This window comes from Glaciecola sp. XM2 (genome assembly GCF_018595715.1).
Taxonomy (GTDB): domain Bacteria; phylum Pseudomonadota; class Gammaproteobacteria; order Enterobacterales; family Alteromonadaceae; genus Glaciecola.
Window position 1 is genome coordinate 173014 of sequence record NZ_JAHEOJ010000026.1, and the last position, 57671, is coordinate 230684.

Annotated in this window: 53 protein-coding genes (2 of these 53 only partly in view); 18 read left to right on the forward strand and 35 right to left on the reverse strand. The window is 45.5% G+C overall.

The annotated features are described in order from the left end of the window. Positions 1–57, forward strand: partial view of a hypothetical protein gene (locus KJ365_RS14360; protein ID WP_214452368.1) — the final stretch only. It extends 813 nt beyond the left edge of the window; 57 of the gene's 870 nt are visible here — the last part of the coding sequence; its start codon lies off the left edge, out of view; it ends in the stop codon at positions 55–57. 56 nt (positions 58–113) lie between these two features. Here the strand turns inward: KJ365_RS14360 and KJ365_RS14365 are convergent, their stop codons facing one another. From KJ365_RS14365 to KJ365_RS14405, 9 genes are all read right to left on the reverse strand, one after another. Continuing rightward, positions 114–386 carry a TMEM165/GDT1 family protein gene (locus KJ365_RS14365; protein WP_214452369.1) on the reverse strand — a complete coding sequence of 91 codons (273 nt, stop codon included), beginning with the start codon at positions 384–386 and terminating at the stop codon, positions 114–116. 48 nt (positions 387–434) lie between these two features. Continuing rightward, positions 435–1229, reverse strand: coding sequence for a tRNA isopentenyl-2-thiomethyl-A-37 hydroxylase MiaE (miaE, locus tag KJ365_RS14370; RefSeq protein ID WP_214452370.1), 795 nt, complete (start codon positions 1227–1229; stop codon positions 435–437). Between the two features lie 33 nt (positions 1230–1262). Then, positions 1263–2123, reverse strand: a complete 861-nt coding sequence (locus KJ365_RS14375; RefSeq protein ID WP_214452371.1) for a PA4780 family RIO1-like protein kinase — start codon at positions 2121–2123, stop codon at positions 1263–1265. Between the two features lie 82 nt (positions 2124–2205). Further along, positions 2206–5331, reverse strand: coding sequence for an efflux RND transporter permease subunit (locus KJ365_RS14380; protein WP_214452372.1), 3126 nt, complete (start codon positions 5329–5331; stop codon positions 2206–2208). Between the two features lie 2 nt (positions 5332–5333). Continuing rightward, the gene (locus KJ365_RS14385; RefSeq protein ID WP_214452373.1) at positions 5334–6842 is read right to left on the reverse strand and encodes an efflux RND transporter periplasmic adaptor subunit; all 1509 of its coding nucleotides are present in this window, start codon (positions 6840–6842) and stop codon (positions 5334–5336) included. Then, on the reverse strand, positions 6839–8185 hold the full coding sequence (locus tag KJ365_RS14390; protein ID WP_214452374.1) for a TolC family protein: 1347 nt from the start codon (positions 8183–8185) through the stop codon (positions 6839–6841). The genes KJ365_RS14385 and KJ365_RS14390 overlap by 4 nt, the downstream gene beginning before the upstream one ends. 98 nt (positions 8186–8283) lie before the next feature. Beyond that, entirely contained in the window at positions 8284–8487 is a 204-nt protein-coding gene (locus KJ365_RS14395; RefSeq protein WP_214452375.1) for a hypothetical protein, read from the reverse strand. A 271-nt stretch (positions 8488–8758) separates the two neighbouring features. Then, entirely contained in the window at positions 8759–9262 is a 504-nt protein-coding gene (locus KJ365_RS14400; protein WP_214452376.1) for a hypothetical protein, read from the reverse strand. A 44-nt stretch (positions 9263–9306) separates the two neighbouring features. Then, positions 9307–9444 (reverse strand): hypothetical protein, encoded by a 138-nt coding sequence (locus KJ365_RS14405; RefSeq protein WP_214452377.1) that lies wholly within the window; start codon positions 9442–9444, stop codon positions 9307–9309. Positions 9445–9546: 102 nt separating this feature from the next. Between KJ365_RS14405 and KJ365_RS14410 the strand changes: the two genes are divergently transcribed. The 3 genes from KJ365_RS14410 (at position 9547) to KJ365_RS14420 (ending at position 14298) form a co-directional block, all read left to right on the forward strand. Then, positions 9547–12777 (forward strand): S41 family peptidase, encoded by a 3231-nt coding sequence (locus KJ365_RS14410; RefSeq protein WP_214452378.1) that lies wholly within the window; start codon positions 9547–9549, stop codon positions 12775–12777. Between the two features lie 138 nt (positions 12778–12915). Then, positions 12916–13428: a peroxiredoxin family protein gene (locus KJ365_RS14415; RefSeq protein ID WP_214452379.1), complete on the forward strand. Its 513-nt coding sequence runs from the start codon at positions 12916–12918 to the stop codon at positions 13426–13428. A gap of 264 nt (positions 13429–13692) precedes the next feature. Continuing rightward, entirely contained in the window at positions 13693–14298 is a 606-nt protein-coding gene (locus KJ365_RS14420; protein ID WP_214452380.1) for a Yip1 family protein, read from the forward strand. A 98-nt stretch (positions 14299–14396) separates the two neighbouring features. Here the strand turns inward: KJ365_RS14420 and exaC are convergent, their stop codons facing one another. From exaC to KJ365_RS14485, 13 genes are all read right to left on the reverse strand, one after another. Then, entirely contained in the window at positions 14397–15914 is a 1518-nt protein-coding gene (gene exaC, locus KJ365_RS14425) for an acetaldehyde dehydrogenase ExaC (RefSeq protein ID WP_214452381.1), read from the reverse strand. 236 nt (positions 15915–16150) lie between these two features. Then, positions 16151–17668: an amidophosphoribosyltransferase gene (gene purF, locus KJ365_RS14430; RefSeq protein ID WP_214452382.1), complete on the reverse strand. Its 1518-nt coding sequence runs from the start codon at positions 17666–17668 to the stop codon at positions 16151–16153. A gap of 13 nt (positions 17669–17681) precedes the next feature. Further along, the gene (locus tag KJ365_RS14435; RefSeq protein WP_214452383.1) at positions 17682–18173 is read right to left on the reverse strand and encodes a CvpA family protein; all 492 of its coding nucleotides are present in this window, start codon (positions 18171–18173) and stop codon (positions 17682–17684) included. Positions 18174–18241: 68 nt separating this feature from the next. Continuing rightward, a complete protein-coding gene (locus KJ365_RS14440; RefSeq protein WP_214452384.1) occupies positions 18242–18853 on the reverse strand; it encodes an SPOR domain-containing protein in 612 nt (203 codons plus the stop codon). After that, a complete protein-coding gene (gene folC / locus KJ365_RS14445) occupies positions 18850–20181 on the reverse strand; it encodes a bifunctional tetrahydrofolate synthase/dihydrofolate synthase (protein ID WP_214452385.1) in 1332 nt (443 codons plus the stop codon). The genes KJ365_RS14440 and folC overlap by 4 nt, the downstream gene beginning before the upstream one ends. A gap of 15 nt (positions 20182–20196) precedes the next feature. Beyond that, a complete protein-coding gene (accD, locus tag KJ365_RS14450) occupies positions 20197–21075 on the reverse strand; it encodes an acetyl-CoA carboxylase, carboxyltransferase subunit beta (protein ID WP_214452386.1) in 879 nt (292 codons plus the stop codon). Between the two features lie 125 nt (positions 21076–21200). Next, positions 21201–21986, reverse strand: a complete 786-nt coding sequence (gene truA, locus KJ365_RS14455) for a tRNA pseudouridine(38-40) synthase TruA (protein ID WP_214452387.1) — start codon at positions 21984–21986, stop codon at positions 21201–21203. Between the two features lie 12 nt (positions 21987–21998). Further along, on the reverse strand, positions 21999–22868 hold the full coding sequence (gene rluB / locus KJ365_RS14460) for a 23S rRNA pseudouridine(2605) synthase RluB (RefSeq protein WP_214452388.1): 870 nt from the start codon (positions 22866–22868) through the stop codon (positions 21999–22001). Between the two features lie 51 nt (positions 22869–22919). After that, positions 22920–23579 (reverse strand): SMC-Scp complex subunit ScpB, encoded by a 660-nt coding sequence (gene scpB, locus KJ365_RS14465; protein ID WP_214452389.1) that lies wholly within the window; start codon positions 23577–23579, stop codon positions 22920–22922. Continuing rightward, complete coding sequence (locus KJ365_RS14470; protein ID WP_214452390.1) at positions 23566–24396, reverse strand: segregation and condensation protein A; 831 nt, start codon at positions 24394–24396, stop codon at positions 23566–23568. The genes scpB and KJ365_RS14470 overlap by 14 nt, the downstream gene beginning before the upstream one ends. A 14-nt stretch (positions 24397–24410) precedes the next feature. Further along, positions 24411–25031: an L-threonylcarbamoyladenylate synthase gene (locus KJ365_RS14475; RefSeq protein WP_214452391.1), complete on the reverse strand. Its 621-nt coding sequence runs from the start codon at positions 25029–25031 to the stop codon at positions 24411–24413. A 715-nt stretch (positions 25032–25746) separates the two neighbouring features. Further along, complete coding sequence (locus KJ365_RS14480) at positions 25747–26469, reverse strand: LytR/AlgR family response regulator transcription factor (RefSeq protein WP_214452392.1); 723 nt, start codon at positions 26467–26469, stop codon at positions 25747–25749. Next, complete coding sequence (locus KJ365_RS14485) at positions 26466–28265, reverse strand: histidine kinase (protein WP_214452393.1); 1800 nt, start codon at positions 28263–28265, stop codon at positions 26466–26468. Before KJ365_RS14485 ends, KJ365_RS14480 begins: the two co-directional genes overlap by 4 nt. A 147-nt stretch (positions 28266–28412) precedes the next feature. Here KJ365_RS14485 and KJ365_RS14490 point away from each other — a divergent pair, with 147 nt between their 5' ends. Beyond that, complete coding sequence (locus KJ365_RS14490; protein ID WP_214452394.1) at positions 28413–30305, forward strand: serine hydrolase domain-containing protein; 1893 nt, start codon at positions 28413–28415, stop codon at positions 30303–30305. On the opposite strand, the gene KJ365_RS14495 is transcribed toward KJ365_RS14490, so the two are convergent. The 3 genes from KJ365_RS14495 to KJ365_RS14505 all read right to left on the reverse strand — a co-directional run bounded on the left by KJ365_RS14495 (position 30227) and on the right by KJ365_RS14505 (position 32326). Then, positions 30227–30742: a DNA methyltransferase gene (locus KJ365_RS14495; RefSeq protein ID WP_250884246.1), complete on the reverse strand. Its 516-nt coding sequence runs from the start codon at positions 30740–30742 to the stop codon at positions 30227–30229. The genes KJ365_RS14490 and KJ365_RS14495 overlap by 79 nt on opposite strands. A gap of 175 nt (positions 30743–30917) precedes the next feature. Further along, a complete protein-coding gene (locus tag KJ365_RS14500; protein ID WP_214452395.1) occupies positions 30918–31250 on the reverse strand; it encodes a hypothetical protein in 333 nt (110 codons plus the stop codon). A gap of 245 nt (positions 31251–31495) precedes the next feature. Beyond that, positions 31496–32326: a PHP domain-containing protein gene (locus tag KJ365_RS14505; RefSeq protein ID WP_214452396.1), complete on the reverse strand. Its 831-nt coding sequence runs from the start codon at positions 32324–32326 to the stop codon at positions 31496–31498. 375 nt (positions 32327–32701) lie between these two features. Between KJ365_RS14505 and KJ365_RS14510 the strand changes: the two genes are divergently transcribed. The 8 genes from KJ365_RS14510 to KJ365_RS14545 all read left to right on the forward strand — a co-directional run bounded on the left by KJ365_RS14510 (position 32702) and on the right by KJ365_RS14545 (position 40938). After that, complete coding sequence (locus KJ365_RS14510; RefSeq protein ID WP_214452397.1) at positions 32702–34294, forward strand: anthranilate synthase component 1; 1593 nt, start codon at positions 32702–32704, stop codon at positions 34292–34294. After that, the gene (locus KJ365_RS14515; RefSeq protein WP_250884247.1) at positions 34287–34922 is read left to right on the forward strand and encodes an aminodeoxychorismate/anthranilate synthase component II; all 636 of its coding nucleotides are present in this window, start codon (positions 34287–34289) and stop codon (positions 34920–34922) included. The genes KJ365_RS14510 and KJ365_RS14515 overlap by 8 nt, the downstream gene beginning before the upstream one ends. Further along, a complete protein-coding gene (gene trpD, locus KJ365_RS14520) occupies positions 34919–35944 on the forward strand; it encodes an anthranilate phosphoribosyltransferase (RefSeq protein ID WP_214452398.1) in 1026 nt (341 codons plus the stop codon). The genes KJ365_RS14515 and trpD overlap by 4 nt, the downstream gene beginning before the upstream one ends. Before the next feature lies 1 nt (position 35945). Then, on the forward strand, positions 35946–37361 hold the full coding sequence (gene trpCF / locus KJ365_RS14525; RefSeq protein WP_214452399.1) for a bifunctional indole-3-glycerol-phosphate synthase TrpC/phosphoribosylanthranilate isomerase TrpF: 1416 nt from the start codon (positions 35946–35948) through the stop codon (positions 37359–37361). 13 nt (positions 37362–37374) lie between these two features. Beyond that, a complete protein-coding gene (trpB, locus tag KJ365_RS14530) occupies positions 37375–38556 on the forward strand; it encodes a tryptophan synthase subunit beta (RefSeq protein WP_214452400.1) in 1182 nt (393 codons plus the stop codon). Then, positions 38556–39386, forward strand: coding sequence for a tryptophan synthase subunit alpha (trpA, locus tag KJ365_RS14535; protein WP_250884248.1), 831 nt, complete (start codon positions 38556–38558; stop codon positions 39384–39386). The genes trpB and trpA overlap by 1 nt, the downstream gene beginning before the upstream one ends. 9 nt (positions 39387–39395) lie before the next feature. Then, entirely contained in the window at positions 39396–39695 is a 300-nt protein-coding gene (locus KJ365_RS14540; protein ID WP_214452401.1) for a YciI family protein, read from the forward strand. A 253-nt stretch (positions 39696–39948) separates the two neighbouring features. Continuing rightward, entirely contained in the window at positions 39949–40938 is a 990-nt protein-coding gene (locus KJ365_RS14545) for a proline iminopeptidase-family hydrolase (RefSeq protein ID WP_214452402.1), read from the forward strand. A gap of 106 nt (positions 40939–41044) precedes the next feature. Here KJ365_RS14545 and KJ365_RS14550 read toward each other — a convergent pair whose 3' ends face one another. Both KJ365_RS14550 and KJ365_RS14555 read right to left on the reverse strand, forming a co-directional pair. Further along, the gene (locus tag KJ365_RS14550) at positions 41045–42823 is read right to left on the reverse strand and encodes a sensor domain-containing diguanylate cyclase (protein ID WP_214452403.1); all 1779 of its coding nucleotides are present in this window, start codon (positions 42821–42823) and stop codon (positions 41045–41047) included. 70 nt (positions 42824–42893) lie between these two features. Beyond that, the gene (locus KJ365_RS14555; protein WP_214452404.1) at positions 42894–43964 is read right to left on the reverse strand and encodes an AI-2E family transporter; all 1071 of its coding nucleotides are present in this window, start codon (positions 43962–43964) and stop codon (positions 42894–42896) included. 76 nt (positions 43965–44040) lie between these two features. Here KJ365_RS14555 and folX point away from each other — a divergent pair, with 76 nt between their 5' ends. The 4 genes from folX to KJ365_RS14575 all read left to right on the forward strand — a co-directional run bounded on the left by folX (position 44041) and on the right by KJ365_RS14575 (position 47075). Beyond that, a complete protein-coding gene (folX, locus tag KJ365_RS14560) occupies positions 44041–44406 on the forward strand; it encodes a dihydroneopterin triphosphate 2'-epimerase (RefSeq protein WP_214452405.1) in 366 nt (121 codons plus the stop codon). Between the two features lie 5 nt (positions 44407–44411). Further along, the gene (locus KJ365_RS14565; protein ID WP_214452406.1) at positions 44412–45302 is read left to right on the forward strand and encodes a TIGR01777 family oxidoreductase; all 891 of its coding nucleotides are present in this window, start codon (positions 44412–44414) and stop codon (positions 45300–45302) included. A 40-nt stretch (positions 45303–45342) separates the two neighbouring features. Beyond that, positions 45343–45927, forward strand: coding sequence for an acyl carrier protein phosphodiesterase (locus KJ365_RS14570; RefSeq protein ID WP_214452407.1), 585 nt, complete (start codon positions 45343–45345; stop codon positions 45925–45927). A gap of 77 nt (positions 45928–46004) precedes the next feature. Further along, a complete protein-coding gene (locus KJ365_RS14575) occupies positions 46005–47075 on the forward strand; it encodes a glycosyltransferase family 4 protein (protein WP_250884249.1) in 1071 nt (356 codons plus the stop codon). Positions 47076–47079: 4 nt separating this feature from the next. On the opposite strand, the gene KJ365_RS14580 is transcribed toward KJ365_RS14575, so the two are convergent. The 5 genes from KJ365_RS14580 to KJ365_RS14600 all read right to left on the reverse strand — a co-directional run bounded on the left by KJ365_RS14580 (position 47080) and on the right by KJ365_RS14600 (position 53308). Then, positions 47080–47982 carry a mechanosensitive ion channel family protein gene (locus tag KJ365_RS14580; RefSeq protein WP_214452408.1) on the reverse strand — a complete coding sequence of 301 codons (903 nt, stop codon included), beginning with the start codon at positions 47980–47982 and terminating at the stop codon, positions 47080–47082. A gap of 115 nt (positions 47983–48097) precedes the next feature. Then, positions 48098–49369: a Xaa-Pro dipeptidase gene (locus tag KJ365_RS14585; RefSeq protein WP_214452409.1), complete on the reverse strand. Its 1272-nt coding sequence runs from the start codon at positions 49367–49369 to the stop codon at positions 48098–48100. Positions 49370–49487: 118 nt separating this feature from the next. Then, positions 49488–50015, reverse strand: coding sequence for a YkvA family protein (locus tag KJ365_RS14590; protein WP_214452410.1), 528 nt, complete (start codon positions 50013–50015; stop codon positions 49488–49490). A gap of 78 nt (positions 50016–50093) precedes the next feature. After that, positions 50094–52610, reverse strand: coding sequence for an ABC transporter permease (locus tag KJ365_RS14595; RefSeq protein ID WP_214452411.1), 2517 nt, complete (start codon positions 52608–52610; stop codon positions 50094–50096). Positions 52611–52612: 2 nt separating this feature from the next. Continuing rightward, positions 52613–53308 (reverse strand): ABC transporter ATP-binding protein, encoded by a 696-nt coding sequence (locus tag KJ365_RS14600; protein WP_214452412.1) that lies wholly within the window; start codon positions 53306–53308, stop codon positions 52613–52615. Between the two features lie 19 nt (positions 53309–53327). Between KJ365_RS14600 and KJ365_RS14605 the strand changes: the two genes are divergently transcribed. After that, positions 53328–54041 (forward strand): arylesterase, encoded by a 714-nt coding sequence (locus KJ365_RS14605; RefSeq protein WP_502793495.1) that lies wholly within the window; start codon positions 53328–53330, stop codon positions 54039–54041. A 4-nt stretch (positions 54042–54045) separates the two neighbouring features. Here the strand turns inward: KJ365_RS14605 and KJ365_RS14610 are convergent, their stop codons facing one another. From KJ365_RS14610 to KJ365_RS14620, 3 genes are all read right to left on the reverse strand, one after another. Further along, a complete protein-coding gene (locus KJ365_RS14610; protein ID WP_250884250.1) occupies positions 54046–55491 on the reverse strand; it encodes a M20/M25/M40 family metallo-hydrolase in 1446 nt (481 codons plus the stop codon). Positions 55492–55622: 131 nt separating this feature from the next. Further along, complete coding sequence (locus KJ365_RS14615; protein ID WP_214452413.1) at positions 55623–56927, reverse strand: amidohydrolase family protein; 1305 nt, start codon at positions 56925–56927, stop codon at positions 55623–55625. Continuing rightward, on the reverse strand, positions 56924–57671 hold the 3' portion of the coding sequence (locus KJ365_RS14620; protein ID WP_214452414.1) for an amidohydrolase. Its footprint extends 665 nt past the window's final position; only the last 748 of its 1413 coding nucleotides appear in the window; the start codon falls outside the window, past its right edge; its stop codon occupies positions 56924–56926. The genes KJ365_RS14615 and KJ365_RS14620 overlap by 4 nt, the downstream gene beginning before the upstream one ends.

The window sequence follows — 57671 nt, forward strand, 5'->3', positions numbered from 1 at the left end:
ACCTTTGAGGTTGAAGGTGAATTACTAGCGAGCACCGGTCATAGTATTACGCGATAATGATGGGCGACCAAAAGCATCATACTCAAGTGCTAACTATACCCTTGTAATGTGCGTTAGGCATGATACAAAGTCCACAAGCCTATTGAGATAAACCCTATGCCAGCAGCATAATGCAAATACTTTTCGTTTATATAATCAGAAATAAATGAGCCTGCTAGCACGCCAAGAGCGGATGCCAAAATAAGTGCTGCGCTTGCTGCTAAAAACACCGTTACTTTGCCTACATCTTTGTCTGCTGCAAATAACATGGTCGCTAATTGCGTTTTATCACCGAGCTCAGCAAGAAACACGGTGGCAAATACAGTGATAAAGATTTTCCAATCCATTTAATTGCCCCTACTTAACGACTTCTAATATTGTGTTATCGATTGACCTTAGACGGCTATATTCTTAGATGTGTATGCACAACTGCTAGCATAAACGCCGCTATGAAATTTAAAATCATCGTCTTTAGACGTGATTAAATCTGCTTCAACCTTACCGAAGTAAGCAACTCTTGGTGATATATCAACATCACTGATGGATTGAGCGAGCTTTAAATAATCTTGATAATGTCGAGCTTCAGAACGCAGCAAGGAAATATAAAACTCCCCTAGTTTGTTATCTAAATGCGGGGCAATTTTTGCGAATCTCTCACATGATCTTGCTTCGATATATGCGCCACAAATTAACTTGTCGACGAGGGCATCGGGTTCGTGCGTCTTAACATGTCTTAGCATGCCCTTAGCATATCGTGATGGGGTTATACTTTTGTACTCGATGCTGTAGTGCTCCATCATTTCTAAAACTTGGTAAAAATGGTGAAGCTCTTCTTTAATCAGCAGCACCATTTTATCAATCAAATCTTGTCCATATTGAGAGTCAGAACGAGGGATAACTGAGCGGGTCAGTTTGTTTTTTGAGGGCAAGTCTCGCCAATCACCCTCTCTTTTATATACATATTGCTCAAATGGCTTTAGCCACTCAAGCAGAGAATCGCCACCGACTTTATCTAATGAATATTTTCTGATTAAAAACATGGCAGATTGCGCGGCTTTTAATTCGCATATCAAATGGTCAGTCAACAGCACGGGTAAATGCTCAGGCTTTTTAGCCTCTTCAACCCAACCTTGTGGGGTTTCACAATGCAAAAATGCCTTAATAGGCTCTAGAAGTAGGTCTGTATTCACATTAATACTCGGCGTTAATACTGTTAGGTGTGGTCATTCTTCAATATCCGTTGTGCCATTAATTCGAGCAAGGCGTGCCTGCTCTTCAGCAAAAGCAGCTTTGATCTCTTCTAACACGGTATCGACATCTGCTTCGTGCAGATCTTGTTGAAAAAACCCACTCAGTTCGGTCTCTGGGGTAAGGTTACCATCTTCGTAAAGCGCCCACATCTCTTCAGCGTAAAGTGTATTGCTTAACTCAGGTGCAAACTGACTGTAGTACTGAGTGATATTGCGTACATCGCGCACAAGCATGCTAAAGGCATTATTATTTGCCGCCGCATTGACCGCTTGTGGCAGGTCGATGATCACAGGGCCGTAGTCGTCTACCAACACGTTAAATTCCGACAAATCACCATGAACTAAGCCACAGCAGAGCATCAACTTGGTGTAGTGCATCATCTCAGCATGATCTTCAAGCGCTTGTTCACTCGACATGCTTACGTCATTTAAGCGTGGGGCTACATTACCCTCGTCATCGGTCACTAGCTCCATGAGCAAAACGCCATCGTAGCAACCATATGGCTGCGGCACCCGCACACCGGCTTTAGACAGAGTAAACAAAGCATCCACCTCAGCATTTTGCCAAGCATCTTCTAATTGTTTACGACCAAAGCTCGAGCCTTTTTCCATGGCTCTAGCACGACGAGAATTTTTTACCTTCCGGCCTTCTTGGTACTGAGCAGCCTTTTTAAAGCTTCGCTTCATCGCCTCTTTGTATACCTTGGCACAACAAATATTGCCTTGGCTTTTTACCACGTACACTGTGGCCTCTTTACCGCTCATCAGTTGGTAAAGTACTTCGTCTATCAGGCCGTCTTCAACAAGAGGCTGTAATCGCGCGGGTATTTTCATGGTGGCGTTTATACAGCAATTTGCGTGAATTTAAAACGGTTTAACCGTAAGTTGTCGTTTCCCACATCGTATATTTTCATGCTTAAGTTGCTCGTATATGTGCGCGGCGCCAAAGCATATAAATCGCTGGCAATACTAGCAGCGCGAGCACCAATACACTTAACATCCCACCTACCATGGGAGCGGCTATTCTACTCATCACCTCAGAGCCTGTGCCTGTGCCTAATAACACCGGTAACAAACCAATAATGATGGTCGCTGCGGTCATCATAATCGGCCTTACCCGCTGACCAGCGCCCCGCATCACTGCTTGGCGCAAGTCGCTATACGTAGGTACAAGATTTTGTTGCTTACATTCGTCCATCATGGCCGCATACGCTTGATTGAGGTATACCAGCATGATCACGCCAATTTCTACCGCAACACCGGCAAGGGCAATAAAACCTACGCCTACCGCCACTGAAAAATTAAAGCCTTGCAAATAAATAAGCCATAAACTGCCCACTAATGCCAACGGCAACGTGCCCATGATCATGGCAACCTGTGCGGCGCTTTTAAAATTCAAATACAGCAAAATAATAATGATGGCAAGTGTCACAGGCACCACAAATTTAAGTTGCTGCTCTGCCCTTAGCATATATTCATATTGTCCCGACCAATTAATTGAATAGGCGTTGGGTAATACTAACGCGGCATCTACCGCTGCTTGGGCGTTTTTCACATACGTGCCTACGTCCACACCTTCAATGTCGATATAGACCCAACCATTAGGACGGGCATTTTCGCTTTTTATTCCAGGCGGGCCGTCGGTAATCTGTATGCTCGCCACATCGGCTAAAGTAATGAACTGACCTTGGGGCGTGACAATAGGCAACGCTGCTAATGCCTCTGGTGAGTCTCGATAGGCTTGCGGATAGCGCATATTCACCGGATACCTTTCTAAGCCCTCAACAGATTGCGTGACATTCATACCGCCCACAGCACTGGATATAATTTGCTGAACGTCGGCCACCGTCATTCCATATCGGGCAGCGTTCGTGCGGTTGATATCAATGTTAATGTAGCGTCCACCTGCAACACGCTCAGCATAAACAGAGGCGGTGCCTGGCACATCGCGCAAGATGTCTTCGAGTTGACGGCCAATTTGTTCAATCTCAGCAAAGTCCTGCCCCGCGATTTTAATGCCTACAGGGGTTTTTATACCCGTTGCGAGCATATCAATGCGGGTTTTAATGGGCATCACCCATGCGTTAGTGAGCCCAGGGAAATTCACCAATGCATCGAGCTCTTTGATGATACTGTCGCTAGTCACTCCCTCTCGCCACTCGTCTTGAGGTTTGAGCTGAATAAAGCTTTCTATCATAGTTAGCGGCGCAGGGTCAGTCGCGGTTTCTGCGCGGCCCATTTTGCCGAATACGCTTTCTACCTCTGGTACGGTGTAAATCAGCTTGTTGGTTTGCTGTAAAATTTCGCGCGCCTTGCCTACCGATACCCCTGCATAGGTGGTGGGCATATACATTAAATCTCCCTCATCGAGCTCAGGCATAAATTCGTTGCCGATTTGTCGCATTGGCCAAAGGCTGAGCAGCAAAACGCCCAGTGCCGCCAATAGGGTAACTTTTGGAAAGCGCAATACGCCACTAAGCAAAGGCAAATACACAAAAGCTAAGCCTCGATTTAGCGGGTTTTTATGCTCAGCGGTCACTTTGCCGCGAATAAAGTACCCCATTAAAACAGGCACAAGTGTAACAGCAAGGATGGCCGCTGCAGCCATCGCATAAGTCTTTGTATAAGCAAGTGGCGCAAATAGCCGCCCTTCTTGAGCTTGCAGGGTAAATACCGGCAAAAAGCTCACGGTGATAATTAGCAGGCTTGAGAACAGGGCTGGTCCAACTTCACTGGCCGATTTCACCACAAGCTGCCAACGGTTTTCGTCGGTAAGCTTAGTGCGCTCCATATGCTTGTGCATGTTTTCAATCATCACGATTGCGCCGTCGACCATCGCGCCTATTGCGATTGCGATCCCCCCTAGCGACATAATGTTAGCGTTAATGCCCTGTAGCTTCATCACAATAAAGGCCATAAGAATGCCTACCGGTAGGGTAACAATGGCAACCAGTGAAGAGCGCACATGAAACAAAAAAGCAACGCATACCAACGCCACGACTATCAGCTCTTGTATCAATTTGGTGCTTAGATTATCTACCGCTCGCTCAATCAGCGCGGAGCGGTCATATACCGGAATTACCTCAACGCCATCCGGTAGCCCTTTTTTAAGCGCCTCTAACTTGGCTTTAATGCCGTTGATGGTTTGCTGAGCATTCTCGCCTGCTCGCATTACCACTATGCCGCCAACGGTCTCGCCTTCGCCATTAAGCTCGGCAATGCCCCTGCGCATTTGTGGTCCAAGTGTGACGTAGCCTACGTCCTTAATAGTCAAGGCTACGCCCTGCTTGCTAATGCCTAAGGGGATATCTTCGATGTCTTGTTTGCTTTGGATGTAACCGGTGGCGCGCACCATATATTCAGCTTCAGCCATTTCAATCACTGAGGCGCCCACTTCTTGATTGCTACGCGAAATAGCGGTATGCACATGGGCAAGCGGAATGGCGTGCGCTTTGAGCTTCACTGGATCTAATACAATTTGATATTGCTTGACCATTCCGCCCACTGCGGCGACCTCAGAGACGCCTGCCACGGTTTGCAATTCAAATCTCAAAAACCAGTCTTGTATGGCCCTAAGCTCGCTTAAATCGTGCTGCCCGGTGCGGTCGACCAAGGCATAAATATACACCCAGCCCACACCGCTGGCATCTGGACCTAACTGCGGTGTTGCGCTATCGGGTAAACTTGGCGCGACTTGCGATAAATATTCAAGCACCCGGCTTCTTGCCCAGTACATATCGGTATCATCGTCAAAAATGACATAAACATAGGAGTCACCAAAAAATGAAAAGCCTCTTACCGTCTTTGCTCCGGGTACTGATAGCATCGCGGTGGTAAGCGGATAGGTCACTTGGTCTTCAACCACTTGTGGCGCTTGGCCTGGGTATGAGGTTTTGATGATCACCTGCACATCTGACAGGTCGGGAATAGCGTCCACTGCGGTATTTTGCAAACTCACAATGCCCGCGCCTACCAAAATGAGCGCACTGAGCAACACAAACACGCGGTTGGTGACAGACCATTGAATAATCCAGTTAATCATGGCTAATGGTCTCCATGCATATCATGAGCATCTGACCCCATAATATGCACTCCGATAATTTGATAGGGGCCTGAGGGCGTTTTAACAATTTGTGCGTGTAGCTCAGTGCCCGCTTGTAGTTGCTCGATATCAATATCATCTGCCACAGAGAAATTCATGGTCATTGCCATCATCTCCCATTCAGCGATGGCTTCGTGCTGCATCCTGACCATGCGCTCTTGCGCCATCAGCTCGACAATTTCTGCGGCCACCCAAACTGGCTCGTTGTCTTGCTCATCATCTGCATCCGCTCCTGCTTCTGCCACTTCCATGCGCTTAAAGTCAGAGCTAATACTGCTCTCAGAATCGAGTAGAAACTGCGCAGAGGTCACCACGCTATCGCCTTGTTCTAAACCCGAGAGAATTTCGATGCCCTGAGGCGTAATTAAGCCAAGCTCAACTTCGATGGACTTAAATTTACCTTCACCTTTGTCTAATACCACACGATTTTGTCTGCCTGTACGTATTACCGCCTCATTAGGCACCACCAGGCGCGAGGTATCGTCTTCGCTGTAAATAGTCAGGTTCGCAAACATATTAGGCTTAAGAAGATAATCAGGATTATCAAAGCGAGCGCGCACGCTCACAGTGCGATTGTCTTCATTCACACTCGGGTAGACGTACTCAACCTCACCTTGCCAGCTTTGCCCCGGCAAGTAATCAAGCTGCAAACGCACAGGTAATCCGCTCTTAACCAATGGTGCCTGACGCTCAAACACTTGCGCCTCTACCCATACCTCATCTAAAGCACCTATGGACATCATAGTGGTGCCGGGTTTTACAAAAAAACCTTCGCGGATATTCAAATTTTCAACAAAGCCAGTTTGCGGTGCATTAAATTGAATGGTTTGCTGTACTTGCTTGGTTTTATCGAGGGCATCAATGGCAGACTGCGGCATCTGCAAGGCTTTAAGGCGCGAGGTAGATGCTGAAATAAGGTTGCGATTACCTCGCCCAATCGCGAGCAAGTACTCTTCTTGTGCATTCACCAACTCTGGTGAGTACAAAGAATACAAAGGCTCGCCCTGTTTAACATAGTCGCCGCTAGCTTTGACATAAAGCGTATCTACCCAGCCTTCTACTCGAGGGTGAATATGAACTAAAGTATCTTCACTGTATTGCACGTAGGCCACGGTATTAATGGGTACTTGTAAACTCATGGTTTGCGCGGGCGCAGTTTTTACGCCTAGGTTGTTAATCACGTTAGGGTCGATATAAATGGTGCCTGGGCTATCGCTGTCATTATCACTTGCATAAACGGGCACTAAATCCATGCCCATAGGAGATAAACCCGGGCCATCGCGCCTGAAATTAGGATCCATAGGGGCAACCCAATACAACGGTTCATCAGCACCTCCTTGGTCGTGAGAATGCTCCCCTCCCATTTGCGGGCGTACAAACAAAAAATAGATAATTAAGGTGCAAAGCGCACCAAAGCCGAGGCCAACAACAAACGAATGTGAGGTTTTCATGAATCGGCTCCTACTGCCACACTATGAGAAAAGTAATACTGCATTTGTACCTGCGTTTTTAATAAATTGGTTTCAATGGCGAGCATATCAATTCGCGCGTTTAAATCGTCAATGCGGGCGCGCATTACCTCAGCAAAATCGCCATCGTCGTTTTCATACGCATTAAGGGCCGCTTCGGCTTGCTCTCGCATTTGCACTAATATGCTGTCGTTAAATAACGCCTTGCGACGTTGCAAGCCTTGATATTGAGCGAATACAGTCTTTAGCTCTGACAACATGTTTCGAACGGCAAGGTGCTTTTCGGTTTTTAGTCCTTCTGACTCACTTATGGCCGCGGCGACGACTTGATCTTGAGCACCTTGTGTAAAAAGCGGTAGCTCAAACGACAACCCAACTGAAAAAAAGTCTGCTCGGCTGCGACCAGAGGGCTCATCTGCTCGGTATGCATAGCTCGCATTTACGCCAAACTGCGGTTTATAGTTTTGCTGCGCTAGCTCAACGGCGCTTTTACTGGCTAAAACTGCTTGCTCCAACGCAAGAATTTGCGGGTGCTGCATAAGCGCGGTAGCAAGATGGCTATTCTCTGAGGCCGCAATCATATCTAGCCATTGTTCCGATATAGGTGGCAACACCGGTAATTCGCTGCTTACACGCCAATCACCCAAGTTAGTTACCACCGCATGAGGCCTTTCACTATCGCCTATTAACCAACGGCTTAATTGTGCTTTGGCGCTGTCATGCTGGATCTGCAGCTGGGTTAACCGGTCTTCGAGCCGCGTTAGCTCTAATTGCGCCCGGACAATATCATGTTGACGCACAGAGCCTAAAGCCGATGCATAGCTGGCTTGCACCAGATCGCTTAACTGTTCAAACAGCGCGCGATCGTTTTCTATCAATTGAATACTTTCCTGAAGCTGAAAAATGCTTAACCACAAAACCGCCACCTGCACTTTTGTACCCGCCATTCGATTCTCTCGCAAATACGGCTGCTGCATTGCCAGTTGCTCTAGCTGCTTTTGACGTATACTGAGACTATCGCCGCGAGCGAAGCGTTGCGAGATATCGGCGCGTAGTTGCGTCATTGGCTCTTGGTCAAATGCAAAGCCGTCTGTGGGTAAATTGGCAATACTGACACTAACAACAGGATCGGGTAACGCGAGTGCAGCGTTACTGCTAGCCAAACCTGCATCTTGCTTTTGCTGACTTGCGATTAACCACAAGTCTTTCTCAAGTGCTGTATCCACAGCTTTTTGCAGACTCAGCACTTGGGCTTGCTGGGCAAGCGCACTGAAAGAAAACACGCTGAAAAACGCGATAACCGAAACAATAAAAGAGCGATTCATATTTTTATTCTCAAAATAACGATGTAACAACTAAAGCCTAACGACAGGCGCATGTGCCCTATCCACTAAACGCTAGACAGATCTAGACTGTGAGAGAATCAAAATGGTTTTGGAGGTTGTTTGGGGGAAGATAAGTAAGTGAAATACAAGGTGCGAAGAAAGCTAAATGCACCACTATTAAACAAGTAGTTTGGCTTGCTGACATCCATATGAATAATGGCAGCAACGTTAACAAGCGCAATCTGGCAGCAACAGTCTTTTTCACAACAGCTTTCGTCCATCTGTTGTAACTCAATGTGCATGCTCGCCATGTCCATATGGTGATCTGCACACGGTGGCATTTCAAACACAAATTTGTCGAGTGTTTGACCAACGCACACAATACTAATTAAAAAAACAATTAATGCCTGACGCAAAATGGATAACCGAAGCGACGTTAAAAACTTAAGTATAGCGATTTAAGATTAGATTTCAAAGTACTGTTGATAGGAGCGACAAAACAATCTTCGCGGCGTTTAATGTTTGACTATAATGAATGGCGAATACGCTAGTGATAAAAGCCGTCGCTTATTGTTAAAAGCGCGATTGAATCGATAAGCTCACAAAAGGAGAACGACGATCAGTATCATCAATCAACGACTGCGAAGGACCATTCCAAGCAATGCTATGCACTGCAGGGCGAAGCAAGGCCACACCGAGTTGATAAAACGTGCTGTTCGCTTCATTTAAAGGCTTAGAAAATCCCATCTTAAATTCAGGCACAAATAACGTTTCTAATTGATTGGTTTCAAGAAAATGCACCCATTCGTAGTCTCTGAGTTCGAAGTCTGTTTGGTTTTGCAACTCAAGCACCCGTGCTAGCATGCGCTGCATCTCATTGTCTTGCGGTTCCAGTGGTTCACTTGCTTGCTCAACAAACAACTGCGATTCGCCAATTACCGGGAGAGTGGTGTCTTGCAAAAAGCTGATGCGATTTAAACTATCAAATAACGATGGAGATGAAATAGATGTTTGACCATGACATACCGCTATGAATGAAAGCATAAGCCCGATAGACAAACATTTTAATAATTTCATATTGATCTAAGCCACGTATAGGTGATGAACAGAATATAGATGATTTATTCAGGTGTTTTAGTATGAATATCGATAATGGTTATGGCGAACAATACGCCTAACTCACAAGCGCCCGCCATTGCTGGATAAGCGACATTTCGGTTTGAAATTTTATGCGACTGTTTTGTTAAATCAGAATCCATAAGGCTTATTAAGACAAAACAACAAAGCGATGGATTTATTGAGCAAAGTTCATATAATCAAAGCTCGTGGTTGTATCTGCTCACCTCTAATCTAGGATTTTCATGAAAAGACTTATACTCAGTGTCAGCTTGCTATGTTTTAGCTATTTTAGCCTCGCACAAATTAGCCCTGAATGGGTTCGCTACCCCGCCATTTCACCAGATGGGCAGACCATTGCCTTTACTTACAGAGGGGATATTTATTCGGTATCAACAGCGGGTGGACAGGCCACGCGCCTTACCTTTCATAAGGCTCACGACTTTAAGCCCATTTGGAATAAAGACGGCGATAAAATCGCTTTTGCCTCAGCCCGTCATGGTAATTTTGATATTTACGTGATGGACGCGCTAGGCGGCATTGCCACTCGCCTTACTTATCATTCTAGCGACGAGATACCGTATACCTTTGACAACGACGGCGCGAACATACTTTTTAAAGGCTTGCGCATGGACACCGCAGCACACCGCCAGCATCCTACAGGCGCCCAACAAGAACTGTATTCGGTGCCTGCACAAGGCGGAAGAGTCGAACAAGTACTTACCACGCCCGCCGAACAAGTGCAGTTTAATGCCACAGGCACAGAGTTTGTTTATCAAGATAATAAGGGCTTTGAGAACGAGTGGCGTAAACATCATCGCTCGTCCATCGCTCGCGATATTTGGCGTTACAATATTAAAAGTGGCCAGCATACCAAAATCACTTCATTTGAAGGCGAAGACAGAGACCCTATCTACACTGGGCAAGGCAACTCTGTCTTTTATTTAAGTGAACAGAGCGGAAGCTTCAACGTTCATCAACTTAACCTCGATAACCCAAGCGTTAGCCAAGCCTTGACTAACTTTGAGCTTCACCCGGTACGGTTTTTGTCGTTCGCAAATAACACCCTTGCGTTTAGTCATCATGGCACGCTTTACACGATGGCACCCGACGGTCAGCCCGCGCCAGTTAACATTACTATTCGCACCCAAGATATTGAAAATAGCGAAATGATGCTACCGGTTAATGGCGAAATATCAGATATGTCGATTTCGCGTGACGGAAAGCAGCTGACGTTTATTTCACAAGGGGAAGTCTTTGTCTCTTCTACCGATGGCGCATTTACCAAACAAATCACGCACTCTCATGCGCAAGAAGCGAGTGTAAGCTTCTCACCTGACGGCGATACCGTGGTATATGCCTCAGAGCGCAACGGCAAATGGAGTATCTACCAAGCTAAAAAGGTCCGTGAACAAGAACCGTTTTTCTATGCGGCGACCTTGATTGAAGAGACGCCTCTGATAAGTAATGACAAAGATAATTACCAACCTGCAATATCACCAGATGGTAAAAAAATCGCGTTCATTGAAGATAGACGCACCCTTCGCGTCATGGACTTAGAGAGCAAAGAGGTTACCACGTTATTAACGCCTCAAAGCGCCATCCACATGCGCGATAATGACCAATACTTTAGCTGGAGCCCCGACAGCAATTGGATTTTGTTCCAATACAATAAGTTACTTCACAATGCAGATGTGGCCATTGTCAGTGCAAATGGCGGTGAAGCGAAACGAGTATTAGTGCCAAGTGGCTACTATGATACGCGCCCTAAATGGGTCAATGAGGGCAAACAAATTATTTGGTTTAGTAATCGTGAAGGGCTTAAAAGCTACGCGACTAGTGGTCGAAGCCAATACGATGTCTACACGTTATTCTTAACACAATCAGACTGGGACGAATTTACCATGAGCGAAGACGACTTCAAGCTCATGCAGGCCATTGATGAAGCCAATACACCGACTAAGGACGATGACGAAGCCGACGAGGCAGAAGAAACATCGGAAGATACTGCAGTAGAACCGATTCAAATCGATTGGGATAACCTAGACCAGCGTATTGCCAAATTGACCATACATTCATCTGATCTAGGCGATGCGGTGCTTAACAAAGACAGCGATACACTTTATTACCTCAGCCGTTTTGAAGATGACTACGACCTTTGGCAAACCAACTTACGCACCAAAGAAACCAAAAAGGCAATATCCCTAGGCGCTAGAGGCGGTATGTTGAAATGGGATGAGGATATGGAAAACCTTTATCTGTTAAGTGACGGCGGCATCAGCTCGCTTGATATTGAGGCTGGCAAACGCGAACGTATTAGTATTTCAGAGCAGGTCCTGATAGACCAAAACGAAGTGCGTAAAGAAGACTTCGAACACGTTTGGCTGCGCACTGCAAAAGTGTTTTATGAGCCCACTTATCATGGCGTAGATTGGCCACTAATGAAGCAAGAATATCAGCCTAAGGTTGCTCATGTCGCGAATTCATATGAGTTTACTGAACTGCTCAGTGAAATGCTTGGCGAGTTAAATGTATCGCACTCTGGTGCAGGGTATCGCGGCGGCATAGAAAATGGCGATGCCACTGCATCTCTGGGTATCTTTTATGACTATGCGCATAAAGGTAACGGAATAAAAATCACCGAAGTACTGCAGGGCGGACCTCTGGACAAGGCGGCATTTGATATTGCTCCTGGCATGATTGTACAAAAAATTGATGGCCAAGCCATTACACCAGATATCGACTGGGCTCGCTTACTTAACCGCAAGGCGTCTGACTTTGTACTACTCGACATCAGCAACGACGACGGCGATGATGCACAGCAAATTACCGTGAAGCCAATTTCTCTTGGCGAGCAAAGCCGTTTGCTTTACCAACGCTTTGTGAAAGTCAATGAGCGAGAAGTGCTAGAGAAAAGTAATGGTCAGCTGGGCTATGTGCATATTCCCGGCATGGCAGATGGCCCATTCCGAAGCATTTACGATGACATGCTTGGGCGCTTTTTCGACAAAAAAGGCATGGTAGTCGATGCCCGCTTCAATGGCGGCGGAGACCTAGTAGCCGACTTAGCAATGTTCTTTACCGGCGAACCATTTTTAAGCTATGAGATTGAGGGTAAAGTCGTAGGCGGCGAGCCCACATCTCGCTATACCAAACCAATCATCTCAATCTTCAATGAGTCGATGTATAGCGATGGACATTGTTACGCCAGCGGATACCAAGATTTAAATCTTGGTAAATCGGTAGGTATGCCAGTTCCTGGAACATGTAGCTTTGCAGGCTGGGAAGGACTAGCATCTGGCGGCAGTTGGGGCTTTGTTCCGGTTAGCGCAAAAAATAAAGCGGGTGAATGGCTTGAGAATAATCAAACCGCCCCTGACATTATTTTAAGCAACGATCCTGCCGTCATTATTAATGGCGTAGACCAGCAGCTAGAGCGCTCCATCCAAGAGCTTATGGATGAAGTAAGCCAGTAAAAACCAGCGTCTCCTGCGCTAGCGCTCAGTTAGCGCAGGACTTTTTTTGAAAGATTTCTCCCCCTACCCCTGTCTTAATATGCATCAACAAACCTCTATGCGTTTTGCATAGCTATTGAAGAGCATTAAGCACAGATCATGAAATACCTACTCGCGATTGCCTTTTTATTGTTTGCAAACCTCAGTGTTGCCCAAAGCGATACAGACAACAAAACACCTTCTTATCCAGATGCACCTGACTGGACCTTACAAACCCAAAGCGGCGAAACGCTCAGCTATGACGATTTCAGAGGTAAGCCTCTATTTATTCATTTTTGGGGTACTTGGTGTCCTTATTGTAAAAAACTGCACCCTGGTCTGGAGCGAGTAAGAGCCAAATACGAAGCGCAAGGCCTACAAGTGCTTGGAATAAGCGTGAATGAGCCCATTGGGGCTAACCCTGCAAAAGTACTAAAGGAGCGTGGCATACATTTTACAACGCTTGTGGAAGGTGATGACGTGGCGCTTGAGGCATTTGGAGTGTATGGCACCCCCACTACTTTGTTTATTTCACCCGATGGCAAAATTTTAGGCTCAACCATGGAGTCTAACCCTGATGATCCTCGCTTTGATAAAATTGCGCAATACCTTGTAAATTTGCCTCGCCCATAGTTTCTCCCTATCAAATAGTGTCTATAGTCACTTGGGATCTAGATCAAAACGCCCTTTAAACGGTAAAATCTGATTAATTTTTAAAAATATCAGATTTTACCTTATCAGTTTCTTGTTAAAATGATGTTAATGAATTATATTTTCATTAACTTGTTGGCAAGTTCTCTACCGCAAAGTCACCCTTTTTTTGCGCTGATGTGCCGAGGCGAAGCTAAGCAAGTACGTTTATCATACCTAACGATACCACCCTCAGGAGCAACATTAGTGATACTTAACCATCTATGGGGTATTTATACCTCCCCAAAACAAGAATGGCAGACTATTGACAGTAAGCATGAGAGCTATTTCTTTGCGCTTAGCCATATTTTAATCATCGCATTAATTCCTTCAGGCATGGCGTTTTATGCCTCGGCCTACATTGGTTGGGATATCGGGGCCGGTGTGACCGCAGAGACCATAAAGCTGACCCAACAAAGCGCTATGGCAATGTCGGTCGCCATGTATTTTGGATTATTGTTTGGGGTCGTCGCACTTGCAGCGCTCACCTACGAATTGGCCAAAGCATTTGATACGAAGCCTACCTATACTCAGTGCTTAGAAATTGCGGCATATACCGCTACGCCACTTTTCATGGCTGGCTTTAGCGCTTTTTACCCTGAAATATGGTTTATTATGGTGGCAGTACTAGCGGGCATTTCTTATTCCGTATACCTGTTGTATACCGGCGTACCGATTATGTTGCACATTCCTGAAGAAAAGGGCTTTATCTTTTCTAGCTCAGTGGTTACCTGCGGACTTGTATTAATGGTCATCTTAATGGTCAGCTCAGTGATTTTATGGAGCTATGGTTTAGGTCCTCAATACATGTAAACACATCGCGCACCGTTAATCGATAAGCTAACAACCTTCGATACAAAAAAACAAAAGCCGCCAATACAATATATTGGCGGCTTTTTAATGCCTGGCGTTTAGAAGAAGCCTAGCGGGTTAACATCGTAACTCACCAAAAGGTTTTTGGTTTGTTGATAATGTTCTAGCGCCATTTTATGCGTCTCGCGCCCTACTCCAGACTTCTTGTATCCACCAAAAGCGGCATGCGCAGGATAGGCATGATAGCAATTGGTCCACACACGACCAGCTTGAATGCCTCTGCCCATGCGATACGCCAAGTTCATATCACGGCTCCACACACCCGCACCTAAGCCAAACTCGGTGTTATTCGCAATAGCTAATGCCTCGGCCTCATCTTTAAAAGTAGTAACACCGACTACCGGACCAAAAATCTCCTCTTGGAAGACACGCATGTTGTTATTGCCCTTGAGCAAAGTAGGCTCAATGTAAAAGCCGCTTTCAAAGCCTGCAACCACCTGCTTATTGCCGCCCACGAGGACTTCAGCGCCCTCTTTTTGTCCTATTTCTAGATATCCCAGGATCTTGTCGTATTGTTGCTCAGAGGCCTGTGCACCTACCTGTACATCAATGTCTAAGGGGTTGCCACGTTTTATTTGTTTGGTTCGCTCAACGACTAAGCTAATGAATTCATCGTAAATAGAAGCTTGGATAAGCGCTCTTGACGGACAGGTGCAGACTTCACCTTGGTTGAAGAAGGCCAGTACTGTACCCTCCACGCACTTGCTTAAAAATTCGTCTTCGTAATTCATAATGTCTTCAAAGAAGATGTTAGGAGACTTACCGCCTAACTCAACGGTAGAGGGAATAATGTTTTCTGCAGCACATTTGAGAATGTGTGAGCCCACAGGGGTTGAGCCGGTGAAGGCAATTTTGGCGATACGCTTGCTTGTAGCAAGGGCTTGACCCGCTTCTGCACCATAACCATTGACCACGTTTAACACGCCCGGTGGCAAGATATCTTTAATCAAATCCATTAACACTAGAATCGACGCAGGGGTTTGCTCAGCGGGTTTGAGTATAACGCAATTCCCAGCAGCTAGCGCAGGCCCAAGTTTCCAAGCGGCCATTAGTAACGGGAAATTCCATGGAATAATTTGACCAACCACACCGAGAGGCTCATGGAAATGATACGCCACCGTATTGGCGTCTATCTCGCCTAGACTGCCTTCTTGCGCTCGAATACATCCTGCAAAATAGCGAAAATGGTCGATACAAAGTGGAATATCAGCATTGATAGTTTCGCGTACCGCTTTGCCATTATCCCAGGTCTCGGCCACAGCGAGCATTTCAAGATTTTGCTCCATTACATCCGCAATTTTAAGCAGCATATTTGAGCGTTCTGCTACCGATGTTTGCCCCCACGCTTCGCGCGCCTTATGCGCAGCATCTAAAGCCACCTCAATATCTTGAGCACATGAACGTGGGATCTCACAAAATACCTTGTTGTTTACGGGCGAAACGTTTTCAAAATACTGCCCTTTAACCGGCGCTACCCACTCGCCGCCAATAAAGTTTTCGTATCGGCTTTTAAAATGCACGAGGCTATCGGGTTGATTGGGTGCTGTATAAATCATTGGTAGTTCTCCATAATCTGGTTATGTTCTAACAGGAACTCGCTTTTATCAATGAAAACAAACGCGAATTTTTCTTGAGTGTCATGTTAGACAAAGCACAACAGATTCATAGAGGAGTACGTCTAAAGTATTAAATGTAAAAATTACGTTAATGAGTATCGTACGTTTTACGAAGCTACTCACGCGCACAAAAAAGCCAGCGTTGAGCTGGCTTCAAAAGTAAAAAACATTAAGGATTAATTATCTATATTGTGCATCTCAAGATTACTCAGCTCGGCTTGAAACCTCGGCGTGCCTTTAGCCGACTCGCCGCGCGCTTTATCAATACTTTCCAAGTACTCTTGGTCAATATCACCGGTCACATAGTCGCCATCAAACACCGACGTCTCAAAACGAGGGATATTTGCATTCTCTTCTTTAACCGCATCGACCAAATCTTGTATGTCTTGGAATATTAAGCCGTCTGCTTTAATGCACTCGCAAATTTGTTCGATTTCACGCCCGTAAGCAATTAACTCGTTGGCTGAGGGCATATCAATGCCGTATACGTTAGGGAAGCGTATTTCAGGGGCAGCAGAGGCGAAATACACCTTATTGGCGCCTGACTCTCTGGCCATCTCAATTATTTGCTCAGAGGTCGTTCCGCGTACAATCGAATCGTCTACCAACAGTACGTTCTTACCCTTAAACTCTGACGAAATCGCATTAAGCTTTCGACGCACCGATTTTCTGCGCATCTTTTGACCGGGCATAATAAAGGTACGGCCAATGTAGCGGTTTTTCACAAACCCTTGTCGATACGGCAGGTTTAATGTGTTGGCAATCTGCAAGGCAACATCCATGGATGTTTCTGGAATAGGAATGACTACATCAATATCTAAATGCGCCCACTCTCTTTTGATTTTTTCACCCAGCTTTCTGCCCATATTTACGCGTGAGGCATACACCGACACACCGTCTATGAATGAATCGGGGCGAGCAAAATATACAAACTCAAATATACAGGGGTTACACACTGCGTTTTTCGCACACTGCTTGGTAAACAATTCACCTTCTTCGGTAACATAAACCGCTTCGCCAGGTGCCACATCGCGAATAAATTTAAAGCCTACTGCGTCTAGCGCAACGCTTTCAGAAGCGACCATATATTCGTCGCCAAAGGCGGTGGTACGTTTACCTAATACTAACGGGCGAATACCGTGTGGGTCTCTAAAGGCCACCATGCCTTGACCAATAATGGCGGCTACAACCGCATATGCACCGCGAATTTTCTTATGCACTTTTTCGACGGCGGTAAAAATTTCATCCGGATGCAACGTTAACGCTGCGGTCTCATGCAACGCGTGGGCAAAAATATTGAGCAGAAGCTCTGAGTCGGAGGTGGTATTGATATGGCGACGGGCAATTCTAAACACTTCGTCTTGCAGCTCATGAGAATTGGTGAGGTTACCGTTATGCGCAAAGGCGATACCAAAAGGCGAGTTCACATAAAACGGCTGCGCCTCAGCAGAGCTTGATGAACCGGCAGTAGGATAGCGACAGTGCCCAATACCCATTTTTCCGCTCAGACGCTTCATATGACGAGTATGAAACACATCTCGCACCAAGCCATTGTCTTTGCGTAAATTAAACATGTTGTTTTCAATGGTCATGATGCCCGCTGCATCTTGCCCGCGGTGCTGTAGCACTATCAGTGCGTCATAAATCGACTGATTTACTTGTTCTTTACCCACAATGCCAACGATGCCACACATACGATGTTAAACCTTATACAGTATCGGAAAGAAAGCTAGAGCCCTCTTTCACATATTCAAAAAACCATTCGATAATAAACGCAAACTCAGGTACCAATATGGACTGTGTCCACCAGATGGATGAGGCTGCGGGTGTAAATGTATCTAGGAAAAAAAGTGCTGCGCTAACAACCAGTACGCCCCGTAAAGCGCCAAACACCGCACCTAACACGCGATCAGTACCAGATAAGCCGGTGGCTTTTACTAACTGAGAAAACACGTAGTTAATGAGGGCGCCGGTGATCAAAGTTCCGATGAAAAGGATAGCGATGGCGACACCGTTACGAATTAAGGTGTCATCGATTTGCGTAAGATATTGTGCAAGGTTGAGATAGAATTGGCTGGCAACAAAAAATGCTGCTATCCATACGACGAGTGAAACCGCCTCCTTCATAAATCCTCTAACGACACTGATGATCGCAGAGAATGCGATAATGCCGATGATAGTGAAGTCAAACCAATTCATGGGTGAGGTGGATTCCAATGCAACAATACAAGCACGATTTGAATTGGCGCGAAGTTTAGCAAAATAACTTAATCAGCGCTAACTTCAAATGCGGTTATTTTTCCTTTTAATTGCGTTAATTCCTGTAAATGTGGCAACGCTTGCTCGAGTTTCTCTCTCTCCAGCTCAGGGCCAACGAATACTTTATTCAAGACACCCACGTTCGTTCTTACCGGCTGACTGTATGCGCGGTAGCCAGCATTTTTCAGTGTCGCGATGAGTTCGCGTACATTTTTTTCATATCGAAAGCTGCCCAACTGCACGACCCAACCCGAGTCCTGAATATCAATTTCAGGCTCAGTAGCGGCAGGCTCCCTAGACGTTGTGACCGGAGGCGCTGGCTTAACCGCTACCACTTGTGTTTCATCTGGCTGAGAGGCTGTGCTTGGCGTTTCGCCTTGTGGATCGTCTATCGCTACTTCATCTACTAACTCAACGGGGCGATAAGCCTGCTCATCGAGCACATCTTGTGGAAAATCCCCTACCTGCTCAACCACTAGCTCAGCAGGACGCGGCGGAATTTGCGCAAAGCTTTGAGTACTTTCTCGCTTCTCACCATCGAGCAACTCAGGCAACAAGATCACTGCAAGGGCAACCACAATAAGGGTCCCTACTAGTCTATTTTGTAACGCTGAATTCATATAGAATTTACCACTTTATTTGGCCTGATAAGGCCTATTTCATTTAAATAATCAGTTGCACCAGCAACCGTAATAAACGACCCGAATACCACTATCATATCAGTATTCGATGCCTGTTCAAGTGCCCTTTTTAGGGCTGCTTCAACACTGTCAAAGGTATTCACCTGCGTGCTGGGTATCGACGAAATTGCATTTGCTAAGCGTGAGGCTTTTTCGCCTCTTTTACCCGGTAAGCTGGCACAATACCAGCTCGCTTTCATAGAGATAAATGCACCTATCGTATCTTCAATGTTTTTGTCTTTTAGCATGCCCACCACCATATGACACTGGGATGCATTAAAGGTGCTAATTTTTTCACGTAAATATGTCGCTGCAGCTTCATTGTGGGCCACATCTAACATTATCCATGGGGCTTTGCTTATTATCTGCGCCCGCCCAGCTAGATGGGTGGCGTCAATAACTTGCTTAACGCGTTCAGAGTCGGCTAAAAACGCCTCTAATGCCGTTGCTTTCACGTTATCTTTTGAGCTTAAGACGTCATGCAATACGTGTAGTGAGGCCAATCCTGTGATCACGTTTTGCGGCACAATATTCGCGCTTGACCACAGATAATCGCGGCGAAGGCCATGATATGTTAACCATGCACGAGAACCGTCTGGCTTAGTTTCAACACCAAAGTCGCGGTTTCGCTTGAGTATGGCCTGTGAATGATCTTCAATCCACTTGTTGCTGCGGGCGTATTGTTCTTCAAAACCTACCACACAGTGTTTATTGCGCTTAACAATACCTGCCTTTTCAAAAGCAATATCTTCTAAGGTATCGCCTAAGTAGTCTTGATGATCTAGACCAATACTAGTGAGTACGGCAATATCGGCATCAATTATGTTGGTAGCATCTAATCGTCCGCCTAAACCCACTTCGAGAATGACCACATCTAACTTTGCCTGTGAGAATAACAATAAGCCTGCTAGCGTGGCGTATTCAAAATAGGTAAGCGAAATTTCTGCGCGGGCAGCATCGATTTGTGCAAAGGCTTCGCATAGCGCTTTATCTGATGCATCTTGACCATTTATGCGCACACGCTCATTGAAACAAAGAATATGCGGGGAGCTATAAACACCTACTGATAGCTCGTTGGCGACACAACAAGCTTCAATGATTTTGCATGTCGTGCCCTTGCCATTTGTGCCGGCAACGGTAACAACACCACTATGGTGAAAGTCTAACGCGAGTCGCTTGGCTACAGCTGCCACGCGTGACAAGCCCATATCGATTTCGACACTGTGGCCAGCTTCGATACGCGCAAGCCACTGAACAAGCGTCAACATGTAAGGTAATTAGGCCTATGATTCGTCGGTAATGGCAGGTTCAACTAATGGACGAGAGCCCTGTAGTTTGCTCAGTATGCGATAAAGAGTGTTTCTCATCTCACGACGGTCAACAATCATATCGATCGCGCCTTTTTCTAACAAAAACTCACTGCGCTGAAAGCCTTCTGGAAGCTTTTCACGTACCGTTTGTTCTATAACGCGCGGGCCAGCAAAGCCAATTAGCGCTTTAGGTTCAGCAATGTTGATATCGCCTAGCATGGCTAAGCTTGCCGATACTCCGCCCATGGTAGGGTCGGTCAATACTGAAATATACGGCAAACCCTTTTCACTTAATTTAGCAAGTGCAGCGCTGGTTTTTGCCATTTGCATCAACGAGAGTAAAGCCTCTTGCATGCGCGCGCCGCCACTGGTAGAAAAACACACTAAAGGAATATTATGCTCTAAACATGCATTTACCGCAGCCACAAAACGCGCTCCGACGACCGAGGCCATCGAACCGCCTAAGAATGCAAATTCAAATACAGCAACTACAACCGGCATACCGTTCATCGTGCCTTTCACTACCACAAGAGCGTCTTTTTCATTGGTCGCTTTTTGTGCAGCGGTTAAGCGGTCTTTATACTTCTTGGAGTCTTTGAATTTAAGAACGTCTTGCGGCTCTAAGTCTGCACCAAGTTCAACGCGATCATTACTATCTAAAATCGAGTTTATGCGTGCACGAGCAGTGATGCGCATGTGATGATCACACTTAGGGCAAACTTCGAGCATTTTTTCTAATTCAGTTTTATATAAAACTGAGTTACAGGCGCTACACTTCGTCCATATACCCTCTGGCACATTGCTCTTTATAGAAGATTGGGTCTTCGGAAGTATCTTTTCAATCCAACTCATTGCGTAGGTCCTATTTGTAACTTTTTTGCTTTGTTGTACATAAGCTTAGTAAATTTTCGGCATTAAACCATATTAAGCACGCCGACAAAACTAAAATGCTCGTCATTTGTCGACATCAATCGCTGCTAATCTTCTAAAAACAAGGGACCTAGAGGGATTGCGGGCAGGTCAAACCTCTCAGGGTAATATACTTTAGTCAAGTAAAGTCCATTGGGCTTTGCCGTTGCAGCCGCTAATGTTCTATCGTGGGCTGACAATAAATCCGCCATCCATTGAGGTGGATGTTCTTTTTGTCCTACCAACAATAGCGAACCAACAATATTTCGAACCATATGGTGTAAAAAAGCATTGGCACGAATATCGACAATCACATAGCGCCCATTACGATAAACGCTCACCGATTCAACCGTCCTAATTGGGCTGTTAGACTGGCAGTATGAGGCTCTAAAGGTAGTAAAGTCGTGCTCACCTAACAAATATTGCGCGCCCTCATGCATTAGCTGTGCATCTAGGGGCTGATAGATATGTGTCATACCAGGTTGCAGCACCCCAGGGCGCAGTGCCGCGTTATAAATCACGTAGCGATAACGACGAGAAAAAGCGCTAAATCGAGCATGGAAGTCATCTTCCATGGACTGACACCATGTAACTGCAATATCATTGGGTAACAAGGTGTTCATGCCCCGAGTGTATGCTTTATCTGGGCGCGTTACTTCGGTATCAAAATGCACCACTTGACCAGTAGCGTGTACCCCTGCATCGGTTCTGCCAGCGCAGGTCACGGAGACAGGGTGTTGTAAAATGTTTTCAAGCGAGGTTTCAATATGTTGCTGTACGCTCGGCGCATTGCGCTGACGCTGCCAACCCTTATATTGATTCCCCTGATATTCAATGCCTAGAGCGATTCGCATATACTAACTTTCTTACTTTCGTTTGACTCTTTGACGATGGTGAGCAACTTTATTGGTTTTGTGTTTTCTAACTGAACGGCGCATACGGCTTAGCTTTGTGTGATCAAGCTTATCTAGCACGTGTATCTTTGTTTCGGTTTCATCTTTGAGCTGCACCATCTGACGAAGCGAATTGACATTGACTAAGTCTAACTCAATCCATGCCCCCTGTGGTAAGCGCTTGAACATCTCAAGGTTGCCGTAACGCAGGCGAATGAGTCGACTGACTTGCAAGCCTTGAGATTCCCACAAACGTCTAACTTCTCTGTTACGCCCTTCTGATAAGGTCACATTAAACCAGTGATTTAATGATTCTGGTTCTGATGGGCGCACATGTATATGATTAAACTTAGCCACGCCATCTTCTAATTCAACGCCTTTGCACAGCGTGCGCAAAATAGCCGGTGTCACTTCACCGAATACGCGCACTGCATACTCGCGCTCAACTTCGTGAGACGGATGCATTAAACGATTGGCCAACTCGCCATCGTTAGTAAAGATTAATAGACCACTGGTGTTGATATCTAAGCGACCAACCGCAATCCAACGCTCGCCAGCAATCGTCGGCAGGCGGTCAAAAACGGTGGGGCGGCCTTGAGGATCTGTTCGCGAGCAAAGCTCGCCTTCCGGCTTGTTATACATCAGCACACGACATGGCGACTTTTCGTTTGCGCGTGATACGGGGTTGCCATCTACGCGAATTTGGTCAGTTAGCTCTACTCTATCGCCGAGTTTAGCGATGTTTCCATTCACCGAAATGCGCCCTTGCTCAATCCACTTTTCCATCTCGCGACGCGAGCCCACGCCGTTGTTTGCCAATACTTTTTGTAACTTCTCACTCATGTTTACACCTGTGTACCTCAGTTTTTCTATCGCTTTGCATATGCACAGGCGCTAGTGAAGGGTGGAATTTTTATCGCCCTGCTCTTTTGAAGCTGGGCTATTTGGGGGGCTTGGCTCAAGTTCTAACGCTGACTGACTAACTTGCGCTTGTTCTGATGCTTCCTGCGCTTTTGCCATTGTGTCGTCAAACATCCCGGCAGAGGGCAATTCGCTGAGCGATGAAATTGAAAAATAATCTAAAAATGTGGCGGTGGTAGCATATAGTGCAGGTCGCCCTGGCACTTCTTTATGTCCAATCACCTTTATCCACTCTCTCTCAACTAACGATTTAATAATATGACTGCTGACCACCACGCCGCGTATATCTTCAATCTCACCGCGCGTGATAGGTTGTTTATAAGCGATTAACGACAAGGTTTCTAGCATCGCGCGGGAATATTTTGGCACTGTCTCTTGCCATAAACGGCTGAGTAATTGACCTAAACCAGAGTTTGATTGAAACCGATAGCCAGAGGCAACTTTAGTCAATTGTATACCCCGTGGTGCATAGTCTAACTCAAGCTCTTTAAGCACTTTATTTAACTGACGGGTAGATACATCGAGCTCCAGTAAAATCGTCGATCGCATCTTTTCGACCGACAGCGGACCTTCGGCGACGAAAATCGCCGCTTCTAGTAATTGTTTTAGCTGGGTGTCATTAATCTTGCTCATACGCACCTAGTTTAACATGAATATTGCTATATGGATGCGCTTGTTCAAGCACAACTAAACCTTCTTTGACTAATTCTAATATAGCGATAAAACTTACCACGACACCCGCCTTTCCTTCTGCTGGGTCAAGCAGTTCATCAAGACCGATGTAATCGGTGCGATGTAAGCGCGTCAGCAACAAGCTCATTCGCTCTCTAGTAGAAAGCGCCTCTTTGGCCACATGGTGGTGTTCAAACGCATTCGCGCGCTGCATGGCTTGGCTAAAAGCAAGCGCCAGCTCTTGCAGTTGCACTTGCGGAAGATGTTTGATCGGCTGCACATTATCGCTAGTTTGTGCTTGTGCTACAAAGATGTCGCGCTGCACGCGCGGGGCATTATCGAGTGCTTGAGCGGCATCTTTAATTCGCTCGTATTCTTGTAAACGCCGAATCAGAAGTGCCCTTGGGTCTTCTTCATCGTCATCGGCGTTGGGCATTTTCGGCAACAGCAAGCGTGACTTTATTTCTGCGAGCATCGCTGCCATTAACAAGTACTCACCGGCAAGCTCTAGTTTTACTAGACTCAAGGTGTCGACATATTCCATATATTGCTGAGTCACTTGCAATACCGGCAGTTCAAGAATATCAAACTTCTGTTTTCGGATAAGATACAAGAGTAAATCAAGCGGCCCTTCAAAGGTTTCTAAGATAACTTCTAGGGCATCGGGCGGAATATAGAGGTCTTCTGGTTTTTCAATTAATGCCTCGCCATTGACAAACGCAAGGGCGAGCGGTTGCTGCTGCGTGGGGGACGTTGATGTTTTTTGCTTATCTACCATAGCAAACGCTGTGCTTACTCAAAGGGAGTGGTGTCGCCACTGCCATAGCGTAAGATAGTGGTTTCTCCCTCCGACATATCAATCACCGTGGTGGGATGTTCACCTAAGTATCCGCCATGAATAATTAACCCAACGCGTTTTTCAAGCTTTTCTCTGATTTCATCTGGATCGCTTTCTGCGACCACTTCATTTGGCAAAATCAGTGTGGTAGACATCAAAGGTTCACCGAGCTCTTCTAGAATCGCTAAGGTAATAGGGTTATCTGGTACACGAATGCCAATGGTTTTTCGCTTGGGATTTTGCAAGCGCTTTGGCACTTCTTTTGTGGCTTTAAGAATAAATGTGTAAGGACCAGGGGTATTGTTTTTAATCTGCCTGAAGGCGGTATTATCTACTCTCGCATATTCCGATAACTCAGACATATCTCGGCACATAAGGGTAAAGTTATGATCTTTGTCTATTTCACGAATGCGGCAGATTTGCTCCATCGCTTTTTTGTTTTCCATTTGACAACCAATGGCATAGCCAGAGTCGGTAGGATACACCACAACCTCACCCTGATTAATCAACTCACAGGTTTGGCGCACAAGGCGTACCTGAGGATTATCTGGATGGATGTAAAAAAACTGACTCATGTCGAACGAATTCCCTTAGCTGGCAATGCCATGTAATTGACGCTGAGTATATCAAAGTTATAGTCGCTTAAGCACTAGTAATGATGCATTTAAGTAGAATAGGTCACTCTACATGTATATTTGCTGATAAGTTCTGATCATATCTGATAGCGCTATGAGAATTTAGATACTTTGTTGAATGATAAAAAGCAGAGATAGACCTAACTACCTCTGTAAGGTGGGGTTACATATAATACTAATTTTCCATGTACTCTCTACTTTTTGTTGTGCTGATGAGAGCGTTAGATACTTCTTTAAGTAAAGCGAGTCTCAATAATAGATTTTGTGGCTTACACCGCCAATACGTGTCGAGCACCACCGATTTTAGAACCAGTCCACACTTCTGTGATTGACGACTACACCATCCAACGAGATTCTGACTTTGGTGCATAAGTGTTAAACCAAAACAGAGCTTTAACATTATTGAGTTACGGCTAGGATCTTCGCATCCCACAATTGGTATTTCAGTGCCTATTGCCAGAATATTTACCTATTCTCTCGACATGTACTTGACTATTTTCTGAAAATTGAATCTCAATTTGAAAAAGGAAAAACACTTCTTAAATTCAGCTGTCACAAAGACTAGCACATAGCGTTAATTCGTCTTATGCTCTCGCTCATCGCTACTCAGGAATACAACAGGACTAACTCGCTAATTTTAAAAGACAAATTCAGCTCATATTGGAGTCGTTCCCTTTTGGCCGCACTTTACCTGCTCACGTAAACCCGCTACTTTTGTGCGACCAATAGGTAAGCGCTCAGCATTCTTCATAATCACGGTGTATTTACTGCCTCCTTCTGCGGCAATTGATTTAATGCTACTCAAAGGTAGTGCATAAGAACGGTGTATACGCACAAAATCGCTAGGCAACAAGGCCAGCAGTTTATCTAAATTTTTGTCGTGCAATACCTTTAGACCTTCCATGGTAACAATCTCACAATAGTGGCCATTAGCTTTTAAATACAAAATATCTGTAACGGGCATGAGCTCTATTTTGCCCAAGTGTTTATAAGTAATGTATTTGGTAAGACCAAGCTGAGCTTGCTGTTGTAGCCTATCAACTGCTTTTTGAATGCGCGCTTGGGTGAAGGGTTTCGCTACAAAATCGAGCACACCAATATCAAAAGCCTCGATGGCTCGTTCGCTATTCGCCGATACCACAATAGTATGAAAGCTTTCACACAGAGTTTGCTTTAAGAGCTCAAAGCCATCTTTACCTTGCAAATTAAGATCTAAAAACAATACATCGATACTGCGCTGCGCTAAGTATTCAAAGGCATCATCGAGTGAAGCAAGCACATGTAACTTTAGCGTTTGCTCTTTAAATGCAGCCTCAACAAAACGTTTAAGTCGTTTTGCTACCATAAATTCATCTTCAACAATCAGCGCGTTTATCATACGTTTTTAGCCGTTTTGTCTTGTGCTTCAAAAGCACTTTCGGTTTGCTGGGTGTCAGCACTAAAAGGCGTAGTGAGCGTTACTTGCCATCGCTCTTCTTCAAGCTGACTTTGCATATCCCACTTGTTTGCAAAGCGCTCATTCAATCGAGCATGAATGTATTGGTTGCCGATACCAAGGCTAATGCGTTTGCTGTCTTGTGCGTTTTTAATCGCCACTACTGGTGCAATAAACACAATACTCTGCGAATCTCCCGAAATGATTTGTCTTAATGTAAACCTAGTTTCACCATTTACATAGCGATTATGCGACATAGCATTTTCAATGAGTGTGAGTAAAACACCAGGTGGGATGCTGGCATTCGCATTATCGATAGTTGTCACCAACGAAAATTGTGTATTAGTTCGAAAGCTCATCACTTTAAGATGTGAATGACACAAGTCGATTTCATCTTCCAAGCGCACAGCCTTTTGGGCAGACAGCTGGGCCATAAAGCGAAATTCGTCGGCGAGCGCCTGAATAAAGTTAACAGCGGTACTAGGCGACTCTTCAATCCATTCTTCAACGGCAGTTAAGGTGTTTAATATAAAATGCGGCTGTAAGTTACGTTTAACTAATTCTAGTTCGAGTCTGGTTGCGGTAATTTGACTGTCTATTAGTTCTTTTTGTTTATTGCTCATGGTTTGCGCTAATGTATAAAGCATTAGGGCTATTAATGCTCCAAAGGACATAAAGAAGTAGTGGTCCATATAAGAAAAACGATTGATAAAAATAGGTACTGTAAATACAGCTAAACTAATCAGCATGACTAGCGCGTGTTTTTGCTTTGTCACTAATGCTTGTAAGCACAAAGCAGTTGCGCAACATAAACCAACAAAGAAGACGTATAAACTCGGAATGTCGTAACCATCAACGAAAAATAGAATGATGATTTGACTCACAGTTGCTAACGCCAACCAGCTTATCCTTACTCTTTTCGAAAACTCAAAAAACCACGCAAAAAAAGCGGTAAATAATAAAGAGATAACACTGGATAAGCCCAATACCAATTGCAATCGAGGAATTTGCCAATCATAAGTATAAGGGCTAATTCCACGCCACGACTCAACCAACAAAAGCATCAGAATACATAGACTCAAGGCACTGAAGATTAAATAGCTCACGCGTTGGAAGCTTTTTAAATAAATAATAAACGCGTAAACCGCAAATAGTAGTAATGCGCTGGTCATAATGAGCGGCATGCTCGCGCGTTTGTAGGGTATTAAAGCCAAATATTCGTATTCGCTGACTACAGCGAAAAAGGACACTTGCTGAATGTGTTTAGGGTTGTGTTGGGTGGAAATACGTAAGCTTAAGGTGTGTTTGTCTTTCGTTGCACTGTTAGTAGGAAGCAATAATATCTTATCGATAGTGCCGGGGATCTCGCTATTTACGCTATCCCCAACCTTTCCATTACTGCCTATATACTGGCCATCCCAATAGGCTTCAAAAGAACCTAACACACTCACTAACAAACCCATGGCTTTGTTTTGATCGTCAGGTAATTCGAATTCGGTTTGTACCCATACAATACTGTTACTTAAGGGTAACCGATTGAATTGATGCTTTTGCCATAATGGATTGCTTTCATCTGGATTTTTAATTGGTTTAGCAAAGCTTGGATTATCTTGCTCAATCAAAAAGTAATCTTGGCTTGTAATCAACTTAGGTTCACTAGCTACCGCCTGATCAGCTAATAGCAGAGCCATAGCCAGAAACGAGATAATAAAAGTGAATATAAATAGAGGATTGCGCAAGTTGTTCTCCTTTTTGCCTATCATAGCAATAAAACTGATAAAGATTAGAGCCGTTCAGGAAAGCCTTGAGCAGTTGAGGAAAAAAGCGACCAATGTGATGCCAGTTGCTTGCATGATAGAGTGACTTTAAGCAAGCGGATAATTTTCATGACAAGCAAGCACAGTATCCTAACCCTCAGTTTTGTAACCATTGTAGTTGTTACATCAAGCCTTAACTCTGGTCATGCATTAAGTAACGCAGCAAATAAGGCACAAACCAAAAACGAAACGACCAACGTTCAACAATATGAAGAAAAACTATCTCGCTTTTTAGCCGCAGACGGCAAGCAATATGATTACCAAGCCTTCATTGATAACTTCAAGATACCCGGTATGAGCTTCGCTGTAGTAGATAATTACGACATTGTGTTTACTCATCAAGCAGGTCTAAAAGAAAGTGGTACACAACAATTCATTGATGCTAACACTGCATTTTCAACAGCTTCAATTTCCAAGCCCGTAACGGCCACCGTTGCCGCAATGCTAGCTGAACAGGGCAAACTAGACCTCGATGCCCCTGTTAGTGAGTACTTAAAAAGCTGGAAAATGCCAAGTGAATCGGCCAAAACGATTAATATACGGCAGTTACTCGCGCATACCGCAGGAATGTCGCAAGGTGGCTTTGCCGACTTCCATTTAGGTGATGATATTCCCACACTAATAGACAGTCTAAATGGCGTGAAGCTCCCTCGGTACTCGCAACCCATTAGCTCCATTTTCACCCCTGAAACCGATTGGGAATATAGCGGTGGTGGCTATGTTATTGTGCAAGTAGCACTTGAAGATATTACGGGGAAATCCTTGGAGCAACTAGCCCAAGATATGATTTTTACACCACTAAACATGCAAAACACCACAATGTACCAACATGGTGATAGGCGCTTTTTAAGCAACGTGGCCAAAGTGCATGATGCCAGCCAACAGGTTATTCGTGACGGCATTCCTATTTGCCCGCAAATTGCGCCGTCGGGTATGTGGAGTACCCCTACTGATATGGCACTTTTTACCATTGAATATCAAAAAGCCCTAGCGGGTAGACCTACTGAAGTTGTTTCAAAGTGGGTAGCAGAGCAAACCACTCAGGTTCAGACTATCAAAAAGACTGGTGGCTGGGCGGCGGGTTGGATGAGATTTGAAGCACAGGGTAATATTGAGTGGTTTTCACATGGTGGTTCAAACACTGGGACGGGCGGCCATGTAATGGCAAGTATGCAAGGTGGTAAAGGGATAATGGTGTTCATGAACGCCACCACACAGCATCGCAACCCTGCTGTTAACGCGCTAATCGATAACATTGTGCAAAACCTTGATTGGCAGCAAAACATCAGCGCCAGCACCTTTATTTCCGAAAAACATAGAAAGCAATTAGTCGGTAGATATTTGTCGACCTTTGACCAAATAGTCACCATTGCTGAACAAGGTGAAGAGCTTATATATACCAATCCACTTAGCATAGGCGGCAAGTCTTTTGAGGGTAAATTGCATTACTTGGGAGAGAGCGGGAAGACCGGCACAACAGCAAAGTTTGCTTTAAACACTCATCCTAACCAGTTGAGTATTGAAGTAAATGAAAGTAAACAAACATATTTGGTGTTCAGCAGGCAAGGCACACCTTTAAAAGACTATAGCATGCGTAAAATAGCAGCGACTGAAGTACTGCCTTTTGAAGTAGCGCAAACAAAAGATGTGAAACAAAGTATTGCGGCATACGAAGCATGGAAGGCGCAGTACCCGCAATCTAGACTACTTTCACCAAACGCATTAAATATGGCTGGTTACATAGCTCTTGGTAAACAAGAGTTTACCGCAGCGCTTAACTTCTTTCATGTTTACACTCATTTGTATCCACAAAACGCTAACGCATTTGACAGCTTGGCTGAAGCGCAAATGCTAAGTGGTGATACGGCCAATGCAATTGCAAACTATAAGCGTTCGCTAAAACTAAGCCCAGACAACGATAACGCTAAAAAGATGATTGAGAAGATGCAAAGTGGTGCGTAAATAAGCTGGAAAGGCTTTCCTGCCTTTTTAAATAAATGAGATTCGGTTTTAATCGGATTGTAGAAACTCGATTGCGACAGTTGAACAACGTCCTCTGACAGGACAATGCCAATGTATTTCTTGTTTGTTAAGCTTGCAGCGACACACGTTATGGCGCTGCCGCAAAAAGGGTCTAGTACAAGTTCATTCTCATTGGTAACTAATTCAATAATGCGCTCTAAAAGAAGCAATGATTTTGGGGTTGGATAACCCACCCTTTCCTTGGCTTTTGGATTCAGATAAGGAATATCCCAAATATCACTTAAGGGCACTCCTTGCTTGGCGTCTGCCTGCTGAATATTGCCCACTTCGTAACGGGCATAGATAGATGTATTGTGCTTGTCTCGGGTGTGCCGTTGCAGTATTTGATCAAGGTTGGTTGCCTCGGTATAAGGCATATAGATCTTATTGAAGCTAAAATCATGTGTTTTACTGCAGAATAATTAGAATACGTGATGAGCAATAAGCATACCCATGTTTGCATGAATCGAACTCTCCTAAAAGGTAGTTGCAGTGAGAGGACGATACAAAGGCATATTTTTTTTAAAGATAAAATCGAATTCGGTCAAAGTATTATAACTTCAGCTCAAAAAACTCTTGTAGCTTCTTTTCAATGTCGGTTTTTTCACCCGTTTCACTAAATATAAAGATAGCTTGATTTAATGTCAGCACAATAAATCCATTTTTGCTTAGTTCAGAGGCGACATTATGAGGGCGGTATATGGTCTTGAGAATTTGAAACCATTCACCATGTTGTTTCGACTTGAGTACATTAATACCCACTTCATTGAGTTCACTGAGTAATTTGCTTTCTTTGGCTCTTTGTAAATTGTTGTCTCTAAGCAAAACTTCTAAAGCATGTGATGCCTTTAACAAACGAAATGATATATTACTACGCCTCCCCATTTACACTGTCCTTGTGATTATCGGTTGAAAATTACCCCCTAACGTTAGTCCAAAAAATGCCTCAGTGCAAACTCATGGTAATAGTTTAAAGGAGGCTCAAACAAGTCAGTGTTAAGTTAAATTCACACCTACAAATGCCTTTGACGGACTGTGTGATTAATTAACATCAATTAAAAAACTATTATTTGTGGATGAGGGCAATGCTCTAGGGCAAAGTAGCAATAGTTAGAAGGACCTATTATTGCTTATAACCCCCAATCTCGCCAAATAGGCTCAATACTTACCGGTAGCTCAAGTCGCCTACCAAGTTCCGTCCAGCGACTAGGTGAGTGGAAATCAGAGCCTGCGCTGCCTAACAAGTCATGCTCAAGGGCAATTTCAATCATTAACGTTTGCTTGTCTTTCGCTAAGTTAGGATGCTGAACTTCCATCCCCTCGCCGCCAGCAGCGCTAAAATCAGCCGCTAAGCGTCTGAGCCATTTGGTGGTCATATCATAGTGATAAGGATGCGCGATGACGGCCTGCCCACCTGCCTCTTTAATCCACGCAACGGCATCGGCCATGCCAACCCATTTAGGTGTAACGTATGCCTTTTTTCCCTTACCCAAATACTGCGTAAAGGCCTGCTGATGATGGCTACAAATACGCTTGTTCACGAGCACCTGTGCAAAATGCCCGCGCGAAATGACCCCATCGGCAAGACTTTGCACATCATCTAACGTAACAGCTACACCTGCTTTATTTAGCTTTTCGAGGATGTCGTGAGCGCGTTGCTCCCTAACCTGTTGTTGGGAGGCTAAGCGGTTTAAGAACATCTCGTCATTTTCATTGACGTTTAGTCCCAGTATGTGAATTTCAAAACCATGCCAACGGGTTGAAATTTCGGTACCGCTGATGATATTCACCACCGGCGCACTTTGCTGACTATAGTCTCTAGCTATCTGAATCGCTGCCACACTGTCGTGATCGGTAATGGCCAGCACATCTACTTGCATCTGTTGAGCCCGCATCACAAGCTGTTGTGGCGATAAACTGCCATCGGAGCAAGTTGTATGAGAATGTAAGTCTATTTTCAAGTCGCAATCCAAACCACAGACGTCATATTTACACGCCGGATAAAAGCCTATAATTTGACACAATTATACCCGCAATATATGCGCAATACTGCTTTTCTTTGCACGCACAATTGTAAAACTTTTAGATTAGCGGTTGACAACAAAGCGCTTTTGTTATCTCCTATGCTCATAATTTATTGCAAGCGAATGCGCGATCGGTGCGACGCTCAGCATACAGGAATCAAACATGTACACAGTAAACACGCAAAACATTTGGTGGTGGAGCAAGCAACTTTAGGGCTGCCTGCATTTGTGTGCATGTAAACAAGGCCCTAGAACGGGCCTTTTTTATTGGCTGAAATAAAACATTATTTTGCGAAGATATATAGGAAAAACATGAGTTTGTCACAACTAGGGACTGCACCAGGCAAGGTGGAGACCATTGAAATTGAAGCACCTTACGTGTCAGATCCTCTTAGCGCGTACAAAGCCATGGCCACGCCCCATTCTATATTATTAGAGTCGGCGGAAATTGACAGTAAAGACAATCTCAAAAGCCTAATATTAGTGGATGCCGCACTTCGCATAGAGTGTAATGGGCAGGATATAATTGTGACAGCTCTTACAGATAATGGTCTGCCGCTCATCGAATTTTTACGTGAAAAACTAAGTGTTTATTTGCGTAAAAATGCCGACGACCACCTTCATGTGACTTTCCCTAGTTCAGGGAACGAGTTAGATGAAGACGCTCGTTTAAAACAGCCATCTGTATTTGACGTACTGCGCACGCTACAACAGGACATACAAGCGCTTAGAGAACATCCACACGCGGTGTTTTTAGGTGGAGTATTTGCCTATGACTTGCTGGCAAGTTTTGAGCAGTTACCTGATGTACCCAAAGGCGCTAACCATTGCCCCGACTACGTGTTTTACCTAGCGGAAAGCCTGATATTAATCGATCATCAACATCAAAGTACTCAAATCCTTGGCAGTGTATTTAGCTCTCACAATGTAGCCCATCAATACTTTGAAAAACAACAGCGCTTAGAGCAAATTAAGCGCCAGCTCAGCGATTTGCATCGCGTCACCTTTCCCAAAGCACACCAAGCAAGCTTAAGTGAACTTAAGGTCGATAAAGACGATGAGCACTACTGCAAAGACGTGTTGGCATTACAAGAGCACATTCTTGACGGTGATATCTTTCAAGTAGTGCCCTCGCGCAGCTTTTCTTTGCCGTGCGCCGATCCATTGCTAGCATATAAACGCCTCAAGCAAACCAATCCGTCGCCTTATATGTTTTATCTGCAAGATAATACTTTTGCGATATTTGGCGCATCACCTGAATCTGCATTGAAGTACGAGCAGCATTCTAATCAGGTAGAAATTTACCCTATCGCGGGCACTCGCCCTCGCGGAAAGCGCGCCGATGGTAGCATCGATTTAGATCTCGATAGCCGCCTAGAACTAAATTTACAGCAAGACGAAAAAGAAAAATCAGAACATATCATGCTAGTGGATTTAGCCCGAAATGATGTCGCAAAGGTATGTGAACCGGGCACTCGCTTTGTTAAAGACCTGCTCAAAGTTGACCGCTATTCGCATGTGATGCACTTAGTTTCGCGCGTGGTCGGCCAGCTCAGAAAAGACCTCGATGCACTCCATGCCTATCAAGCTTGTATGAACATGGGCACACTAGTCGGTGCGCCAAAGATAAGTGCTGCCACACTCATAAGAGAAACCGAAAAATGCACTCGGGGAAGTTATGGCGGTGCAGTGGGCTACTTAAACGGTAATGGCGACTTTGATACCTGCATCGTGATCCGAAGTGCCTTTGTAAGCAATGATGTTGCCTATATTCAAGCCGGTGCAGGCGTGGTGAAAGACTCTAAACCTCAATCGGAAGCCGATGAAACGCGCGCTAAAGCGCAGGCGGTTATTCAAGCGATCATCACTGCTAACACGGCCGCTGAAGGGGGCGACAATGCATAACATGAAAGATCTCAAAGTCGTTTTAATTGATAACCACGACAGCTTTACCTACAACCTAGTGGATGAACTGCGGGTGATGGGCGTTCATTTAAAAGTGTTCAGAAATACCGTGCCTGTTGAACACATTATGTCGCAGTTAAGTGAATATGCGCAGCAAGGCCAATGCCTATTGATGCTCTCACCTGGACCGGGGGCGCCTAAAGATGCTGGCAACATGCCAACGCTCATTCAGGCGGTAAAAGGTCGCTACCCTGTATTGGGAATATGTTTGGGTCATCAAGCGATTGTCGAGGCCTATGGCGGTGAAGTGGGACGAGCCGAAGATGTTATGCACGGCAAAGCGTCGTTGATGACACACGCACATGAAGGTATTTTTAAAGCGCTCCCTAACCCGCTTTCTATCGCTCGCTATCACTCTTTAGTTGCCACGCGCGTACCAAATTCTTTGCAAGTGATTGCGACGATAGGTGACCTCCCTATGGCGATAATTCATGATACTGATAATATGCTCGGCTTTCAATTTCACCCCGAGTCGGTGCTATCAAGTGAAGGCAGTTTATTGTTACAACAAGCTATGCAGTTTCTGGTCGCAAGTCAGCCATCGTTAAACCACAAGGAAGCACAATGACACAACGCGCTTTAGATGCCCTAACCTCATTATATGACCGTGATGATTTATCTTTTGCTCAGGCTGAGTCTGTCTTTGATGATGTGATGAAAGGCGAGCTTGACGACATTACCTTAAGTGCACTGTTAATCGCACTTAAGATGAAAGGTGAGCACACCAACGAGATTGCCGGCGCAGCCTCAGCGATGATTAAAAACGCCAGACCCTTCCCTCAAACCGATTATCCTTATAGCGATATCGTTGGTACCGGTGGCGATGGCCACAACACCATCAACGTATCAAGCGCAGCGGCGATTGTTGCTGCATCGTGCGGGATTAAAGTGGCTAAGCACGGCAACAGAAGTGTGTCGAGCAAATCTGGCTCTTCCGACCTTTTTGCAGGTTTTGGTATGAACCTGATGATGTCACCTGAGGCTGCCAAGCGCTGCTTAGAACAAGCAAATATCTGTTTTTTGGCAGCGCCTAATTATCATGCCGGTGTAGGTCATGCTATGGCCGTGCGCACTACCCTAAAAACACGTACTTTGTTTAATATCTTAGGACCATTAGCGAATCCTTCGAAACCGAGTCATGGGGTTTATGGCGTATATACCCCTGCGCTACTTGATGTGTATGCACAGGTATTGGTCACCCTTGGGCATGAAAATGCACTCGTGGTGCACGGTGCTGGCCTTGATGAAATAGGGTTACATGGCACAACGCAAGCCCGTCATATTCACCAAGGCAATATCAGCTCTATTGAAATCACGCCTGAATGCTTTGGCGCGAAAAATGCCCCGATTACCGCAATTGAAGGCGGGGAACCAGAGCATAACGTGGCATTGATTAGCGACGTGCTCAGCGGAAAAGGCAATGTTGACCATCAACATGCCATTGCGTTAAATGCAGCCGCATTACTTTGGGTGAATGCGCCTCAGCGCGCCAAGCAAGATTGCTTTGCGCAAGTTATGGATACACTTTTAAGCGGCGCACCGTTACGCACGATTGAAGCGGCCGCTCAACTTAGTCAGCAAGAGGTATAACGTGGCAGATGTACTAGCCAAAATAGTGGCCGACAAACGAATAGAAATTGCGCAGCGCGAACATGACTTTCCCTTGAGTGAGTTTATTGACCAACTAAAGCCTAGCGAAAAATCGTTTATTGCGGCCGTAAGTAAACCTACTGCAGGATTTATCTTCGAATGCAAAAAGGCTTCTCCGTCTAAGGGTTTGATCAGAGAAAACTTTGATTTAGATGAGATTGTATCGGCATACGAACGCGAAGCGGCCTGTTTTTCAGTGCTGACCGATGAAAAGTACTTTCAAGGGCGCTTTGAATATTTGCAATATGTTACCTCGCGTGTGTCGCAACCGGTGCTCAACAAGGACTTTTTTGTGGTGCCCTACCAAGTGTATCTTGCACGTTATTATAATGCAGATGCGGTGTTATTAATGCTCTCAGTACTCGATGATAACGAATATACCGCGCTGTCTGAACTGACTTACTCCCTTGGCATGGAAGTGTTAACCGAAGTGAGTAACGAACAAGAGACTCATCGCGCACTTGCCTTGGGCGCTAAAATCATTGGTATTAACAATCGTGACTTGCGAGACCTGTCTACCGATTTGGCCACCACGGAACGTCTTGTACCGTTGATTCGCAATAGCGATTTTGACGGTGTGATCATCTCCGAATCAGGCATCTATACCCACCAAGATTTACTGCGTTTGAACCATCTTGTAGACGGTTACCTGGTCGGCAGTTCTTTGATGGCGCAAGACAACTTAACTCAGGCAGTTTCTCAATTAGCATACGGTCAGGTGAAAATATGCGGCATTACCCGCACAGACCACGCTCAGGCTATTGCCAACACGCCTGCAAGTTACATGGGTTTAATTTTTGCACCTAATTCGCCGCGCTTCGTATCTCTTGAGCAGGCGTTGAGTATTACGCAAAGTGTGAGCTTTGATTATGTTGGCGTATTTGTTGATGCACCACTGGAACAAGTCGTCGATTATGTCGCAAAACTCGGTTTAAGCGCCGTGCAATTACACGGGAATGAAAGCGGTGAATACATCAGCGCGCTTCGCCTAGCGCTGCCAAATACATGCGACATTTGGCAAGTCATTAGCGTCACCGAAGGGCAAAGCGCCGGCCAAACGCAGGAGCGCATTGAACAATGTGAAGCAATAAACGGAAGCGACATTGCGCTTTACTTACTCGATTGCAAAGTAGGTAAGGTTTCAGGGGGCACCGGACAAGCCTTCGACTGGGGCATTATTGATAGTTTAAAAGACACAAACAAAGTCATTATCGCAGGCGGCATTACCCCACAAAACGCAAAACAAGCGATGTTAACAAACAGCTTCGGCATTGATGTGAATAGTGGTGTAGAATCAGCGCCGGGTGAGAAAGAATTAGCAAAAATACATACGATGTTTTCATCGTTACGCATTTAAAAGGAATACCCTTATGAATAAATTAGAGACAAAATTTGGTGACTTTGGCGGCATGTACGTGCCAGAGTTATTGATTCCTGCGCTTGACCAATTAGAGCAAGCATTTTTAGATGCGAAAGACGATCCTGAGTTTCAAAAAGAATTTATGTCTTTGCTGAAAGACTATGCAGGTCGCCCAACCGCTATGACGCTCTCGCGTAACCTATGCAGCAATCCAAACGTGAAGCTGTATTTAAAGCGCGAAGACTTGCTGCACGGCGGTGCGCATAAAACCAATCAAGTATTAGGGCAGGCCCTGCTTACAAAACGCATGGGTAAAAAAGAAGTGATTGCCGAAACGGGCGCCGGACAACATGGTGTTGCTACCGCTCTCGCTTGCGCACTACTTGGCCTTAAAGCCCGCATTTACATGGGTGCAAAAGATGTTGAGCGTCAAGCACCTAACGTATTTAGAATGCGGTTGATGGGCGCAGAGGTGATACCCGTTGATTCTGGCTCAGGTACCTTGAAAGATGCAGTGAATGAGGCCATGCGCGATTGGTCAGCGACTTATGATAAAGCCCACTACCTATTAGGCACCGCTGCAGGTCCCCATCCCTTCCCCACTATTGTGCGCGAATACCACCGCATGATTGGTGAAGAAACCCGTGCACAAATCCTTGAAAAAGAGGGTCGCTTGCCCGATGCACTCGTGGCCTGCGTTGGCGGTGGCTCAAATGCCATTGGCATGTTCGCAGACTTTATTGACGAACCGTCTGTTCGCCTTGTGGGCGTTGAGCCGGCAGGTAAAGGTGTGCACACTAAAGAGCATGGCGCGACCATATGCACCGGAACTAAGGGCATTTTGCACGGTGCTTTTACCTTTATTATGCAAGATCACGACGGCCAAATTGAAGAGTCTTACTCCGTCAGTGCTGGCTTAGACTACCCAGCGGTTGGACCTCAGCACGCTTATTTATCAGATATTGGTCGCGCTGAATATGTTGCGGTTACCGATACGGAAGCGCTTAACGCCTTTCAGTTGCTCGCTAAAAAAGAAGGGATTATTCCGGCACTTGAGTCGTCTCACGCACTTGCGCACGCACTTAACATGGCGGAAGAAGCAGAAGATGGCACGATTATCGTCGTCAATTTATCAGGCCGAGGCGATAAAGATCTCGCACACGTAACCAATATTCTAGGAGACAAGCTGTAATGGCAAAGACACGTTTTATGGGCACAGGCCGTTACCATGCAATGTTTGAGCAACTCGATGCTAAAAACGAAGGCGCCTTTGTTCCTTTTGTGATGCTCGGAGACCCTGATGCAGTTACCTCACTGGCGATTATTGAAGCGCTAGTAAAAGGCGGCGCAGATGCTCTTGAGTTAGGCATTCCTTACTCTGATCCTATTGCCGATGGCCCAACCATTCAAAAAGCCAGCATTCGTGCGCTCAACAGCAAAATACGTCCAGACGATTGCTTTGATATCATTGCCAAAGTTCGTGCGCAGTTCCCAAATATTCCTATAGGCCTATTGCTATACAGCAACTTAGTGCTGGCAAAAGGTATTGAGAATTTTTATCAACAGGCATCAGCCGCTGGCGTTGATTCAATCTTGATTGCCGACGTACCTTTAAGAGAAGCAGACAGATTCATTGCCATCGCAGAAACGAACAACGTTCAGCAAATCCTAATTGCTCCACCAAACGGCAGTGATGAGACATTGTCTGCCATTGGCGATAAGTCATCAGGCTACACTTATTTGCTCGGCAGAGCGGGTGTAACGGGTGCTGAAACCGCAGCTGACATTCCAGCGCAAGCGCTGATTGAAAAGTTACAGCAGTATGAAGTGGCGCCACCGCTTTTAGGCTTTGGCATTTCTAATCCTGAGCAAGTGGCAAGTGCGATACAAGGAGGCGCTGCAGGTGCAATTTCTGGATCGGCGACTGTCAATATCATTGAAAAATTCCTTGATGAGCCAAGTGTTATGCTAAGTGAGCTTAAGAACTTTGTGCAATCAATGAAGGCCGCCACAGCTAAATAGGAAGAGCAAATGTACTATATGATTTGCGCGCAAGATAAGCCCGGCACCTTGGATAAAAGGTTGGCTGCCCGACCTGAGCACTTAGCACGGCTAAACGTGCTCAAGGACCAAGGTCGTTTATTGCTGGCAGGCCCTAATCCAGCCATCGATACACTGGATCCGGGCCCGGCTGGCTTCACAGGGTCTTTGATTGTGGCGGAATTTGAATCACTCGAAGCTGCCCAAGTGTGGGCCGATGCAGACCCATATAACGCGGTCGATGTTTATGAAAGTGTGATGGTTAAACCGTTTAAAAAGGTCTTGCCGTAAATCTAATTACGGAGAAACGTCATTACCGTGAAACCGGAAATCTCGCAAAAAGCACTCCTAGCTTGCCACAACTCTCGCTTTCAAGGTTCCCATTTTCTTCGTAATGACGTTTTGTTGTAAGCTCAGGTGTGTAATACACCAAAACCTGCACAAAGGCAGCTGGAACGCAGAATAGCAACTAGCGTCTATCCGTCTTATACTCAAACACCGATATATAGCTTCTTCCGGTTTATTAATTTTTAAGGTATTTACCATGTTCAAAACCTTACACCTCCTCTCGCTTTATACTCTTTGTATCGCTTTTCTTGTAGGGCTTAGCTTAAGCGCATTTGCTAAAAGCCCCGGATTTGAGCCTGAAAAAGAAGTTTTGGTGCCGGTTGAAGGCGGTAAGGTTTATGTCAGGGTCGATGGCGAGAAACAGACGCACCGTGCCCCGGTAATTTTTATTCACGGCGGTCCTGGTGGCACTCACAATGGTTTTATAGGCATGACTGATTTGGCCGACGAACGCATGGTGATTATGTATGACCAGCTCGACAGTGGTAAATCTGAACAACCAAACAATCCTAAAAACTGGCGGGTTGCGCGCTTTGTTGAGTCGTTGGAAACCATCCGTAAGCATTTAGGGGTTGAGCAATGGCATCTGGTTGGGCAGAGTTGGGGCGCAGCTCTTGCATTAGAATACTCAGCAAAATATCCGCAACACACAATGTCGACTGTACTGGGCGGCACCTTTATTTCCACACCACATTGGATCATGGATGCCAACCTGCTGGTAAAAGCTGCACCACAAGAAGTACAAGAAACCCTTCGACAGTGCGAATCATCGCAGCCTCCACAAGCGGCTCAATGCTACGCAGCATATACAAAATTGTATTCACCTTACTACACCCCGAATAAAATCAGTAACGAGATAGCAGCTTACCAGGATAGCGTTGGAGGCAATGGCTTCAATCCCTTAATTTACAATGCCATGTGGGGGCCAAGTGAGTTTTCGTCTACTGGCGTACTAAAACACTATGATGCGACCCATTTGTTGGCCGAGTTAGACCCGCTTAAAACGCTGTTTATGATCGGGCAATACGACTCAGCACGCATCGACACGGTTCAGAACTATGTGGCGCTAACGCCCGGTGCAGAGTTAGCCGTTGTACCAGGTGGTGCACATGGTTTTTACGATGACAGACCGCTGGTAACACTAGCGTTGTTGCGCAGTTGGTTGAGACGAAAGGATGCTCAATAATATATAATTAAGGTCGTCATAGGCTATATTTAGCCTGTGGCGACCTATAGAATTAAGTCGAAACCTACTGATTCAAAGAGTCAGTTCAGATGTACACAGCTACAACTCAATCGTCGTTGCTTAACATCACCACGTTTCTACCTCTGTTCTTACCGTGATAAAGGGCCAAATCTGCTCGTTTTAAGCATGCATCAATGGTTTCACCCGTCTTGATTTGCGCCACGCCGATTGTGACCGTGAGCCGTCGACCAATTAGTTCCCCTAAAACCTCGCTCATGTTTTTGCTAATTTTATCAGCCACATTCGTCGCCCCCATAAGGGTATTTCGTGGAGTCAGTAGCAAAAATTCCTCTCCACCCCATCGGGCTACTATATCTTGGTCTCTGACAGTTTTTTGCATCACCTTAGCGCCTTCAATGAGAACTTTATCGCCCACATCATGGCCGAGTTCATCATTAATTTTTTTAAAGTGATCAAAGTCAATCAACATGACACAAAAAGGCGACTCCAAACGTTCAAATTCATCCAATGCTGTTTGCATATGCTGACGAATGCCGCGCCGGTTATACAGCCCGGTAAGCGGATCTTTAGCAGCTAATTCTTCATACACTAGCTTTTCAGAGCTCTCACTCACAAAACGCATGTAGGTGATATAAGTCTGACACATAATAAATGCCGCCAAACCATATCCCACCAGAGGAATACTCTCGATAATATTGACGTTCGCTAAGATATCGTTGACGATTAAAACAAATAAAAACAAGGTTCCCATCGTCAGAATACCTGCATGAGGCTCGTTGTTATAGGCCGCCCGAATTAATCCAATAACGGTATAGACCGCTAGCAATAGCACAATGACTTGATACGTTGGCATCATCAGACTAAATACTGATGGTGGCGTCAAAAACAGCGCAGTGATTATGACAGCAGATACCGCGCAAAAAGTGATAATAAAAGTGCGATGATAATACTCACGGAAGTTTAAATAAAAATAACCTATCACGAAGGGCGTAATCCCAAAAAAGGTTAAAAAATTCAAACGAACGGCTGTCTCAAAAGACCACGAAGCAAACGACATAAAATAGAGTAAATTAGTCGTTTCTACTTCTCTTAGCGCCATAAGTAAGCAAATAAACGCAATGATAAGCGGCGAAGGGTCGGTAGCACGTAAAAAGTACTGTATGGCATTAAAAAGCGCAGCGGTAATAAGAAAACTCACCAACGCCACCGTTTGTACGCTCTGTCTAGAGTAATCTTTGTAGACACTCTCAGCCGTGCCCAAGCTCGGCTGAGCCCATACACCGCCCCACATTAAATGGTAATTTGACACATGAATGGTGATCACAAAACTATCTGAAGCTGGCTCAAACAGGTAAATTCCTGGCGTATACTCCGGGCGTGCTTGCTCGGCCATTGTCGACACTGTGCCACCTTGTGCAAGTAAGACATCATCAATGTATAGTTCGTAAGCAGTACCAAGATTAGGCAGTTTTAGGGCAAGTAACGGATACTGCTGGGTTGTTGTCACGTTTAAGCGATAGCTTGCATATCCGTACTGAGAGTATTGTTCTTTATCAATCTTAGCGCCAAACCACTCATGGGGTATTCTTGCAACATCGTATGCATCTGCGTCAAAGGGTTCATCAGGTGGGATCAAGGAACGCCATACAAACTGCCATTCACCACTTAAAGAAATAGGTTCTACGTCATTTAATGCCACCTCAGACAAGTCTAGTTGCCCCGCCTGTATATTCATCGCGATAGATTCAGTGGGTGCATCCACATACAAGCTAATCACGCGATAGAGTATCAACGCCAAAGCAAGCATCAATAAAATAGACGCGATCTTTGGAAAGGATGTGCGGTGTAATCTTTGGCTTGTCATATTACATCAATGGCTTTTTGGGCACTTTTGTTTCCTTAGCGTTTATCTAAAAAATTCAACAAATACTTCGCTAGACTGCTTGCTCAACGCTTTCATCATTTTCAGCGTGCGTTTTGGGTTCAGAGTCGGCAGACAATAACAATGCTAACCACTTAGTCTCTTCTCGTGATTCCATCGCAATTTTCACGACCATGGTCAACGGCACGGATAACAACATGCCAACACTGCCTAACAACCAGCCCCAAAAAATTAACGATAAAAATACCACGAGCGTAGACAAACCTAAACCCCGCCCCATGAATCTTGGTTCGATGACATTACCCATCACCATATTAACGATCACAAAGCCAAGCCCCGCCAGCCCAGCTTTCGCAAAGCCAAACTCCACAAACGCCATGAAAACAGCTGGCACAGCCGCAATGATAGAGCCAATATTTGGAATAAAGTTGAGCATAAATGCAAGCACTGCCCATAACAAAAAGTGGTCGACACCCAATACGTATAACCACAGCCCAATAACCACTCCGGTGCCAAGACTGACCACCATTTTGATGCCTAAATACTGATTTACCGATGTTAAAAATTTATCGATATGTTTAAGCTCCATATCTGGGTCGGCCATGGCAACGTGCACTCGTCTTGGCATGCTGTCTGCCTCAAAGAGCATGAAAATAACGGTCAAGAGAATTAAGAATACGTTAGATAAAACGGTACCCATACCGGTAATAAAGTTGGTTGCCACAGACATCGCCATGCCTGGGTCGAGGTGCTCACGAATCAGCTCTTGGTTAATATCAATATTTAAACGCGACAGCTGTTCAACTATCCAAGCAAACTCCCCCCCTAATTGCTCTCGATAGTTCGGAAGATTTTGCCTAAACTCAGCAAGAGATTGGGTAATTAAGCCGGCCAGCATAAAACCAATTACCACCATTATCAGTATAACTAAGCTAATAGACATCCATCGTGGGATTTTGTATTGAGCTGTCCAGTTAATGATTGGGCTTACCGCAATGGCGATAAATGCAGACAGCAGCAGGGGGATCACAATAACACTTGCCGCTTTAATGCCCGCCATAACAATCACAACCGCGGCCATCACCAATATGACTTTAGATGTGGGTGACGATTTTAATTCCATGAACACGTTCCAATTACATTACGATTTATCATTATAAGTATGAGTAACAATTAACCATTAAGGAAGAAGTATCTCAATGAATTTAGATCTTGCCACGATTCGCATCAAAAATCTTCGTTTACGCACCTACATTGGCATTAATGAAGATGAAATTAAAAATCAACAGGACGTGGTGATCAACGTTACCATTAAATATGACGCAAAGCGCGCAACCGACTCTGACCAGATGGCCGACGCGCTCAATTATAAAACAATTACTAAAGCGATCATTCGTTTGGTAGAAGATAACCGTTTTTCTTTATTAGAAAAGCTCACTGCAGACGTACTCGCCATTGCAGCCGACCATCCTTGGGTAATAACTGCTGAAGCTGAGGTCGATAAACCTCATGCTCTACGATTCTCTGATTCGGTATCGCTAGCCATTTCCTGCACAAAGGATTAATTACTATGAAGTCAGTCTTGCTCACGGGTGGCACCGGCCTTATTGGTCGCCATTTAGTTAAAAAATTAAGTGACAAATATGCGGTTACGGTTGTTAGTCGTGATCCGAAGCGAGCGTTACGTTTGCTTGGCAATAACGTTAAGGCCATCACGCAAGAAGACTTAGTAAACATTGACGACTACCAAATTGTGATCAATCTTGCCGGTGAGCCTATTGCCGACAAACGATGGTCACAGACACAAAAAGAACGCATATGCCGGTCAAGATGGGATATTACTGAACAACTCGTTGAACTCATTAATACCTCCCTTGCGCCTCCAGAAGTATTTATTAGCGGTTCTGCTATTGGAATCTATGGCCGTCAAGACGACACGCCAATTAGCGAAGACTTCACAGACTTCCATGAGGAATTTAGCAGAGAAATATGCGCAAAATGGGAAGCTATCGCCAACCAAGCACAAACACGTGTGTGTATTCTTCGCACCGGTGTTGTGTTGGCAGACGATGGCGGCGCATTATCAAAGATGCTCATGCCTTTCAGGCTTGGCTTAGGCGGCCCTATTGGTGACGGCAAGCAATTTATGTCTTGGATACATATTGAAGACATGGTGCGCGGCATTGAATTTTTAATTGAAAACGAGCAATGTTCTGGACCGTTCAACTTCACCTCGCCAAAACCTGCTAGCAATGCGTTTTTTGCGCATAAATTATGTAAACGTTTGGACCGCCCGTGTATTTTCACCACCCCAACTTTTGCAGTAAAACTGCTGATGGGAGAATCTTCTGATCTGGTGATTTATGGGCAAAAAGTAATACCAATGCGCCTTGAAGCGGCAGGCTTCCACTTTTCTTATCCAGTCTTAGTGGATGCACTAGCGGCGTTGGATTTACGCTAAAGATTATGTTGCCGGTACTCCCTTATAAGAGCTGCGCGCGGTGAATTACATCGCGCACATTCACCTCGCCCACCTAAGCTCAAGCAGTATGTTAGGGAATTTCCTAGGCGATTTTGTAAAGGGGTCATCTTTTGAGCATCTGCCAGACCACATACAATCAGGCGTGCGTTTGCATCGCGCGGTAGATTCATTTACCGATGCCCACCCAATTATTCAAAACTTAAGGACTGCTTTTCCTACTGATCTTAGGCGCATGTCGGGGGTGATCATTGATATATATTTTGACCATCTACTGTGCACGCATTGGCAGCGTTTCAATTCACAAGCGCTTGAGGCTGTCCTAAATGCGTTTTACAACGAAGTAGCCGACACCAATGTGCCTGTCGAAGGCCGATTTGTGGCGGTGAAACAAGGCTTACTGAACTATCGATGGCTTGCAGATTATCAGCATCGGGACGGCTGCATTCGCGCATATTTTCAAATTGAAAAACGCCTCAACCATAAAATCACCTTTGCTGAAAAAGCCAATCGCTTTCTCCTTTCACATCATGACGTTTTTGAAACTGCCTTTCTTGAATTTTATCCTCACGTCATTGAGCACTCGCAAAATCAAACCAAAGCGTAAGAATTCCCTGTACTATTGACTCTGAGTATCGATAATACCTGGGTAAATCAGCAAAACTATATGGACAAACTAAAAACATGAGTGAGAACAATGCGATGCAAAATGACGAAATTGAACTGATTGTTGGCAATTCCAGCGCTAACTTTTCAGGCGTCACTTCCACCATGTTACAAGTCTTATCTCATCAACGTAGCATGATAAATGTACGGGTGATGGGGAAACACTTTTTGACTGATCCAAGCGTGTACATTAGCTTTTGGCAAACCGTGAAACTATGTAGGAAGCCACTAACAAATGGAAAGTGGCGAATCTTCCATGCCCGTAGAGTCGATGAGATGATCCAAGGTGTATTGCTCAAATACATATTTGGCGCAAAAATTAAGTTAGTGTTTAGTTCCGCTGCACAACGCAAGCGCTCAGGGTTAACCGTATGGCTTACTCGCAAAATGGACGGCGTCATCGCTGTGAGCAACCGCTCTGCATCCTATATTGAAAACGACGTGGATATGGTAAACCCCCATGGTATCCAAATAGACGACTATACGCCCGCGCCTGATAAGCAAAAAGCCTGGGAGGCACTTGGCTTTGGTGGCAAATACGGTATTGGGATCTTAGGGCGCGTACGCAAACAAAAAGGCGTGCACTTATTTGTGCGAGGCTGTATTGAGACCTTACAAAAATACCCTGATTACCATGGCTTAGTAGTTGGCGCGATTTCTAGCAGTAACCAAGCCTTTGTTGATGAGCTTAAAGAAGAGATTGAGAAAGCGGGCTTAAGTGACAGAATAACCTTTACCGGTGAGCTTCCGTTTGAACAAATACCCACAATATTTAGTGCCCTTAGCGTCGTTTGCGCGCTCAGTGATAATGAAGGTTTTGGACTTACCGTATTAGAGGCAATGAGCAGTGGTGCTGCAGTTCTGGCCACCGAGGCAGGTGCTTGGGAGGATATCATTCGCCCTGGCGTTGACGGTTATATAGTGCCGGTGAATGACCAGAGCGCGGTGAATGAAAAGTTAAACGAAATACTATCTGATCATAACGCTCTGAGCGCCATGGGACAAAGCGGGCGCGAGAGAGTTGAACAGCAATACAGCGTGCAAGACGAAGCAAGACGTCTTGTAGACTATTTCCGCACATTACAATAAGGCCTTAAGCTTTATCCACTTTGTCGCTTTGGGTGTGTATGGTTAGCGCACCATCTAGGTGGATATCACGTTGTGGGAAGGCTATCACAATGCCATTTTGCTCAAACAGCTCGTCAATCGCATAACGCACGTTACTTCTGACTACGCGCAAATCTATGCCTGAAGTGGCGTTTATCCAAAAGAAGGCTTCAAACGCTAGTGCGTTATCACCAAAGTCGTCAAATATAATAATCGGTGCAGGCTCAGACATGATTTCAGACTGCTGCTTCACCGCTTGCTCAATTAGCTGAGACACTAAACGTGCAGGAGAACCATACGCCACCCCCACCTTTACCGAAGTTCTCATGACATGATCTATCAACGTCCAATTCACCACAGTATTTTCAAGTAACTTACTGTTTGGGATCAGCATGTGCACACCATCTACACGCCTTATGCGGGTGGAGCGTGTATTGATGGATTCAACAGTACCCTTTGCGACGTTATCGATTTCTAGAAAGTCAGCAATTCTAATGGGGCGCTCCCACATTAAAATCCAGCCGCTGATAAAGTTATTAATGATGTTTTGCGCACCAAAACCCACACCGATTGCAATTGCACCAGACACAAACGCAAATGCTGTGAGCGGCACGTTTACCAACTCTAGCGTAGTTATAAACAACACCACAAGCGCAACCACGTTATATACGCGCCTAAACAGATGCGCTACGTCTGGCTCTACATGATTGGCTTTTAATCTGCGAAAGATGAAGTTACCAAGCCACTTAATAACGAAAATGCTGATGACCAAATAGGTAGGGACAATTAATATCTCACCAACGGTAACTTCATATTCACCGTAACTAAACACCACAAAATTGATGATTGAATAGAGTGATTCGACGAAGATGTTTACCTGTTCATTCATAAATCGCGCTTGCTCCTTGTGGCTTTAATTAAGTCACCATAATATACATCGGTAACAGGTATTAACATTTAAACGTATTGCCGTTCCATTCTACAAGGTTAACTGCGCCTAATTGCTACTGCTTATAGACTTTCCCGTCTTTCATCACAAAGGTGACTGTTTCCATTAGGTCAATATCTTCAATAGGATTGCCATCAACCGCTATGATGTCGGCTAAAAATCCCGTTTTGATTTGTCCTAAAGAGGCTTCTTGCTTTAATAATTTAGCGCTGTTAATCGTCGCAGCCTGCAGCGATTGCATTGGCGTCATGCCAAAGCGGACCATACGTGAAAACTGCTTACCGTTATCGCCATGTGGATAAATGGCCGCATCAGATCCAAACACCATATTTGCGCCCGCCTGAACTGCACGTCTGAAGCTTTCGCGCTGCGCGGCGGATACTTGCTTTTCTTTGTTGATGTTCTCTTCAGGAACGCCATTTGCCACTCCAAAGGCGAGCGTATATTCGGTATTGTAGATATCGCAAGATAGATACGTGCCATATTTGATGGCTAATTCAATGGCCTCGTCATCCATAAAACTGCAATGCTCTATAGAATCAATACCCGCTCTAATGGCGGCCTTAATGCCTTCTGTACCGTGTGCATGAGCTGCGGCAACTAAACCGCGCATATGCGCCTCTTCCACCGCGGCTCTTATTTCATCCTCAGTAAGTTGCTGAATACCCACTTTGGTGCCTTTTGAAAATACACCGCCGGTGGCGCACACTTTTATCGTATTAGCGCCATATTTTATGTTTTCACGTACTTTGGCGCGCACTGCCCATGGACCATCGGCAGCACCTGCTGACAAACTTTGTGCCTCTGGTGGTGAGAAATTATCATCGCAATGCCCACCCGTTATGCCAACAGAATGCCCTGCTGCCCATATGCGCGGCCCCGGGACCTCACCCGCATTGATGCCATCTCGCACTCCAATAACAGAATAACCTTTAGCGCCAAGGTTTCGCACAGTAGTGAAACCAGCCATAAGGGTCAGTTCAGCATTTTTGACTGCTTTAACGGTCATTCGAGGGACGGAATTACCTCGGGAGGCTAAAAAATTATCAGCCGCATCGGATGTTAAATGCACATGCATGTCCATCAGCCCTGGAATCAACGTTTTACCACTTAAATCTATAACTTCTGCGTCGGCATTTACCTGAATCTCGCCTTGCGTCGCCACTTCAATGATGATGTTGTCTTCAATGAGCACCGAAACATTTTTCACTACTTTGCCATTTTCAGTATCAATTAAAGCGTCAGCGTTGATTAGCGTTTGTTTGGAAAGTACGTTTAATGATATGGCCAACAAAGCAGTGCCAAATAAGAAGGAAGATAATTTCATGAAACTCAACTATGTGAAACAAAGATGTTTCAAGAATAGTCGCTTTTGCTAAAAATAACAAAGGCATGCAACGATTTGCATGCCTTTTTAGACTAACGTTTTATAAGCTCTGGCAGTATTAACGAGAGAATAAACGACGCTTACGACGCATATTAGAGCGTAGCTCTGTGCGTTTACCCTCTAACCAACTCTCGCGGTTAACATTGGCGTCTGAGCCTCTGCGACTCTCTTCGGTTGAGCGGAAGTCACAAAATTGCTTGTAGGCTACCAGATCTTGAGATAAATCTTGAATAACCAATTCAATCATGATCGCATCGTCAACATAGCCTAAGCCAGGGATATTATCGGGAACTAAATCATGCGGTTCACTAAAATAAGCCAGTGACGTTAAGATATCGACTTTTTCTTCTTCGGGCATTTGCCATTCTGGATCTTCTAAGGCGCTAATTAATGTTTCAAGAGAGTTCAAGCGTGTTCTTACAAAATCAGGAAGATTCGAATTTTCCATATCAGTACACACCGCTCTCGCTTTTGCTAATACTTCTTGTGAAGAGTATTTGCGCGCTTTGTCGATGGCTACCTGCATCAAGCTTCTAAAGTGGTCTAAATCGCTATCAGAAAGCTCGAAACTAATTTGAATGGTCATGCATGTTGTCCTTATTATTATAGATACCCTACATTAAACAGACGATCTTCGTCTGTCAATGGCGTGTTTATGTGCAAGTTACACCATTTTACGCAATAAATGCCCCGTGTTAAGCGATAATAATCGCCAACAGCCGATTGCGCCAAGTAAACCAACCACAATTGAGCCTGCGGCCGGCGCGATTGCCCAGTATTCAAAATGCAATGATGCCGGCATTTGGAATACGCGCGTTTGCAGCATGTATAAACTAAATTCATTGGCAAGGGCCGCCATCAAGCCAGCCACCGTGCCTATGATAATGAACTCATTTATCACGCTAAACCGAATGCTAGTACCTTTTAATCCAAGTGTGCGCAGTATCGCGAGTTCCTGTAGGCGCTCATCCATACTTGCCTGCACTTGCGCGATAAGCACCAATGCACCTGCAACTAGTACCAGCACCAAAATAAACTCCACCGCCATCGACACCTGTTCAATAATGTCGCGTAGTTGATTGATTCGCGCATCAACGTCAAACAATGTCACGCTTGCGAACGGCGCCATTAAGCTTGAGATTTCTGATTTGCGAGACTCATCAAGATTAAAGCTTGTAATGTAGGTGGCACTGAAGTTCTCAACCGCTTTTGGATGCAGCACAAAGAAGAAGTTGGGCTGCAAGGTTTGCCAGTCCACTTCGCGCATACTAGTAACGGTGGCGGTAACAACTTCGCTACCTATATTAAATGTCAGCACATCACCCATGCCGATATCTAAACGACGCGCTACCTCGGTCTCAAGGGAAATAGGTACTGGTTCGCCTTCTTGCCAATTGTCGTGCCACTCACCTTCAACCACCACGTTGCCCTTCTGCAACACGGTGCTCCAACTCAGGTTAGCCTCACGACCCAAACCTTGACGGCCCTCGTTGGCCACTTCCTCATCTTCTTTAGTGATTTCAGTGCGTACTTGCTCATCGTTAACCGCAACAAAGCGTCCTCTGGCAACCGGATAAAACGTTTCATAGCTGACATTGTTGTTATCGAAATGCTCTTTAAGGGCTTCTTTTTGATCTTCTGTGACATTTGAGATGAAGTAGTTTGGCGTGCCTTCTGGCAGTTGGTCTCGCCACTGCTCTACCATGTCGTTACGCATTACCAGTACAACAAGCAGTAGCATGATGGTGATGGCAAAACTGATAAGCTGTACAGAATTACCCATCGCGCGGCGTCGAATGCGTGCCCAAGCTAACGTCCATGCGCCCATAGAGCCACTGCCGAGCTTGCGGCCAAGTAAAATAAGCAAATACGTCATGCCCAGCAAGCTGATTACCAAGATGATGCCTGAAGCAAACAAGATACTGCTGATTAGCAAGTTTTGACTGTACGTCCACATAAGTAAAAATACTGCCGAGCCAGAAAAAACAAACTGCAAAGCGCGAGACGAAAGAGTGGCTTCAATATCCTTACGCAATACGCGCAAAGGCGGCACAGAGAACAACTGCAGCAGTGGGTATAGCGAGAAGAGTAAGGCGCATACCACGCCGGTAAATACGGCAATGCCAAGCGGGCGCCAATACCACGTATTAAGTGCGACCTCTACTTGCCCTGCCAATAGCGTCACTACGGCATTTTGAATCAAATAACCGACAACAACGCCAACCGCAATACCCAACGCCGTAATAAAACAAATCTGCATTAAGTAGATTTGACGCACCATGGCTTTGCTTGCGCCTAGGGTTTTCATGATAGCTACTGGATCAAAATGACGTTGAGAATAACGCTGGGCGGCGACTGCAATAGATACCGCGGCTAAGACAATTGCTAACAGACTTGCGAGCAAGAAGTATTCTTCTGCGCGGGCAACCGAGCGACCAATAGGAGAGTCATCATCAGCAATACTGGTCCAACGGTGAATTTCACGATTTAGCTGAGGGCGCAACCAGTCATAGTAGGTCTCAAGTTGTGCTGGCTCGCCGGTAAAATAATATTTGTAGCTTACGCGACTGCCCGGGCCTGTGATGTTGGTAGCTGCGACATCAGCGGCAGACATAAGCAGCATTGGGTCGGTGTTAAATACGCTAAAGCCAGCGTCGGGTATTTCACTGAGTATTTGAGTAAACCGCAGGGTAGCATCCCCTACTTCGACCATGTCGCCTTTTTCAACGTTGAGCAATTGAAACAGGCGTGAGTCTATCCAGACCTCACCGGGCGCCGGCGAATTGTCTACCTCTTGGCCTTGACCAAAAGGGATGTCAGTTACCTTAACGTTTCCCTTAAGTGGATAGGGGTTGTCTACTGCGCGTAAATCAGACAAGGCCAGCGCGTCTCCGGCAAACACCATAGAGCGTGTCGACACTTGAAAGGCTGTGTTTAATCCACGGTTTTGCGCCTCTAAAATCCACGCTTCATCTACGGGTTGTCGCGAGCGAAGTTGTGTATCAGCGGCGATAAACTCCGCGCTTCGATCTGTTAAGGCTTGTTGTAAGCGTTCACTGAATAATGAAAGGGAGAGGACTGACGCCACTGAGAGTACAATGGCCAAAAGAATAATCGTGAGTTCACCACGGCGAGCTTCATGCTTAAACAAGCGCCATGCGAGTTGAAAGTTCATGCCCATGCTTATTCGCCTCCCGCAATCACTTTCAAGTGTTGGGTCTCTTCTCGCAGCTCACCTGCATTCATGCGCAATTGACGTTGACAGCGGCTAGCTAATTCGTCGTCATGTGTGACCAGTACTAGGGTCGTATCTGACTCTTGGTTCAGTTTAAAGAGGATTTCTTCCACTTTCTGAGAGTTTTTTGAATCCAAGTTACCCGTTGGCTCATCGGCAAAAAGTATTTTAGGGTTGGTAATAAATGCACGTGCGATTGCAACACGTTGCTGTTCACCCCCAGATAATTGATTTGGGAAGTGATTGGCACGGTGGTCAAGCCCCACTTGCTTGAGAATTTCTAGTGCGCGTTGCTTAGGGTTAGACATCCCGGTAATTTCAGCCGGTAACATGATGTTCTCAAGAGCGGTAAGGCTTTGCACGAGCATAAAGCTTTGGAAAATAAATCCCACTTTTTCACCACGCAGGCGAGCTCGTTGCTCCTCGTTCATATCATGCAGGGGCGCACCATCTAAGAAGATATGTCCGCCGCTTACTTCATCAAGCCCTGCTAACAGGCCAAGAAGTGTTGACTTACCTGAGCCAGACGCCCCTATAATGGCCACAGATTCGCCTTGGTTTACAGCAAAGGTGATCGGTTGAAGGATCTGTAATTCGCCTTCGCTCGTAATCACTTTCTTAATCAGACTTTTTGTTTCAATCATTGTAGAGGCCGTGGTCATAGTGTTAAATTTTTCATCCTTCAGTATTAGCGCGCGCAGCATATCAGCTGTCAGAGTAGGTGTTTACCTGCTTTTCATTAGTCTTTTATTCCCATTTAGCGCCTATTCAGATCAAGTTCAAACGCATGACAAAAATGTAACCCAGTATAAGCTCTTAGTGCTAGGGGATAGCCTAAGTGCTGCATACGGTTTAAGGGCTGAACAGGGCTGGGTTTCGCTACTTCAAGACTATTGGAATGAAGCCAATAAACCTATTGAAGTTATCAATGCCGCAATTAGTGGTGATACCACCGATGGTGGCCTTGCTCGACTGCCGCGTTTGCTTGAGCTTCATCAACCCACGCACTTGTATATTGAACTTGGCGGTAACAATGGTCTTCAGGGGCACAGGCCCAAAAAAATTAAAGATAACTTGGCGCAAATGATTGAACTGGCAAAGCAAAACGACATTGCGGTTATTTTACAAGAAATCCAAATTCCCACAAATTATGGTCGCCGCTACACGCAACTGTTTACCCAAAACTATCATCAGTTAGCCCAGGAATATGGTGTACCTCTTGTTCCTTTCTTTTTAGAAGAAATTGCCCTTGATAGCAGTCTAATGCAAAACGATGGTATTCATCCCACCGCTCAAGCGCAACCAATGATTGTGGAGTTTTTAGCACCTAAATTAGCGCCCCTCATCGTACAGGGCGCTCAAAACTTAGGCGGCTAAACGCTTAACTTGCCGGAGGCGCAGGGCGTGGATCAAAATCAGACATCGCCATATAGGCTGTCACTAAGGCCCAAACACTTTGGTTTTGTCTAATATCATCTAACTCAATTTTATCTAGCGTGTCATTGGCGGTGTGATGATAGTCGAAGTAGTAAGTGCCGTCTTGTTTAAGTGCAAGTACTGGTACGCCATGACTAGGCAGCATCGATACATCGGGTCCCCCGTTGGTGGTGTTGTTACCTAACTCAATGCCCATGTCGAGTAAAGCAGCATACAAATCGCTCGGATCATTTCTTACCGCATCGGCAAAGCGTGTATCCATTTGATAGATTTGACCTGCACCAAAATCAGACTCAGCGGCAAAAATGATATTCCCTAAATCGTCTTTGTTCGCCCGCACATATTGGTAAGCACCCACAAGCCCTACTTCTTCAGCAGCATACAAAATGACGCGGATAGTGCGCTTAGGCTGGCCTATGGTTTCTTTTATCAGCTTGGCCGCAGCCATTACAATGCCAACACCTGCGCCGTCGTCGAGTGCGCCAGTCCCCTCATCCCATGAGTCAAGGTGAGCGGAAATTAGCACTACTTCATCTGGTTTATCAGACCCTGTAAATTCACCAATTACGTTATAAGAAGTCTGCCAGCCGGCGTCTTTCGCCTGCATGTTAATGTTAAGCACTACCTCTGACTCTTTAGTGAACATCGCTTCAAGAATATCAGCATCGGCGGTCGAGATAGCGCCGGCCGGAATTTTTTCCACATCATCGTCGTAACGCATGATACCTGTGTGGGCAAAGCGCGAATTGTCGGTGCCTACGGAGCGAATTATGACCGCTTTTGCACCAAGCTTTGCAGCTTCAACAGCGCCGTTGACGCGATTAGACACAACAACCCCGTAAAAACGTCCCGCTCTGTCTCGGCTCATGCGCGTGTTTAAAAATACGATGTTGTCGGTAACATCGGCAGCGTTGGCTTGCGCTAGCGCGTCGATTGAATCAAACATCAGCACTTTAGCCTCAAGACCTTCTTCTGGCGTGGCAACCGAACCACCTAAGGCCGTTATTACCAAACGTTGCTCAAAAGGCGCAACGACTTGAGCATCTGCAAAGCCACGTTCCCAGTTTCGAACGCGCACAGGTTGAGAATAGATTTTATCAAACCCTAGCTCTTCAAACTTCGCTTGCGCCCACGCTACCGCTCGTTTATCACCAGAAGAGCCTGGGATTCTCGGACCCACTTCAACGGTTAAGGACTTAACTATGTCATAAGCAAGATCGCTTTGTTCGCTAGCCTGCTTGGCTTTTAAAGCAGACATTAAAGCGGGTGAGAATGGTACGTCAACGCGAGAGTTGGATATTTCGTTTTGCTGGGCGCTACATGCAATTAGCGTTATTGAGGCAATACCGGCAAACAGACCAAGCATAACTTGGCGAAATGGTTGTTTCATAGCGTGTTCCTATTGCTCTTATTATTTGATGTGAGTTGAGTGCGCATCATAAAAAAGGCCACTGAACGTCAGTAGCCTTTCAAATGATACAGACCTAAACATAGTAGTCTAAGTCGTCTTTGATGCAAAGCCTATCGCGTGTAGGCGACCGGTTTACTAGGGTCACGATTTAAGTATCTATCTCGCAACTGGATTTGACGTGAGGTCATCTCAATTGCTTCACCTTCAATAAATACTTGCTCTGCCGCCTGAGTAACTTCTAGTGGGTCTCCTGACCATACCACTAAGTTAGCGTGCTTTCCTGGCTCCAAGCTACCAATTTGGTCGTCTACACCAAATATCTTTGCAACGTTTATAGTAAGCGCCGCAATGCCTGCCGCATGAGGCAAACCATTAGCTACCGCATTACCGGCATGCTGAGGCGCTAGACGGATATTGTGCGTATCCATACCAATTGCCACCATCACACCCGCTTTGTGTAAACGCCCAGCATTTAGCAAGGTTGCGCCAAGCTGGTCAAAGCCGCCAGGCAAGTTATTTTCAGGGCTCAAAATTACCGGCACATCGGCCGCTGCGATTTGCGATGCAACACGCCAACCTTCAGTTGCGCCAACCAATACAATGTCAAGGGCGGCAAAACGCTTAGTAAGCGACAACGCTTGCAAGATATCTGACGCTCTATCAGCACTAATCAGTAGCGGCATCTCACCCTTAATTACGGGAATAAGTGCTTTTGCATCTGCGCGAGTTATCATGCCTTCCCAATCTTCAGATGGGCTTAAGTCATAGTCAGCTGCGTATACTGCTTCGGCAAGACTTTGATTAAGCGCTATCCACAGCGCAGCACGACTTTCTCCGTTAGTATCAGCCCCGCCATCATTCACGCGTACGTGCATAAAAGCGTTGGCTTTAATTACGGCATCAAAGTCGGTTCCAAGATCAATTACCGCGCCTTGTCCATTAAACAACTGCCCGGTCCTACTGATAGAGGTCACCGCATTGGTAAAGCCCTCGACACGAGTAATAGGAATAATGGTTGAGTCGGGGTTTATCGCAAATTGCACATCGTAAGCGGCGCCAACACTAGATACAGGGTGTGCATCGACTCGCGCATCTACCACACCGGCTGATGAACTCACTTCTTGCAATCCTAAGCTAGTCAGCGCGCCAATAAACCCAGGAGTAACTACCTTACCGCTCGCGTCTATCTCGCGATACCCAGAGGGTACGGTTACAGTATCGAGCACTTGCTGAATTTTTCCGTCATTGAGCAGTATGGTGCCCTGTTCAATCACACCCGCTGATGAAAGCGTATGAATTTGTGCGCCGGTAATCGCCACTTTTTCTGCCAGCGCCGCACCGCTTAAAGCGAGTAAAGACGCGCTAGTTAAGGCTACAAGGGACTGTTTGATGAATAATTGTGTTAAGCGTCTCATTTCGCGTCTCCTTGTCCTACTTGTCCAAGTTCGAAGTCACTCACAGGCCATGAGGCCGGGTCAGTTCGGTCATATACCATCGCCCCGTCTATAAAGACTTTTTCGGCTTGGCTGTAGGTTGAAAACGGGTCAGTCGTCCACAACACAACGTCGGCATTCTTACCGGCTTCTAATGAGCCTGTTTGGTCAAAAATACCCATAGATTTTGCAGGGTTTGCAGATAACCACGTCCAAGCAACCGCTTGGGTAATATCAATACCAGCACGCTGTCCATCAGACCACGCTTTAGCAGCCTCTTGATTTAGGCGCTGAATACCAATATCGCTATCGGAGTGCACAATTGCGCATGCATTTGCCGCATGCACCATTGGGATATTTTCTCTGATGCCGTCGTTAGCTTCCATTTTAAAACCGTACCAGTCTGCCCACATCGCACTACATACGTTATTTTCGGCAAGTTTATCAGCAATTTTGTATGCTTCGACCGCATGATGGAAGCTACCGATTTGGTAGTTAAACTCCTTCATGACGTCCATCATCACGACCATTTCATCGGCGCGGTAGCAATGCATATGCACCAAAATCTCACCGTCTAATACGCCGGCAAGGGTCTCAAGTGCCAAGTCGCGTTTTGGTGCATCACCTGCTGTACCTTCTTGCTGTGCCTTTTGATAGTCGTCCCACTTCTTTTGATACTCTTGCGCATCAATCCAAGCATCTCGATAGCCCGCTACATTAGCCATG

Bases quoted from the DNA above. Each gene is read 5' to 3' on its own strand.
- trpB (WP_214452400.1), top strand. From the start codon at position 37,375: ATGAATAAATTAGAGACAAAATTTGGTGACTTTGGCGGCATGTACGTG.
- KJ365_RS14575 (WP_250884249.1), top strand. From the start codon at position 46,005: ATGAGTGAGAACAATGCGATGCAAAATGACGAAATTGAACTGATTGTT.
- KJ365_RS14540 (WP_214452401.1), top strand. From the start codon at position 39,396: ATGTACTATATGATTTGCGCGCAAGATAAGCCCGGCACCTTGGATAAA.
- KJ365_RS14385 (WP_214452373.1), bottom strand. From the start codon at position 6,842: ATGAAAACCTCACATTCGTTTGTTGTTGGCCTCGGCTTTGGTGCGCTT.
- truA (WP_214452387.1), bottom strand. From the start codon at position 21,986: ATGCGAATCGCTCTAGGCATTGAATATCAGGGGAATCAATATAAGGGT.
- KJ365_RS14480 (WP_214452392.1), bottom strand. From the start codon at position 26,469: ATGATAAACGCGCTGATTGTTGAAGATGAATTTATGGTAGCAAAACGA.
- KJ365_RS14555 (WP_214452404.1), bottom strand. From the start codon at position 43,964: ATGGAATTAAAATCGTCACCCACATCTAAAGTCATATTGGTGATGGCC.
- KJ365_RS14590 (WP_214452410.1), bottom strand. From the start codon at position 50,015: ATGACCATTCAAATTAGTTTCGAGCTTTCTGATAGCGATTTAGACCAC.
- KJ365_RS14615 (WP_214452413.1), bottom strand. From the start codon at position 56,927: ATGAGACGCTTAACACAATTATTCATCAAACAGTCCCTTGTAGCCTTA.
- KJ365_RS14390 (WP_214452374.1), bottom strand. From the start codon at position 8,185: ATGAATCGCTCTTTTATTGTTTCGGTTATCGCGTTTTTCAGCGTGTTT.
- KJ365_RS14380 (WP_214452372.1), bottom strand. From the start codon at position 5,331: ATGATTAACTGGATTATTCAATGGTCTGTCACCAACCGCGTGTTTGTG.
- KJ365_RS14580 (WP_214452408.1), bottom strand. From the start codon at position 47,982: ATGAATGAACAGGTAAACATCTTCGTCGAATCACTCTATTCAATCATC.
- KJ365_RS14600 (WP_214452412.1), bottom strand. From the start codon at position 53,308: ATGATTGAAACAAAAAGTCTGATTAAGAAAGTGATTACGAGCGAAGGC.
- KJ365_RS14565 (WP_214452406.1), top strand. From the start codon at position 44,412: ATGAAGTCAGTCTTGCTCACGGGTGGCACCGGCCTTATTGGTCGCCAT.
- KJ365_RS14510 (WP_214452397.1), top strand. From the start codon at position 32,702: ATGAGTTTGTCACAACTAGGGACTGCACCAGGCAAGGTGGAGACCATT.
- KJ365_RS14400 (WP_214452376.1), bottom strand. From the start codon at position 9,262: ATGAAATTATTAAAATGTTTGTCTATCGGGCTTATGCTTTCATTCATA.
- folX (WP_214452405.1), top strand. From the start codon at position 44,041: ATGAATTTAGATCTTGCCACGATTCGCATCAAAAATCTTCGTTTACGC.
- scpB (WP_214452389.1), bottom strand. From the start codon at position 23,579: ATGAGCAAGATTAATGACACCCAGCTAAAACAATTACTAGAAGCGGCG.
- KJ365_RS14375 (WP_214452371.1), bottom strand. From the start codon at position 2,123: ATGAAAATACCCGCGCGATTACAGCCTCTTGTTGAAGACGGCCTGATA.
- trpA (WP_250884248.1), top strand. From the start codon at position 38,556: ATGGCAAAGACACGTTTTATGGGCACAGGCCGTTACCATGCAATGTTT.
- KJ365_RS14515 (WP_250884247.1), top strand. From the start codon at position 34,287: ATGCATAACATGAAAGATCTCAAAGTCGTTTTAATTGATAACCACGAC.
- rluB (WP_214452388.1), bottom strand. From the start codon at position 22,868: ATGAGTGAGAAGTTACAAAAAGTATTGGCAAACAACGGCGTGGGCTCG.
- KJ365_RS14475 (WP_214452391.1), bottom strand. From the start codon at position 25,031: ATGAGTCAGTTTTTTTACATCCATCCAGATAATCCTCAGGTACGCCTT.
- KJ365_RS14410 (WP_214452378.1), top strand. From the start codon at position 9,547: ATGAAAAGACTTATACTCAGTGTCAGCTTGCTATGTTTTAGCTATTTT.
- KJ365_RS14365 (WP_214452369.1), bottom strand. From the start codon at position 386: ATGGATTGGAAAATCTTTATCACTGTATTTGCCACCGTGTTTCTTGCT.
- KJ365_RS14440 (WP_214452384.1), bottom strand. From the start codon at position 18,853: ATGAATTCAGCGTTACAAAATAGACTAGTAGGGACCCTTATTGTGGTT.
- KJ365_RS14585 (WP_214452409.1), bottom strand. From the start codon at position 49,369: ATGAAATTATCTTCCTTCTTATTTGGCACTGCTTTGTTGGCCATATCA.
- folC (WP_214452385.1), bottom strand. From the start codon at position 20,181: ATGTTGACGCTTGTTCAGTGGCTTGCGCGTATCGAAGCTGGCCACAGT.
- KJ365_RS14500 (WP_214452395.1), bottom strand. From the start codon at position 31,250: ATGGGGAGGCGTAGTAATATATCATTTCGTTTGTTAAAGGCATCACAT.
- KJ365_RS14405 (WP_214452377.1), bottom strand. From the start codon at position 9,444: ATGGATTCTGATTTAACAAAACAGTCGCATAAAATTTCAAACCGAAAT.
- trpD (WP_214452398.1), top strand. From the start codon at position 34,919: ATGACACAACGCGCTTTAGATGCCCTAACCTCATTATATGACCGTGAT.
- KJ365_RS14470 (WP_214452390.1), bottom strand. From the start codon at position 24,396: ATGGTAGATAAGCAAAAAACATCAACGTCCCCCACGCAGCAGCAACCG.
- KJ365_RS14490 (WP_214452394.1), top strand. From the start codon at position 28,413: ATGACAAGCAAGCACAGTATCCTAACCCTCAGTTTTGTAACCATTGTA.
- KJ365_RS14435 (WP_214452383.1), bottom strand. From the start codon at position 18,173: ATGAATTGGTTTGACTTCACTATCATCGGCATTATCGCATTCTCTGCG.
- KJ365_RS14550 (WP_214452403.1), bottom strand. From the start codon at position 42,823: ATGACAAGCCAAAGATTACACCGCACATCCTTTCCAAAGATCGCGTCT.
- accD (WP_214452386.1), bottom strand. From the start codon at position 21,075: ATGAGTTGGATTGAAAAGATACTTCCGAAGACCCAATCTTCTATAAAG.
- KJ365_RS14595 (WP_214452411.1), bottom strand. From the start codon at position 52,610: ATGGGCATGAACTTTCAACTCGCATGGCGCTTGTTTAAGCATGAAGCT.
- KJ365_RS14610 (WP_250884250.1), bottom strand. From the start codon at position 55,491: ATGAAACAACCATTTCGCCAAGTTATGCTTGGTCTGTTTGCCGGTATT.
- KJ365_RS14415 (WP_214452379.1), top strand. From the start codon at position 12,916: ATGAAATACCTACTCGCGATTGCCTTTTTATTGTTTGCAAACCTCAGT.
- KJ365_RS14495 (WP_250884246.1), bottom strand. From the start codon at position 30,742: ATGCCTTATACCGAGGCAACCAACCTTGATCAAATACTGCAACGGCAC.
- KJ365_RS14545 (WP_214452402.1), top strand. From the start codon at position 39,949: ATGTTCAAAACCTTACACCTCCTCTCGCTTTATACTCTTTGTATCGCT.
- purF (WP_214452382.1), bottom strand. From the start codon at position 17,668: ATGTGTGGCATCGTTGGCATTGTGGGTAAAGAACAAGTAAATCAGTCG.
- exaC (WP_214452381.1), bottom strand. From the start codon at position 15,914: ATGATTTATACAGCACCCAATCAACCCGATAGCCTCGTGCATTTTAAA.
- KJ365_RS14395 (WP_214452375.1), bottom strand. From the start codon at position 8,487: ATGCACATTGAGTTACAACAGATGGACGAAAGCTGTTGTGAAAAAGAC.